Genomic DNA, 56,896 nt, shown 5'->3' on the forward strand with positions numbered 1-56,896 from the left:
TCGCGTTTGAGCTGGGCGAACAGGTTGCCGCTCCAGGCTTGGTCACTTTGGTTATCGATCAGATAGCGTACGTCGACCTGATAGGAGGACGGATCGATGCAGCCTGGTTTCTTCAACTGCTGTTCACGCGCCGAGCACTGTGGGTTTAGACCGCGCTTGAAGCTGTAGCGTTTGATGTAGCTGACGCCGTTCTCGCTGTAGGTGAGATCGACTACCAGTTTGTCCTGGCCTTCGGCCAGTTCATAGAGCTTCTTCTCGCTGTTCCACAGGGCACGACCGCTGGATTTGTCCGGTGCGTTCTGGCCAATCAGGCCGCTCTGTGCCAGGTACGTGCGCTCGCCACCGTTATCGAACAACTGGAAGGGAACGTCTGGGCGGTCCTGCCGACGTGGGTACTGCGGCAGGCGCAGTTGCACTACATCACCGCCGCGCGGATCGATGGCCAGCTCAAGAACATCGGTCTTGACGCGAATCAGCTCATCACTGCTGGCTGGCGTTGCGGCAACGGCGGCAGCGCTGGGATCTGCCACTGCGCTTGGGATGTCGTCACTGCTGCTTTGTGCGCTACTCGGTGCATCCGGCAGGCTGGGGGTAGCTGCTGGGCTGGACTGAGTCTGCTCCGGCAGAGCGGCCTGGCCGTAGTCCTGGTTCCATTGCAGGACCATCAGATAGGACACGACTGCCAGGGCGACGATCAGGATCGAACGTTGGATATCCATGATTATTCGGCCATCGAAGGGGAACGGGATGTTTTCGCGGGAGGAACCGGATCAAAGCCGCCGGCATTCCAGGGATGGCAGCGGCCTAGCCGACGCGCAGTCAGCCAGCCACCACGAACGAGGCCATGTTGCTCGATGGCTTCGTAGGCATAGCAGGAACAACTCGGGTAAAAGCGACAGTGGCTGGCCATCAGAGGGCTGATGGCGTAGCGATAGACCTGAATGCAGGCGAGGGCCACTTTACGCATGAGGTTGGTCGCTTGTCCCGGTGGGCGCATTAGCGTCACGGTTTGGGCGATTGCGAGCCAAGCGCTTCCAGAGCTTGTCGAACTGCTTGGCAAGTTCGGCATTTTCCAGATCGCCGAGGCCTTTACGCGCGACTACAACGATATCCCAGCCACTCAGGTGATCCTGATTCAGGCGAAAGGATTCGCGAATCTGACGCTTTATGCGGTTGCGCTCGACAGCAAGCTTGACGCTCTTTTTGCCGATCACCAGACCAAGGCGGGGATGATCGAGCTCACTGTCGCGCACCAGCAGCAGGACATTTTTGCCCGGCGCTTTACCGCTAGGGGAGTCGAAGACTGCCTTGAATTGCCGGGGAGTCAGCAGTCGCTTTTCCCGGCCGAAGCCTCGACTCACCACCTGTCTGGATGAGTTAGACAGTCAGACGCTTACGGCCTTTGGCGCGACGACGCGACAGGACGGCACGGCCGTTCTTGGTAGCCATACGGGCACGGAAACCGTGGGTGCGAGCGCGCTTGATGGTGCTGGGTTGGAAAGTGCGTTTCATGGTGCGTTACCTGGGTGATCGACTAGGGCCGGTATGGCCCCCGTTTTAAGAGACCGGCGATTGTAGAGAAAGCCGTTGAGTAGGTCAATTTCCAACCAACCTTTTGTCTGACTAATAGAAAGAAGAGAAGAAAGTCTTTTAAAGATCTTTTTCTATTCTTGTAATGATTAGTCATCTGCTGGGCTGTGGATAAAGCTCTCAAGGCCCTGCCAACCGAGGTCTGTGGGTAATGATAAAGCTGTCCACAATAGGTGTTTTGATTGTGCGCGTCCTGCGTATAGCTTGAGGGTAAGTAGGTCTTTTACTCACAGCCGACTTGGTCACAGCGTTTTCCCTGGGTTTATCCATATGGTTATTGGAGCGTTATCCACAGTGTTTAAGTCTTTTGCGAGTCATCGTTAAAGCATTGATTTTAAATGGCCATTATTCTTCTGGGGTGTGGATAACTCAGCCGCTGGAGGCTACAATGGACGCTTGTTTCTTATCGCCGCTTTGGTAGGGGATAGTCAGTGTCAGTGGAACTATGGCAGCAATGCGTTGAGCTCTTGCGCGACGAATTGCCGGCCCAGCAATTCAACACCTGGATCCGTCCTCTACAGGTCGAGGCTGAAGGCGACGAGCTGCGTGTCTACGCGCCGAATCGTTTCGTGCTCGATTGGGTCAATGACAAGTATCTGAGCCGCTTGCTCGAACTGCTCGGCGAGCGCGCTAATGGCCTGGTACCTGCGCTTTCCTTATTAATAGGGAGTAAACGTGCATCGACTCCACGCGTAGCGCCAACGGCGCCACGCCCTGCCGTTGCCCGCACCGCCCAGCCAGTGCAGCCTAATCTGGCTGCACATAAGCCTGCTCCACCGCCTGTTCAGGAAGAGCCATCGCGGGCCAGTTTCGATTCCATGGCCGGTGCCACTCCGCAACCACCCGTTCCCGCCGTCGCGCCACGAACCGAGCGCAACGTGCAGGTCGAAGGTGGCCTCAAGCACACCAGCTACCTTAACCGGACCTTTACCTTCGATAACTTCGTCGAGGGTAAGTCGAACCAGTTGGCGCGTGCTGCTGCCTGGCAGGTGGCGGATAACCCCAAGCACGGATACAACCCGCTGTTCCTTTATGGTGGTGTTGGTTTGGGTAAGACCCACTTGATGCATGCGGTGGGCAATCACTTGCTGGCGAAGAATCCAAACGCCAAGGTCGTTTATCTGCATTCCGAGCGTTTCGTAGCCGACATGGTCAAGGCGCTGCAGCTTAATGCGATCAACGAATTCAAGCGTTTCTATCGTTCGGTCGATGCGCTGTTGATCGATGACATCCAGTTTTTCGCCAAGAAAGAGCGCTCCCAGGAAGAGTTTTTCCACACCTTCAATGCGTTGCTTGAAGGTGGTCAGCAGGTGATTCTCACCAGTGACCGTTATCCGAAAGAGATCGAAGGTCTCGAAGAGCGCCTGAAATCGCGTTTTGGCTGGGGTTTGACCGTAGCAGTTGAGCCGCCGGAGTTGGAAACGCGCGTGGCGATCCTGATGAAGAAAGCTGATCAGGCCAAGATCGATCTGCCTCATGACGCGGCGTTCTTCATTGCCCAGCGTATTCGTTCCAACGTGCGTGAGTTGGAAGGCGCGTTGAAACGGGTTATCGCTCACTCACACTTTATGGGCCGCGATATCACCATCGAATTGATCCGTGAGTCGCTCAAGGATCTTTTGGCCCTACAGGACAAGTTGGTCAGTATCGACAACATTCAGCGCACTACGGCGGAATACTACAAGATCAAGATTACTGATCTGTTGTCCAAACGTCGTTCGCGCTCAATCGCCCGCCCGCGCCAGGTGGCTATGGCGTTGTCCAAGGAATTGACCAATCACAGCCTGCCGGAAATCGGTGTGGCCTTCGGCGGTCGCGATCACACAACTGTATTGCACGCATGCCGTAAGATTGCTGAACTTAGGGGATCCGACGCGGACATCCGCGAGGACTACAAGAACCTGCTGCGCACCCTGACTACTTGATTCGCAGCTCCACGAGGCAAGGGACTAGACCATGCATTTCACCATTCAACGCGAAGCCCTGTTGAAACCCCTGCAACTGGTCGCCGGTGTCGTGGAACGACGCCAGACGTTGCCGGTTCTGTCCAACGTCCTGCTGGTGGTCGAAGGCCAGCAGCTATCGCTGACCGGTACCGACCTGGAGGTCGAACTGGTTGGTCGCGTCACGCTGGAAGATGCCGCCGAACCGGGCGAGATCACCGTACCGGCGCGTAAGCTGATGGACATTTGCAAGAGCCTGCCAGGTGATGCCGTGATCGATATTCGTGTCGATGACCAGAAGCTGTTGGTCAAGGCTGGTCGCAGCCGCTTCACGCTGTCGACGCTGCCTGCGAATGACTTCCCTACTGTTGAGGAAGGTCCGGGGTCGCTGACCTTCAACCTGCCGCAAGCCAAACTGCGCCGCCTGATCGAGCGCACCAGCTTCGCCATGGCTCAGCAGGACGTACGCTACTACCTCAATGGTATGTTGCTGGAAGTGCAAAGCGGTCTGCTGCGCGCCGTCGCAACCGACGGTCACCGCCTGGCCATGTGCTCGATGGAAGCCTCTATCCAGCAGGATGGCAAGCATCAGGTTATCGTGCCGCGCAAAGGTATTTTGGAGCTGGCTCGCTTGCTCACTGAGCAGGATGCTGAAGTCGCTGTCGTTCTGGGTCAGCACCACATTCGTGCTAACACCGGCGAGTTCACCTTCACCTCCAAGCTGGTTGATGGCAAATTTCCGGATTACGAGCGTGTGCTGCCACGTGGCGGTGACAAGCTGGTACTGGCGGATCGTCAGGGCTTGCGCGAAGCGTTCAGCCGTACTGCAATTCTCTCCAACGAGAAGTACCGTGGTATTCGCCTGACCCTAGCTTCCGGCCTGCTGAAAATTCAGGCCAATAACCCGGAGCAGGAAGAGGCCGAAGAAGAAATCGTTGTCGATTACAACGGTGGTGGGTTGGAAATCGGTTTCAACGTCAGCTACCTGCTGGATGTATTGAGCGTGATGGGTACCGAGCAGGTGCGTCTGATCCTCTCTGACTCCAACAGTAGTGCCCTGCTACAAGAAGCCGATAACGACGATTCCGCTTACGTTGTAATGCCGATGAGGCTCTAAGCCTCTAATGTCCCTCAGTCGTATCATGGTCACCGCGGTGCGTAACCTGCACCCGGTGACACTCTCCCCCTCTCCCCGCATCAACATCCTTCATGGCGCCAATGGTAGCGGCAAGACCAGTGTGCTGGAGGCCGTCCATCTCTTGGGCCTCGCCCGTTCTTTTCGCAGCACTCGTCTGCAGCCAGTCATTCATTACGAACAGCCAGGCTGTACTGTTTTCGGTCAGGTTCAATTGTCCGAAGGCGGTTCCAGCAATCTGGGTATTTCGCGTGATCGCCAGGGTGAATTGCAAATTCGTATCGACGGGCAAAACGCACGTAGCGCTGCTCAACTTGCAGACTTATTACCGCTGCAATTGATAAATCCAGACAGCTTTCGTCTTCTGGAGGGAGCTCCGAAGATTCGTCGGCAGTTCCTCGATTGGGGTGTGTTCCACGTGGAACATCGCTTTCTCGGGGCTTGGCAGAGGCTGCAGAAGGCCCTGCGGCAGCGGAACTCATGGCTGCGGCATGGTACACTTGACGGTGCTTCGCAGGCTGCCTGGGACCGCGAATTGTGCAATGCCAGCCAGGAAATCGACAGCTATCGCAGGGCATATATTCAGGCCCTGAAGCCGGTATTCGAGCGAGTTCTGGGCGAGCTTTTGCAGTTGGAGGGGCTCACCCTGAGCTACTACCGGGGGTGGGATAAGGAGCGTGAACTGAGTGACGTGCTCAGCTCTTCTCTATTGCGTGACCAGCAACTCGGGCATACCCAAGCTGGACCACAGCGAGCCGATTTGCGTTTGCGTCTTGCGGGGCATAACGCGGCAGAGGTCTTGTCGCGAGGACAACAGAAATTAGTGGTGTGTGCTTTACGCATTGCCCAAGGCCACCTGGTCAACGACGCCAAGCGTGGCCAATGTATCTATCTAGTGGACGACCTACCGTCGGAGCTGGATGAACAGCATAGACAGGCACTGTGCCGGTTGCTGGAAGATTTGCGCTGCCAGGTGTTCATCACCTGTGTAGATCATGAATTGTTGAGGGAAGGCTGGCAGACGGATACGCCGGTTGCCATGTTCCACGTGGAACATGGCCGTATCACCCAGACCCAATACCATCGGGAGTGAAGGCATGAGCGAAAACCAAACGTACGACTCCTCTAGCATCAAGGTGCTGAAAGGATTGGATGCCGTACGCAAACGTCCCGGTATGTACATCGGTGACACTGACGATGGTAGTGGTCTGCACCACATGGTGTTCGAGGTGGTCGACAACTCGATCGACGAAGCCCTGGCAGGTTACTGCAGTGAAATCACCATCACTATCCACCCAGATGAGTCGATCAGTGTGCGTGATAATGGACGTGGTATCCCGGTCGATATGCACAAGGAAGAAGGCGTCTCGGCAGCCGAGGTCATCATGACCGTGCTGCACGCCGGTGGTAAGTTCGACGACAACAGCTACAAGGTATCCGGTGGCCTGCACGGCGTGGGTGTCTCTGTTGTTAACGCCCTCTCCAAAGAGCTGGTGCTGACTATTCGCCGTAGCGGCAAGATCTGGGAGCAGACCTACGTTCATGGCGTCCCGCAAGCGCCGCTAGCTGCTGTTGGTGATACCGAAGGCACCGGTACGCAGATCCACTTCAAGCCTTCCGAAGAGACCTTCGCCAACATTCACTTCAGTTGGGACATCCTGGCTAAGCGTCTGCGCGAACTGTCCTTTCTTAACTCTGGTGTGGGCATTCTGTTGCGTGATGAGCGCACAGGCAAGGAGGAGCTGTTCAAGTACGAAGGTGGTCTGAAGGCCTTCGTCGAGTTCCTCAATACCAACAAGACCGTGGTGAATCAGGTATTCCACTTCAATATCCAGCGCGAAGAAGACGGCGTTGGCGTGGAAGTGGCCCTGCAGTGGAACGACAGCTTCAACGAGAACATCCTCTGCTTCACCAACAACATCCCTCAGCGTGACGGCGGTACTCACCTGGCTGGCTTCCGCTCTGCCCTCACCCGCCACCTGAACAACTACATCGAGCAGGAAGGCCTGGCCAAGAAATTTAAGGTCAGCACCACAGGTGATGATGCCCGTGAAGGCCTGACCGCGATCATTTCGGTCAAAGTACCGGATCCAAAATTCAGCTCGCAGACCAAGGACAAGCTGGTTTCCAGTGAGGTGAAAACCGCCGTCGAACAGGAAATGGGCAAGTACTTCGCCGACTTCCTGCTGGAGAATCCCAACGAAGCCAAGGCCGTGGTCGGCAAGATGATCGACGCTGCCCGTGCCCGTGAAGCCGCGCGCAAAGCGCGTGAGATGACTCGCCGCAAGGGCGCCCTGGACATTGCTGGCCTGCCCGGCAAACTGGCGGACTGCCAGGAAAAAGACCCGGCGCTGTCCGAACTCTACATAGTGGAGGGTGACTCCGCGGGCGGTTCTGCCAAACAGGGCCGCAATCGCAAGACCCAGGCGATCCTGCCGCTCAAGGGCAAGATCCTCAACGTCGAGAAAGCACGCTTCGACAAGATGCTCTCCTCCCAGGAAGTGGGCACCCTGATCACCGCGCTGGGCTGCGGCATCGGGCGTGAGGAGTACAACATCGACAAGCTGCGTTACCACAACATCATCATCATGACCGATGCTGATGTCGACGGTTCGCACATCCGTACTCTGCTGCTGACCTTCTTCTTCCGTCAGTTGCCGGAGCTGATCGAACGTGGCTACGTCTACATCGCTCAGCCGCCTCTGTACAAGGTCAAGAAGGGCAAGCAGGAGCAGTACATCAAGGACGACGAGGCCATGGATGAATACATGACCCAGTCGGCCCTGGAAGACGCTAGCCTGCACGTCAACGAGAACGCACCGGGCCTGTCCGGTGGCGCGCTGGAGAAACTGGTTGGCGACTATCGCCGAGTGATGAAGACCTTGGATCGACTGTCGCGTGTCTATCCGAAGGAAATTACCGAGCACTTCGTCTACCTGCCGAGCATTGGCCTCGAACAACTGGCCGACCACGCCGGCATGCAGGCCTGGTTGGAGCGCTTCAGCGCGCGTCTGAAGGCCACTGAGAAGTCCGGCCAGACCTACACCGTCAGCCTGCGTGAAGACCACGAGCGCCACGTCTGGCTGCCTGAGGTCGAGATCAAGGCGCACGGCCTTTCCAGCTACACCACCTTCAACCGCGATTTCTTCGCCAGCAATGACTACAAGACGGTCACTACCCTCGGCGACCAACTGAATAATTTGTTGGAAGAAGGTGCCTATGTGCAGCGCGGTGAGCGCAAGAAGCCGGTTAGCACCTTCAAGGAAGCTTTGGAGTGGTTGATGCACGAAAGCACCAAGCGCCACAGCGTGCAGCGATACAAAGGTCTTGGTGAGATGAACCCGGAGCAACTGTGGGAAACCACTATGGACCCGGAAGTGCGTCGCATGCTCAAGGTGACGATTGAAGACGCCATCGCCGCCGACCAGATCTTCAACACCCTGATGGGCGATGCCGTGGAGCCGCGCCGCGACTTCATCGAATCCAACGCCCTGGCGGTGTCGAACCTGGACTTCTGATACGCCAAGTGCGGCATCCATGAAGTACCCAACCCCGGCCTGAGTGCCGGGGTTTTTCTTTGTGTGGTCAGGCGTGGATAATCCAGGCCAGACATTTTTCTACCCATTCAGGCAGTCATACCCAGTGATCACAGGCGCCATCAAATCCCAGGTCGACCAAATCTGGAACGCATTCTGGAGCGGCGGCATCTCCAACCCCATCGAAGTCATCGAGCAGATGACCTACCTGCTGTTCATCAAGCGGCTGGACGAGTTGCAAACGGTCAAGGAAAAGAAGGCCGCGCGCACCGGCCAGCCCATCGAGAGCCCCATTTTCAGCCCCTATCAGGCGCACCTGCGTTGGTCGCAGTTCAAGCTGCTGGGCGATGCTGGCAGCCTCTACACCCTGGTTGCGGAAAAGGTCTTCCCCTTCATCAAGACTCTCGGCGGTGAGGATGGCCAGTCCACCTATGCCGCGCACATGAAGGATGCCCGCTTCACCATCCCTACCCCAGCGCTGCTGGCCAAGGTGGTGGACATGCTCGACGCCATCCCCATGGAGGACCGCGACACCAAGGGCGACCTCTACGAATACATGCTCGGCAAGATCGCCAGCGCCGGGCAGAACGGCCAGTTCCGCACGCCCCGGCATATCATCAAACTGATCGTCGAGATGATGGCGCCGCGCCCCGGCGACAGTATCTGCGACCCGGCCTGTGGCTCGGCGGGCTTTCTTGTGGCAGCGGCGGAATACCTGTACCAGCATCATCGCGACGAGATTTACCGCGATGTTGAGTCGGCGCGGCGCTTCAACCACGACACCTTCCACGGCTTCGACTTCGACAGCACCATGCTGCGCATCGGCTCGATGAACATGCTGCTACATGGCGTGGAAAACCCGGCCATCGAAAACCGCGACTCGCTGAGCCAGGGGCACGCCAGCGTCGAAGGGCAGTTCAGCTTGATCCTCGCCAACCCGCCCTTTGCCGGCAGCCTGGACTACGAAAGCTGCGCCAAGGATCTGCAGCAGATGGTCAAGACCAAGAAGACCGAGCTGCTGTTTCTCGCCCTGTTCCTGCGCCTGCTGAAACCGGGAGGCCGGGCGGCGGTGATCGTGCCGGACGGCGTGCTGTTCGGCTCGTCCAAGGCGCACAAGGAGCTGCGCCGGCTGATCGTCGAAGAGCACAAGCTGGACGCTATCGTCTCCATGCCCTCCGGCGTATTCCGCCCCTATGCCGGCGTCTCCACGGCCATCCTGATCTTCACCAAAACCAACAGCGGCGGCACCGACCACGTCTGGTTCTACGATATGCAGGCCGATGGCTATTCGCTGGACGATAAGCGCAACGAGCTGGCCGCTGACCAGCATGCAAGCAACAACCTGCCGGATATCCTGACGCGTTGGCAGAACCGCGATGGCGAAACGGCGCGTGAACGCACCGAGCAAAGCTTCCTGGTGCCCAAGGCGGAGATCGTCGAGAAGGAGTATGACCTGTCGATCAACCGCTACAAGCAGGTGGTGTACGAGCAGGTGCAGCATGAATCGCCGCAGAAGATTCTGGCGGAATTGAAGGCGCTGGAGGCGGATATTGTGCTGGGGCTGGAGGAGTTGGAGGGTATGCTGCCGTGACCCTCCAGACTTTTCGTTTTACTGACGTCGTCCGTGACGTATCGGGAGGCAATGCGAAGTTACCTCAATCCCAGTTTCAACCCTCTGGCAGCTTGGCAGTAGTTGATCAGGGCCAAAGCTTTGTCGCTGGTTATACCGATGAAATGGCTTACCAGTTCCGCAGTGAGTCTCTGCCGGTGATCGTATTTGGCGATCATACAAAAGCCATCAAGTACATTGACTTCCCGTTTGCGATGGGGGCCGATGGGGTCAAGGTACTTAAGCCGCTGGATATGTGTGATCCCAAGTATCTATATCATTATCTAAGGCAAGCTAAAATTCCTGATGCTGGATACAGTCGGCATTTCAAGTTTTTAAAGGAGCTGAGTATTCCACTCCCTCCTCTTCACGAACAACGCCGTATCGCAGCGATTTTGGACAAGGCCGACGCGCTGTGCGCCAAGCGTCGCGAGACCATCGCCAAGCTCGACCAGTTGCTGAAGTCGGTGTTTCTGGAGATGTTCGGTGACCCGGTAGAAAACCCTAAAGGCTGGAACCTAAAGCCGTTTACAGAAGTGGGTGAGTGGAAAAGCGGCGCGACACCGAGTAAGAGTGAACCTTCTTTTTGGGAGGGGAGCTTTCCGTGGGTCAGCCCCAAGGACATGAAAGTTAGTGAAATTTCTGACGCACAGGATCACGTATCTGAAGTGGTGTTCACGGCTACAAATCTTAAACGAATAGACCCCGGCCACCTGTTGATTGTTGTTCGCGGCATGATCCTCGCCCACTCTTTTCCTACGGCGATTAACGTTGTTCCAGTTGCGATCAACCAGGATATGAAGGCAATCCAACCCATCGATGAGTTGGATATTGTTTATTTGAAGTCAGCAGTCGATGCCTTGAAAGATCGGATTCTGAGTGTTGTGTCTACGGCTGGGCACGGGACACGACGTCTGGATATGCGAGACGCTTCTGAGGTTATGGTTCCTGTTCCTCCGGTTGAGTTGCAATCGGCCTATAAGGCAGTTGTTCAAAAGTACGCACAGCAGCGGAAAATGATGGTGGAACAATTGGCTCAACTGGAAAGAGCCTTTTCTTCCATCCAGACTAACGCCTTCTCAGGAACGCTCTAACCCATGATCGACCTCCACTCCCCCGCCGACCTCGAACTGCTGCGCGAATCCATCGACCTGGAGTGCAAGCTGGCGGCTGGGCGCGAGGGGCAGGGGGCGTTACCGGAGGACTTCTGGCCCACCTACAGCGCCTTAGCCAATACCAATGGCGGTGTGGTGCTGCTTGGTGTGCGCGAGAAGAAAGGGCAGTTTTTTCTTGAAGGCATCGCCAACCCGGCCAAGGTGCGCAAGGAGCTGTTCGACAACCTCAATAACCGCCAAAAGGTCAGCACCAACCTGCTGAGCGATGCCGATGTGCGCGAGGTGGCGCTGGAGGGGCGCACCCTGTTGCTGGTGGAGATTCCGCGCGCCAACCGCAAGCAGCGCCCGGTGCATCTGACGCCCAATCCCTTTGGCCATACCTATCGGCGGCTCAATGAAGGCGACCGTCATGTCGCCGACGAAGACGTGAAGCGCATGCTCGCCGAGCAGGTGGAAGACAGCCGCGATGATCGCATCCTCAAGGGCTATCACCTCGACGACCTGTGCAGCGAAACCCTGCGTGCCTATCGCCAGGTGTTCGCCAATCGCGACCCCGCGCACCCGTGGAACGCCCTGGACGATCACGAGTTCCTGCGCCAGATCGGCGGCTGGCGGCGTGACCGGGAAACCGACACGGCGGGCCTGACCCTGGCCGGGCTGCTGATGTTCGGCTGGATGAGCACCATCCAGGAAGCGTTGCCCAATTACATGCTCGACTATCAGGAGCGCCCGGAAGCGCGCACCGAGCTGCGCTGGGTGGATCGCGTGACCCTGGACGGCAAATGGTCGGGCAATCTCTACGACTTCTACCGCAAGGTCTACCTCAAGCTCACCGCTGACCTGAAGGTGCCGTTCAAGCTGGAGAAAGGCGAACGCCAGGACGAAACCCCCGTGCATGTGGCCTTGCGCGAAGCCCTGGCCAATGTGCTGGTGCATGCCGACTACTCCGACCGAGCCTCGGTGCTGGTGGTCAAGCGCCCGGATATGTTCGGCTTTCGTAACCCCGGCCTGATGCGTGTACCGCCGGAGGTTGCCATTCGCGGCGGTGAGCATGACTGCCGCAACCGCACGTTGCACAAGATGTTCCGCTTCGTCGGTGTGGGCGAACAGGCCGGCTCGGGTATCCCGAAGATCTACGCCGGCTGGAAGGATCAGCACTGGCGCCCGCCCGCACTGTTCGAGCGCAGCGAGCCGTATAACCAAACGCTGCTTGAGCTGCGCATGGTCGATCTGTGGCCGGAGGATGTGCTGCAGGCCTTGCGTCTGCAGTTTGGCCCAGTGTTCGAGCAGCTCTCCCATGACGAGCGCCTGACCCTGGCTGCCGCTGCCTCCGAGCGCACCATCAGCCATGGGCGAATCATGGAGATGACCGGCCTGCACTCTGTCGAGGCCTCGCGCCTGCTGCAGGCATTGGTACGTGGCGGCTATCTGGAGAGCCATAACCCAGGGCGTGGCGCGGTGTATTGCCTGCCCGGTGCCGGCTTGCCCACCCCGGAAGATGTATTCGGAGGTAGCGCCGACTATTTGCCCGTCAGCTCCGAACATTTGCCGGACAGCTCCGGACATTTGGGCGGTAGCTCCGGACATTTGCCCGATAGCTCCGAACATTTGCCCGTCAGCTCCGAACATTCGCAGGCGAGCTCCGAACATTTGGCCCTTAGCTCCGAACATTCAATGGCGGAACGTGATGAGTACGGCAGAAGGCTTAGCAGCCATCTCGATGCGCCGATTCTCGACTCGCTGGCGTGCTTGCCACACGGCTACAAGGCACAAATGGAGGCATTGGCGAATGCTGCACGTAGCGGAAGGCTGAGCCAAAGCGCCATGCGTAGCGTCATTCTGGCCTTGTGCGAGGGGCAGTATGTAACAGGGCCAAGCTTGGCCAGCTTGCTGCAACGTAGCCCGGATGCATTACGCCAACAGCATCTGAAACCACTGGTCGTGTCCGGGCAGCTACGCCTGGCCTTCCCCACCACGCCTACACACCAGAGGCAGGCCTACCGCACAACGGAAAGTGAGTAGTCAGCCATGAGTAACTTCCAGTTTCTCGCGCCAGAGTTCAAAGCCCTTCTCGAACCTGCCCAGGGCGCCGAGCAACTGGTGTATTCCGACCCGCGTGCCTGCTGCATGCGTACCCGCCATGCGCTGGAGCAGGCGGTGCATTGGTTGTACGAGCATGACCGCGATCTGCGCATGCCCTACGACCGCAGCCTCAACGCGCTGCTGAGCAACCGCGACTTCGAGGATCTGCCGCCGCCGCAGGTGTTGCAGAAGATGCGCCTGATCCAGAAGGCCGGCAACCAGGCGGTGCATGGCAGCGGTACGATTGGCTTCAGCGACTCGATGAAGCTGCTGCGCGAGTTGTTTCATGTACTGTTCTGGCTCGCGCGCACCTACACCCGCGCCAGTGATCCCAAGGCCATCGTCGCCCGCTTCGATGACAAGCGCGTACCGCAACTGGTCAGCAGTAGCGATGCAGCCACCTTCACTCGCGAGGAGTTGAAGAAGCAGGAGGCCAGGTTCCAGCAGCAGATCGCCGAGCAGCATGCCGCGCTGGAAAAACGCGAAGTGGCCATCGCCGAACAGGCCGCCACCCTGGCCGAGCGTGAAGCCTTGTTGGCGCAGGTCAATGCCGATCTGGCGGCAGCGCGTGCCGAACTGGCCAAGGCCAAGGCCGCCAATATCGCCGTGCCGGATACTCACGATTACGACGAAGCCGACACGCGCCGCTTCTTTATCGATGTGCTGTTGCGTGAAGCGGGCTGGGAGGACGGCAAGAATCTGTCCAGCGAAGTGCCGCTCAAGGGCATGCCCAACAAGGCCAATGAAGGCTTTGCCGACTATGTGCTGTGGGGCGCCGACGGCAAGCCGCTGGCTGTGGTGGAAGCCAAAAGCAGCCTGAAAGACCCGGATATCGGTCGTCAGCAGGCCAAGCTCTATGCCGATTGCCTGGAAGCCGAGAAGGGCCAGCGCCCGCTGATCTTCTACACCAACGGTAACCACACCTGGCTATGGGACGACCGCCGTGCGCCGCCACGCGAAGTGCAGGGCTTCTATACCCGCGCCGAGCTGGAACTGGCCGTGCAGCGTCGGCAGTTGCAAGGCGATATACGCAGCCTGCCGATCAATGCGAATATCGTCGGGCGCCCCTACCAGCAGCGTGCCATCCGTGCCATGGCCGAAGCCCTGGCCAATGGTCGCCGCGCCGGTCTGCTGACCATGGCCACCGGCACCGGCAAGACGCGCACCGCCATCGCTCTGGTGGAGTTGCTGATGCGCGCCAATTGGGTCAAGCGCGTGCTGTTTCTCGCCGACCGGGTGGCGCTGGTCAATCAGGCGGTGAGCGCCTTCAAGGAGCATCTGCCCGACTCCAATCCGGTCAATCTGGTGACCGAGAAGAACGGCCAAGGCCGCGTCTACCTGTCCACCTACCCGACCATGATGGGCCTGATCGATGAGATGGACGGCGAGCAGCGCCGTTATGGCATCGGCCACTTCGACCTGGTGATCATCGACGAGGCACACCGCAGCGTGTACCAGAAGTACGGGGCGATCTTTCGCTACTTCGACAGCTATCTGGTGGGCCTGACCGCGACGCCACGCGATGAGGTGGATCGTGACACCTACCACCTGTTTGGCTTGGAAACCGGCGTGCCCACCGATGCCTACAGCCTCGACGAGGCTGTGGCCGCCGGTTATCTGGTGCCGCCCAAGGCGCATTCGGTGCCGATCAAGTTCGTCCGCGAGGGCATCCGCTATGACGAGCTGAGCGATGCCGAGAAGGAGCACTGGGAATCCCTGGACTGGGGCGAGCGCGCCGACGAGGATGGCGAGGCACCTGCCGAGGTACTGGCCTCGGAGGTGAACAAGCAACTGTTCAACGAACACACCGTCGACCTGATGCTGCGGCACTTGATGCAACACGGACTGAAGGTGGATGGCGGGGAGCTGATCGGCAAGACCATCATCTTTGCGGTGAACAAGGAGCACGCCAAGTTCATCGCCCGTCGTTTCGATCATCACTACTCGCAGTACAAGGGCGAGTTTGCCCGTGTCATCGTGCATGGCGAACCCTATGTACAGACGCTGATTGATGCCTTTGGCGCCAAGGACAACCGCCTGCCGCAGATCGCCATTTCGGTGGACATGCTCGACACCGGCATCGACGTGCCGCAGGTGCTCAATCTGGTGTTCTTCAAGGCCGTGCGCTCGAAGGTCAAATTCCTGCAGATGATCGGCCGTGGCACGCGCCTGTGCGAAAACCTGTTCGCACCGGGCGTAGACAAGAGCGAGTTCTATATCTTCGATTTCTGCGCCAACTTCGAGTACTTCAACGAGCACCCGAAAGGCGCACTGGGCGGCATGGCCGAGCCGGTCGGCAAGCGTCTGTTCAAGGCGCGGCTGGAACTGCTGTCGCTACTCTCCGGCAAGGACACCCGTGTGCGCGAGGGTGTTGCCGAAACCATCGGCGGCTATGACAGCCTGGGCAGCCTGCGCCAGGCGGTGACCGAGGAGCTGCACGGCGAGGTGGCGGCGATGAATCAGGACAACTTCATCGTGCGTACCGAGCGTGAGCATGTGGTGCGTTTCGCCGAGCGAGCAGCCTGGAACGACCTCGACGATGCAGCGTTAGGCGATTTGCGCGCCCATGTCGCGGGTTTGCCCAGCGAACGCGAAGCCGAGCACATCACTGCCAAGCTGTTCGACCTGCTCTGCCTCAACCTGCAGTTGGCCGTGCTGCGCGCCAGTGGCGATTTCGTCGCCTACCGTGACCGGGTGCGTGAGCTGGCCAGCCAGTTGGAGTTGATGGAGAGCATCCCGGCCATCCGCGCCGAGCTGGCGTTGATTCAGGATCTGCAGACAGAGGAATACTGGCAGGACATCACCCTGCCGATGATCGAGCAGCTACGCCGGCGGTTACGCGGGTTGATTCAGCTTATTCAGCGACGCACATCCAACCCGGTCTATACCTTTCTTACCGACCAGATCGGCGAGGCCAGCGAGGTGGTACTCAACGACTTCAGCACCGGCATCAACCTGGCGCAGTATCGCAAGAAGGTCGAGGCGTACATTCGCGCCAACGAAAACCATCTGGCCATCGCCAAGCTCAAGCACAACAAGCCGCTCACGGCGAGTGATCTGGCCGAGCTGGAGCGTTTCGTCTATCAGTCCGAGCCGGTGGAAAGCCGCGAGCGCTTCGTCGAATGCTTTGGCAGCGAGCGCCCGCTGCCGCTGTTTATCCGCTCACTGGTGGGGCTGGATCGCAACGCGGCGATGGAGGCTTTCAGCAAATTCCTCGATGGCAGCCGCTACAACAGCCAGCAGATCCGCTTCGTGGAAATGATCATCGAGCGCCTGACCCGGCACGGCTGCATCGAGCCGGGTCAGCTTTACGATCCCCCCTTCACCGCTCTGCATCACGAAGGGCTGGATGGCACCTTCGCGGATGCGGATGCCGAGGGTATCGTCGCGGTGATCAACAGGCTCAATCAAATAGCCGCCGCCTGATGCAGCGTCGTCTGCTGTGGCATCAGTCGGCGCTTGGGACGAATGCCCACCCTGTCACAGTTTCGCGTAGTACCCAGTACTTATGGCAAAAGGCTTACATGGCTAGGAGCAGAGTGCTTCTCCCCTCGCCTGCGAGGTCTGGCTAATCTACACACACGTACCGGGAAATGGATATCCCGAGTCAAGGAAGACAGACCGCGCCAGGAAGGCAAACGACAGGAGGTCGGAAGGTCATTAAAAAACCCGCTTCGGCGGGTTTTTTGTTGCCTGTCATCCCCGGCGGCAATCCTTTGGGCCATTGCAAGCGACGTCATAAACCGTTTCCGACGGTCTGTGGAAAAGTGGGCCATCAGGCCCACCAGTAGCGCACCATGTGGAAGAACACCGGCGCTGCGAAACAGACCGAGTCCAGACGGTCGAGCATGCCGCCGTGGCCTTCGATCATGTGGCCCCAGTCTTTCACCCCACGATCGCGTTTGATCGCCGACATCACCAGGCCGCCGGCGAAGCCGAGCATGCACACCAGCAGGGCGAACAACGCTGCCTGCCAGAAGGCAAACGGGGTGATCCAGCACAGCAGGGCGCCGATCAGTGTGGCCAGCGCTACGCCGCCGATAAAGCCTTCCACGGTTTTCGAGGGCGACAGTTTGGGTGCGATCTTGTGCTTGCCGAACAGCTTGCCGCACACGTACTGCAGCACGTCGGATATCTGCACCACGATGATCAGCCAGGCGATCAGCAGCAGGTTGCGCCCTTCGTAGCCGGGGATTTCCAGAGTCAGTAACGCCGGCACGGCAGAGATGCAGAATACGGCGATCATCAGGCCCCACTGCACCTTGGCTGCACGCTCCAGGTAGCGCGTAGTGTCGCCGCCCAGCGAGGCGAGGATCGGCAGTAGCAGGAAGAGATAGACCGGGATGAAGATGGCGAACAGACCGTACCAGTTGAACATGATCAGCAGGTACTGCAGCGGCAAGGCGAAGTAGAAGGCGGCTACCAGTGCGGGGTAGTCGCTGCGCCGGGTTGGCGCCAGGGTCATGAATTCGCGCAGTGCGTAGAAGGACACAAAGTAGAACAGCACGATCACGCCGTTGTTGCCGAACAGGAAGGCGATGCCGATGACCAGCACCATCACCCACCAGGCGTTGATTCGGGCGTTGAGGTTGTCGATTACCGGGCTGGGGTTGTCGCCACTGCGCTTTTTGAGGATCAAGCCAATCAGGCTGGCGAGCAGTAGCAGGGCACCGATACCGGCGAACAGCAGCAGGGTGTTGTTATCCATCTCAGGCCTCCTCGGGTGCCAGTGCCAGCAGCGCGTTGCGTGCGCGTTCAAGGAAGGCGTCTTTGCCTTCACCCTCGCTACGCTGCAGCGCAGCGCCGAAGCTCAGAGTGCACAACAGTGGCAGCGGTAGCGCCCTGCCCTTGGGCATCACGCGGTTGAGGTTGGCGATCCATACGGGCACCAGTTCCACTTCGGGGCGTGCCTGCGCCAGGTGGTAGAGTCCGCTCTTGAACGGCAGCAGCGGATCGTCACTCAGATTGCGCGTACCTTCGGGGAAGATGATCAGCGAGTCGCCGCCGTCCAGTGCATCGAGCATCGCTTGCAGCGGGTTGCCGCCCTCTTCCTTACGCGCGCGGTCGACCAGTACGCCGTTGAACACCCGCTTGATCAGAAAGCTGCGCACGCCGGGTTTGAGCCAGTAATCGGCGCCAGCCACTGGACGCGTACGCTTGCGCAATTCGGGCGGCAGTGATGCCCAGAGCAGAACGAAGTCGCCGTGGCTGCTGTGGTTGGCGTAATACAGGCGCTGCGTCGGCTGCGCGGTACTGCCGAGCCACAGGGCTCGTGCACCGGTCAGCAGGCGAGCCGCCGAAGTGATGGCGAAAGCGGTCAATGCGGCGAGCATGAGGACTCCTTGGGCTGCAAAGGGAGGACGGCAGGTGTGTGGTGGCGGGCGATGTTTAAGTGGTGCATGGAATCTCCGTATTCCGTTACTGGTGGGCTCAGGCGGTCTCTGCCAGCCCATGACGAACGCGGTTGTAGAGGGTGTAAAGCAGCAGTGCCAGGATCAGAGCGAGCAACGTGTTGATCCACAGGGCCGATAACAGGCCGGTGGCGACACCGGCGCCGAGCACGCCGAAGCAAAAAGCGCGGTCGCTCTTGCCCATAGGCCCGTCATAGCGGCGTGAGGCGCCGACCATCGGCCCGAGTACACCTGCGTATTCGCTGATCACCGCCAATAGCACCACAAGCACCGCTAGCAGTGGCGATACGCCGGGCAGCAGTGCGAAAGGCAGATAAAGGGCGCTATCGGCGATTACATCGCAGAGTTCGTTGAGGTAGGCGCCAAGCTTCGATTGCTGGCCGAACTCACGGGCGAGCATGCCGTCAACGGCGTTCAGTGCCATGCGCAGCAGCATCCATAACGGAATCAGGGCGAATAGCCAGGTAACCGAGGGAAAAGCAGCGAGCAGCGCGCCGAGTAGCAGCGAGACGATGGCGGCGGTCAGGGTTACCTGGTTGGCGGTGACACCGCGAGCATAGAGACGCTGCACGCCTGGGCGCAGCAGGTTTTGGAAGGCCGGCTTGAGTTGGTAGATCGATGGCATGGCAGTGAATTCCCTTTCTGAACATCTGGCATACAGCGGACTTGTGCAGTCACGCTGTATGAATATTCAGGAAGTTATACCCTGCCGCAGAATTTTCCTAGTGGCGTTTATAACCCAGGGAAATCAGGCACATGAAGCCATGATATGGCGCTTTGCTGGTATTCCGTGCACAGCTTATCCACAGGTCAGGCGGTTTCACCCACGCTGGCTGAAACAGGGGCTTCGCCGCGCATTTCGGTCTGCTGCTGGCGAACCCATTGGAAAGCACGTTCGTTCAGTTCTGCGATGGCGCGCGGGCCTTCGCCTTCGGCGTGCATCGGTGCACCGATGACCACCTGGACGGTGCCGGAGTGCTTGCCCCAGCCAGCCTTGGGCCAAAACTCGCCGGCGTTGTGAGCGATAGGCAGCACCGGCAGACCGGCGTTGACTGCCAGCGCCGCGCCGCCACGGGAGAACTTGCCGATCTGACCCGGCGGAATGCGCGTGCCTTCGGGGAATACCAGCACCCAGGCGCCCTGCTTGAGTCGTTCGTCACCCTGCTTGGCCATCTGCTTGAGCGCGGCCTTGGGGTTGCTGCGGTCGATGGCGATGGGCTTGAGCAGCGCCATGCCCCAGCCGAAGAACGGCACACGCAGCAGCTCACGCTTGACCACCTGCGACAGCGGCTCGAAGAACCCGGACAGGAAGAAGGTTTCCCAGGTGCTCTGGTGGTTGGCGAGGATCACGCAGGGGCGCGCGGGGATGTTCTCCAGGCCACGCACTTCATAGCGGATGCCGACGATAACCTTGGCCAGCCACACACCGCAGTTGCACCAGGCCTGGACGACGAAGCGATAGCGCTGGCGGAATGGCAGCAAGGGTGCCACCACCAGGCTGATCAGGCACCAGAAGAACGAGCTGGACGACAGCAGCAGGTAGAAAAGCGTGACTCTGAGGGCCTGCAGGATCGCCATTGAACTTTGCACCTTATGAGAGCAGTTGATCGGCGACAGCCGCCAGATCATTGAATACCAGGGTTCCTGGCGGCAGGGGCTTGGCCAGGGTTCGTTCACCTTTTCCGGTCTTCACCAGCACAGGCTGACAATCGACGGTCAGCGCCGCCTGCAGGTCACCGCTGGTGTCGCCGACGAACCAGACGCCTGCCAGTTCCGTGCCGTAGTGCGCGGCGATTTGCTTGAGCATCCCCGGCTTGGGTTTGCGGCAGTCGCAGCCCTCGTCCGGGCCATGTGGGCAATGGACGATTAGGCCGATTTCGCCGCCCTGCTCGGCCACCAGCTCACGCAGGCGCGTATGCATCGACTCCAGGGTCGCCAGGTCGTAATAGCCTCGCGCGATGCCGGACTGGTTGGTGGCTACCGCTACCGTCCAGCCTGCTTGCGACAGGCGTGCGATGGCGGTGATCGACGAGGCAATCGGGAGCCACTCGTCGAGCGTCTTGATATAGGCGTCGGAGTCTTGGTTGATGACCCCGTCGCGGTCGAGGATGAGTAATTTCATAGCCGCAAGCTCCAAGCCGCAAGCTACAAGTCAACAGCGGCCTGCTTGCCGCTTGAAGCTTGTAGCTTGCGGTTGCTGGCTTTAGCCCAGCACCGAGATATCCGCCACGCCTAAGAACAGCCCGCGCAGGCGGGCCAGCAGGGCGTAACGGTTGGCGCGCACGCGGGCGTCTTCAGCGTTGACCAGCACCGCTTCGAAGAAGGCGTCTACTGGTTCGCGCAGGCTGGCCAGCTTGGCCAGCGCCTCGTTGTACTGACGCGCGGCAGCCAGCGGCTGCACAGCGTGGTCAGCTTGCTGGATGGCCGCATGCAGTGCGAACTCGCTGGGGTTGTCGAAGTAGTGCGCTGCGACCTGGGCAGCGATGCCGCCTTCAGCCTTGCTGAGCAGGTTCGACACACGCTTGTTGGCGGCGGCCAGGGCCGCGGCTTGCGGCAGCGTACGGAAAGCCTGCACGGCCTGCACGCGCTGGTCGAAGTCCAGCGGCGAGGTCGGGTTCACCGCACGCACGGCCTGGTACACGGCGACTTCAATGCCTTCGTCTTCGTAGCGTGCACGCAGGCGGTCGAAGATGAACTCCAGCACCTGTGCGGCCAGGCTTTCAGACTTGACCTTGCCTGCGTACTGGGCGACGGCGAAGTCGACCGCAGCGGCCAGGTTCAGATCCAGGCCCTTCTCGATCAGGATGCGCAGTACGCCGAGGGCGGCGCGACGCAGGGCGTAGGGGTCTTTCGAGCCGGTCGGCAGCATGCCGATGCCGAAGATGCCGACCAGGGTGTCGAGCTTGTCGGCCACCGCCACAGCCGCGCCAGTCAGGGTGCTCGGCAGTTCGGCACCGGCACCGCGCGGCATGTACTGCTCGTTCAGGGCCAGGGCGACGTCTTCGGGCTCACCATCGTTGAGCGCGTAGTAGTAACCGGCGATACCTTGCATTTCCGGGAACTCGCCGACCATCTCGGTGGCCAGGTCGCACTTGGACAGCAGGCCGGCACGAGCGGCGCGCTGAGCGTCACCACCCACTTCGCGGGCGATGAAGCCGGCCAGCGCCGAGACGCGTTCGGCCTTGTCGAATACCGAACCGAGCTGTGCCTGGAATACCACGTTGGCCAGGCGCTGGTTGAAGCTTTCCAGCTTCTGCTTCTTGTCCTGCTTGAAGAAGAACTCGGCGTCGGTCAGGCGCGGACGCACGACTTTCTCGTTGCCCGAGACGATCTGTGCCGGGTCCTTGGACTCGATGTTGGCCACGGTGATGAAGCGCGGCAGCAGCTTGCCATTGGCATCGAGCAGGCAGAAATACTTCTGGTTGTCCTGCATGGTGCTGATCAGCGCTTCTTGCGGCACTTCGAGGAAGCGCTCTTCGAACGAGCAGACCAGCGGCACCGGCCACTCGACCAGGGCGGTGACTTCGTCCAGCAACGCTGGCGGCACAATCGCAGTGCCCTGCTCGGCTGCGGCCAGTTCGTCGACGCGGCGGCTGATGATCTCACGGCGCTCGGCGAAGTCGGCCAGCACATAGGCGCTGCGCAGGTCTTCGGCGTAGCTGGCCGGGCTGCTGATACGCACGTCGCGGTTGGCATGGAAGCGGTGGCCACGGGAGATGCGACCGGCTTTCTGGGTGAGAATTTCGCAATCGACCACGCTGTCGCCGAAGAGCATTACCAGCCACTGGGTCGGACGTACGAACTCGTCACGACGGGCGGCCCAGCGCATGCGTTTGGGGATCGGCAGATCGTTCAGCGAGTCGGCCACGATGGTCGGCAGCAGGTTCACGGCCGGCTGGCCGGGGATGTGCTGGGCGAAGCGCAGTTTCGCGCCGCTGCGGTCGATTTCGGTGATGTCCACGCCACACTTGCGGGCGAAGCCCAGGGCGGCCTGGGTCGGGTTGCCGTCGGCGTCGAAGGCGGCCTGAATGGGCGGGCCGTCGAGGTTCATGCTGCGGTCGGCCTGCTGTTCTTCGAGCTGCTCGACCAGTACCGCGAGGCGGCGCGGCGCGGCGTACACGCGCGTACTGGCATAGTTCAGACCGGCGGCTTTGAGGCCTTTTTCGATACCGGCGAGGAAGGCGTCACCGAGGCTTTTCAGCGCTTTGGGTGGCAGTTCTTCGGTGCCCAGTTCGACCAGGAAATCTTGTGCACTCATGCTTGCGCCTCCAGCTTGGCCAGTACTTCTTCACGCAGTTCGGGGGTGGCCATGGGGAAGCCGAGTCGGGCGCGAGCCTGCAGGTAGCTCTGCGCCACGGCGCGGGCCAGGGTACGCACGCGCAGGATGTACTGCTGACGCGCGGTTACCGAGATGGCGCGGCGGGCGTCGAGCAGGTTGAAGGTGTGCGAGGCCTTGAGCACCATTTCATAGGTCGGCAGCGGCAATTGCAGCTCGATCAGGCGGTTGGCTTCGCTCTCGTAGAAGTCGAACAGCTCGAACAGCTTCTCGACGTTGGCGTGTTCGAAGTTGTAGGTCGACTGCTCCACTTCGTTCTGGTGGAACACGTCGCCGTAGGTCACGGTGCCGAACGGGCCGTCGGTCCAGATCAGGTCGTAGACCGAGTCCACACCCTGCAGATACATGGCCAGGCGCTCCAGGCCGTAGGTGATCTCGCCAGTCACCGGGTAGCACTCGATGCCGCCGACCTGCTGGAAGTAGGTGAACTGGGTGACTTCCATGCCATTGAGCCAGATTTCCCAGCCCAGACCCCAGGCGCCGAGGGTCGGCGATTCCCAGTTGTCTTCGACGAAGCGGATGTCATGCACTTCCGGGTCGAGGCCGATGGCCTTGAGCGAGCCCAGGTAAAGCTCCTGGAAGTTCTCCGGGTTGGGCTTCAACACCACCTGGAACTGGTAGTAATGCTGCAGGCGGTTGGGGTTTTCGCCGTAACGGCCGTCGGTCGGACGACGCGAAGGTTGCACGTAGGCGGCGTTCCAGGTTTCCGGGCCGACGGCGCGCAGGAAGGTGGCGGTGTGGAAGGTGCCGGCGCCTACTTCCATGTCGTAGGGTTGCAGCACCACGCAGCCCTGCTCGGCCCAGTAGTTCTGCAGGGCCAGGATCAGATCCTGGAAGGTACGCGCGGCAGGCTTGTTCTGGCTCACGAAAAAATCACCTGTGGAGGCTTGCGAGGGAAAGCCGGGGAGTATATCGAAACTCGGCGCAAGCCGCAGGGTACGGCACATCGGCATCATCGTGATGAGCGCTTGCGCTGTATTTATATCCAGTTATTTTGTGGTTATAGTCACTTCTTCTCCTGACCGAGGCTCACAGACATGCCCCGCTGCTTCTGGTGTACCGACGATCCGCTGTACCAGGCCTATCACGACGAGGAATGGGGTGTGCCGCAGCGCGATGCGCGCCATCTGTTCGAGATGCTGTTGCTCGAAGGCGCGCAGGCCGGGCTGTCGTGGATCACCGTGCTGAAGAAGCGCGAGCGCTATCGCCAGGTGTTGCATAACTTCGATGCCGAGCGCCTGGCGCGGCTCTCCGACGAGGAAATCGAGGCGCTGATGCAGGACCCCGGCATCATCCGCAATCGCCTCAAGCTCAAGGCCGTGCGGCAGAACGCCCAGGCCTGGCTGAAGTTGGAGGATCCGGTGACGCTGCTCTGGTCATTTGTCGGCGGCGCGCCGAAGGTCAATCATTTCAGTGACCGCAGCCAGGTGCCTGCGGTAACGCCCGAGGCCGAAGCGATGAGCAAGGCGCTGAAGAAGGCCGGTTTCACCTTCGTCGGCCCGACCATCTGCTATGCCTTCATGCAGGCCACGGGTATGGTGATGGATCACACCATCGACTGCGACCGCTACGCGCCACTGAAGAGCTCATGACCACTATCACCACGCTGGATGAACTGTTGGCACTGTACGGCGAAAGCCACGAACGCTCGCGGCGCAAGGAACTGCCACGGCTGATCGACCCCTATCGTGCATTGATCCAGGCTTCGCCCTTCGTGGTGCTGGCCAGCGCTGGCCCGGATGGTCTCGATTGCTCGCCACGTGGCGATGCATCGGGCTTTGTGCAGATTCTCGACGACCAGACCCTGCTGCTGCCGGATCGCCCCGGCAACAACCGCATCGACAGCTTGCGCAACATCGTGCAGAACCCGCACGTCGCGCTGCTGTTCCTGATTCCCGGCGTTGGCGAAAGCCTGCGGGTCAATGGCCGGGCGCAGATTTCTCTCGATCCAGAGCTGTTGGAGCGGGGGCGCGTCGGGGACAAACTGCCACGCAGTGTGCTGCGCATTGATATCGATAGCTGCTACTTCCAGTGCTCCAAGGCAGCACTGCGCTCGGGGCTGTGGGATCTCTCGCGTCAGGTTGAGCGCGCCAGCCTGCCCAGTGCTGGCGATATATTCCGCTGCATCTATGAAGAGTTCGACGTTGAAGCCTATGAGCGCGATCTGCAGCAACGGCAGCGCAGCAGCCTGTACTGACTGCATCGGCACACGTCGCTACACTTGACGCTTTTCTGAGCGGTTGGAGTGTGTCGTGGAAAAATTCAAGGGCGCTCTGGTGGTGGGTTTTCTGCGCCTGTTTGCGCTGTTGCCCTGGCGTGCCGTGCAGGCGGTGGGCAATGCCATCGGCTGGCTGATGTGGAAGTTGCCCAATGGCTCGCGTGAGGTGGCGCGTATCAACCTGCGCCAGTGTTTTCCTGAGCTGAGTGAGGCCGAGCGCGAGCAACTGCTTGGGCAGAGCCTCAAGGACATCGGCAAAACCCTGACCGAGAGCGCCTGCGCCTGGATCTGGCCGGCGCACAAATCGCTCAAGCTGGTGCGCGAGGTAGAAGGCCTCGAAGTGCTGCAACAGGCACTGGCCTCGGGCAAGGGCGTGGTCGGCATTACCAGTCACCTGGGCAACTGGGAAGTGCTCAACCACTTCTATTGCAACCAGTGCAAGCCGATCATTTTCTACCGTCCGCCCAAGCTCAAGGCGGTCGACGAGCTGCTGCAGACGCAACGTGCACAAATGGGCAACCGCGTTGCGCCGTCAACCAAGGAAGGCATTCTCAGCGTCATCAAGGAAGTGCGCAAAGGTGGCGCGGTAGGCATTCCGGCGGATCCAGAGCCGAGCCGTTCGTCGGGCGTATTCGTGCCTTTTCTTGGTACCTCTGCGCTGACCAGCAAGTTCGTGCCTGGCATGCTCGCTGGCGGCAAGGCGGTCGGCGTATTTCTGCATGCCGTACGTTTAAATGATGGCAGCGGCTACAAGGTGATCCTCGAGGCCGCGCCTGAAGGCATGTATAGCGAGGACGTAGAAGTGGGCGTGGCGGCGATGAGCGAAGTGGTGTCGCGCTACGTGCGCAGTTACCCGAGCCAGTACATGTGGAGCATGAAGCGCTTCAAGAAGCGCCCGGATGGCGAGGCCAAGTGGTACTGACGTGCAGCCTGCGGGCATAGACGATTCATACAGGCGCCTTGAGGGTAATGCCTGTCAGTTAAGCTCCCGCATGGGCTTGGTTTCCATGCCCTCAATCGTGTAGGAGCGAATTCATTCGCGATAGGGTTTAGCTCCGTGCCTGCCCAAGATCGCGAATAAATTCGCTCCTACAGTGGAAAGCCTTATCTGATCGGCATTGGCCTTGAGGGCGCCTTTTTTCTGCCATGCGCTGGGCCTTGTTACGGGAATGAGCTATTAAAGGCAAGTTCATCACTCGCCCATCACTGGAGTCGCCATGTCGAATCAGCGTCAGCAGGTACGAACCCCGATGAAGTGCCGAATCAAGATCAGCCATGCCAGTTTCGGTGAGCTGCTGGCGCAGACTCGTGACCTGTCTGACAGCGGCGTTTACGTGAAGCACCCTGACATGAGTACTTTGGCTGTGGGCACTGAAGTCACCGGGCAGGTACAGGATTTGCCCTTCCCCGCTCCGGTACTGCGCATGGAGGTGATGCGGGTGGATGCTGAAGGCGCGGGTCTGCGTTTTCTCGGCGAAGCCTGACGCGCGCGGCGCCTGGCTGGTGAAGTGCCTTACTGAGGGCATGTACTAAATTTTCGGATCAATGGAACATTTGGTTACATCTGCACTCTGACCAAGACCTCAATCCGAGGCGGCGTCCACCCGAGGCGTTTTCGACATGAGTCGAGCGGTACCCGAAGTTCCCCAAGACGGCGCTCAGGCGCATGCTCCCATTCCCTCCGTTCCATCTTCGACCTGGCTACAACGCAATCGCCAACTTATCGGCCTCAGCTTGTCGCTGTTGCTGTTTGGCCTGGCGTTGCTGGCCTGTTGGCACTTGGTTAGCGAGATCAACCCGGATCAGGTACGTGAATCGCTGGCGGCGGTGCCGCCGCAGGCGCTGTTCGGTGCGTTACTGGCCGCGATTCTGGGCTTTATGGTGATGCTCGCCTATGAGTGGTCGGCCAGCCGTTATGCCAACGTCCGTCTGCCGGCTGCGACCTTGGCTCTCGGTGGTTTCTGTGCGTTCGCTATCGGTAATGCGGTAGGACTGTCGGCGCTATCTGGTGGCTCGGTGCGCTATCGCCTGTATGGGCGCAATGGGCTGAGTGCCGGTGATGTGGCGCGGATGAGCTTGTTCGCCAGCCTGTCGCTGGGTGTCAGCCTGCCAATCCTGGCGGCGTTGGCGGCGCTATTCGATCTGCCGGATGCCTCGGCTGCGCTGCGCTTACCCGAGCCGGTGCTTATGGTACTGGCATTGGCTGTGTTGGCTGCAGCACTGATCGTGGTGGTGGTGGTTAGCCGCAAGCGTTTGCCCGAGCGACCGGCGCCTGGCTGCTGGCAGGTGGATCTGGGGCGTTTCAACATCCGTTTGCCCGGCCTGCGCATGAGCCTGGTGCAACTGCTGATCAGCAGCCTGGATGTGCTTATCGCGGCTTGCGTGCTTTATCTGTTGCTGCCGGAGGTCCCACCCTTCTCCAGTTTCGTGTTGGTGTACATGCTGGCGTTGGCGGCGGGCGTGCTGAGTCATGTACCGGGTGGTGTCGGGGTGTTCGAAGCCGTGCTGCTGGCCGCGTTCTCGTCGCGCATCGACCCGGCCGCTCTGGTAGCGGCGATGCTGCTCTATCGGCTGCTGTACGTGTTGTTGCCGTTGTTGGCGGCGGGCTTGTTGTTATTGGCTGTAGAGGCGCGTCGGCTGTGGTTCTCGCGTCAGGTAGCACGTGTCGCCAGTGGTATGGCGGCGCCGCTATTGGCCATGCTGGTGTTTTGTGCCGGAGCGGTACTGCTGTTTTCCGGGGTCATACCGATCATGGACGAGCGCCTGGAGGCGCTGGGCTTTCTGATGCCGCCGCAACTGATCGCGGCCTCGCATCTGGCGGCGAGTCTGGTCGGCACGCTGTGCTTGCTGTTGGCTCAGGGCCTGCGGCGGCGCTTGTCGGCGGCCTGGGCGTTGACGCTGGTGCTGTTGTGCATGGGCTCGGTGCTGTCATTGCTCAAGGGTTTCGACTGGGCTGAATCCCTGGCTCTGACGGTTATCGCCGGGTTGCTGGCGTTGTTTCGCCGTGAGTTCTATCGCCGCAGTCGGCTGATGGATGTACCGGCTTCCGGCCTGGGACTGGCTGCCACGGTTGGGGTGATTGCGGCTTCTATCTGGCTGTTGCTGTTCGCTTATCAGGATGTCGCCTACAGCCACCAGTTATGGTGGCAGTTCGAGCTCGATGCCAATGCCCCGCGCGGTCTGCGTGCGGCTCTGGGCAGTGCGTTGGTGTTGTTGGCCGTTGGCCTGACCTGGCTGCTGCGTGCCACGCCGCCGAGCATTCGCCTGCCTGACAGCGGAGCGCTGCTGCGTGCCCGCGCCATCGTCCAGGCCTCACGCCAGCCGGAGGGTAGCTTGGCCCTGAGTGGCGACAAGGCGCTGCTGTTCCACCCCGATGGCGATGCGTTTCTGATGTACGCCCGTCGCGGGCGCAGCCTGGTGGCGTTGTTTGATCCTATCGGCCCGGCCCCCGCCCGTGCCGAGCTGATCTGGCAGTTCCGTGACCTGTGTGACCGCCATCATGCGCGCCCGGTGTTCTATCAGGTGCGCGCCGAGAATTTGCCCAGTTATATCGACATCGGCCTGACTGCACTGAAGCTGGGTGAAGAGGCATTGGTGGATCTGAAAACCTTCGACTTGGCCAGCAACGGCAAGGAAATGAAAGCCTTGCGCTACACCTGGAACCGTGGCCAGCGTGATGGCTTGAGTCTGGAGTTCCATGCCCCTGGCCAGGCGCCGTTTGCCGAGTTGCACGCGATTTCCTGCGCCTGGTTGCAGGGCAAGAGCGTGCGCGAGAAGGGCTTTTCCTTGGGGCGTTTCAGCCCGGAATATTTGGCGCATTTCCGCGTGGTGGTGGTGCGTTTCGAGGGGCGCGCGGTGGCCTTCGCCAACTTGCTTGAGTGCGAGACGCGCGCGGTGGCCAGCCTCGATCTGATGCGTGTGCTGCCGGATGCGCCTAAGTCGACGATGGAATTTCTCATGCTCGGTTTGATCCAGCAGTTCCAAAGCGAAGACTACGCCCGCTTCAGCCTCGGCATGGTGCCGCTGGCGGGTTTGCAGACGCGTAAGGGCGCGCCGCTGCCGTTGCGTCTGGGCGCGTTGGTGTTTGATCGTGGTGAGAATTTCTACAACTTCCAGGGGCTGCGGCGCTTCAAGGACAAGTTCCTGCCGCAGTGGGAGCCGCGTTACCTGGCCGTACCGGCTGGGCTCGATCCCTGGGTGGCATTGGCCGATACCGCAACGCTGATCGCGGGCGGGCTGGGTGGATTGGTGAGGCGTTGAGATGGGCACGATGAAGAAAGCGCTGGGTGGTGCCGTGCTGGTTGCGGCACTGACGGCGGGCGCGACGACCTGGTGGTGGTCGATGCGCGCGGTAGCGCATTTGCAGACGGTACAGATGCAGGGTATGGCTGCACAGTTGCTGAGCCAGGGCGAGGCACGCCAGCGGGTGCTGCTGATCGCCCCGGCTGATCAGGCCCTCGATGGCGCTGCCTTGCGGCGGCTGGGTGAAGTGGGCGATTTGCGCGTGCTGCAGGTGCCGTTCGTAGCCGGTGATTGTGCCGCTCAGCAGCGCCAGATCGATCAGGCGCGCGAGCAACTGGGGGGCGAACCGACCCTGGTTGCCGGGGTTGGCCCGGCTGCCAGCAGCGCCTGGCGCTGGTTGGCGACACAGACGGATGATCAGGCACAGGCGTTGTCGGTCGGCTTCGATCTGGCCAGCCCTGACTGCCCTCAGCCGCTGCCGCAAAAAGCCGCACATGGTCACTGGGTTGCCCTGTGGAATGACAATCCGGGTGATGACAACGCCCGTTTCCTGCGCGAGCAGAGCAACGGCGAGCCGCGCATCGGTACGCTGGAGGCACCGTTGCCAACGCTGCTGGCCGACCAGTTGCAGCGCATGCTGGCTGGCCAGGGTAGCGCGATGCCGGTGATCGAACATCCGTCGGCACAACCGGCGGACACGCTCACTCTGTTTTATTCCGGCGATGGTGGCTGGCGCGATCTCGACCGCGCTTCGGCTGAGTACATGGCTGCTGCCGGTTACCCGGTGGTGGGTATCGACACCCTGCGTTATTACTGGCAGCACAAGAGCCCGGAGCAGAGTGCCGCCGACCTGTCGCGGCTGATGCAGCAGTATCGCGACAAATGGCATATCAAACGCTTCGTGCTGGCCGGTTACTCCTTCGGCGCCGATGTCCTGCCGGCCATCTACAACCGCCTGCCGAGCAGCGATCAGCAACAGGTCGACGCCATGCTGCTGTTGGCCTTCGCCCGCAGTGGCAGTTTCGAGATCGCTGTAAGCGGTTGGCTCGGCAAGGATGGCGCAGAAGCGCCGACCGGCCCGGAGATGCAGCGCCTGCCAGCGGCCAAGGTGTTTTGTATCTACGGCAGCGAAGAGGCGCCGGACAGTGGCTGCACGGCACCGGGCGCCGTGGGCGAGCGCCTGCAGATCACAGGCGGGCATCACTTCGACGAAGACTATGCCGCGCTGGCGCAGAAGATGCTGGCGGCGATCAAGGCACGTCAGTAACCCGCCAAGGACGGCACCCGATCAGGCACCGTTCGTCGGTTATGCCCGCCCTTAAATGAACCTTGAGCGCAGAACGGTAGTCCGTGGTCGGGATGGGCTGGATGCTCATTTTCGATGCAACGCCATGATTTGGAAGGGTTTCCAAGCATAGGCCGCTGACCAGGGTTACTGGGTTTTGAATAAGATCTTCATGTCATTTTGTCTTGGAGGCGCTCTTTTATTCGGGATTTGTGCCGAAGCCTCCGCCACCTTTCGCATACAGACCATCCCGGCGCCCAGCCAGCAGGCTGAGCCAGCACCGGCCCGCGAGGTACTCGACCGCGCCCTCGCTGTTCTGGGTAAACCCTATCGTTGGGGCGGTGCGAGCCCCAAGCAGGGGTTCGATTGCAGCGGCCTGGTGCAATACGCCTTCAAACCGCTCGAAGACCTTGAGCTGCCGCGCACCTCGCATGAGCTGTCGCGTGTCGATGCGCCCTCCGTCAAGCGTGGTGAGTTGCAGCCGGGAGACCTGTTGTTCTTCCGCATTCGCAGCCGTTCGGTGGATCACGTTGCCATCTACCTGGGCGAAGGACGTTTCATTCACGCGCCGCGTCGTGGCGCCAACGTCCGTATCGACCGCCTCAATACGCCGTACTGGAAGCGTCATTTCCAATCAGCCAAGCGTGTCGTGCCGCAGGCCTGAGGTTGCGATCAACGGTGGCCGTCTGGCCACCTGAAACCTATCTCCAGGGTCAAGTTCGCGCTAGAATGCGCGCCGCTCGCGGCCATGTCGGCGGCGGCAGTGGGTTCCCTCACCCCACTTCATGAAAAAGGACACAGACATGACCCTGATTCCTGCATCGGTCAGTCGGCCTGTATTGGCTGCGCTGATTGCCTTCCACATCCTCATTATCATCGCCAGCAACTACCTGGTGCAGTTGCCGATCACCCTGTTCGGCTGGCATACCACCTGGGGCGCGTTCAGCTTTCCGTTCATCTTCCTGGCCACCGACCTGACCGTGCGCCTGACTGGCAAGCATGCTGCGCGGGTGGTGATTGCGCGCGTCATGCTGCCGGCGCTGATCGCGTCCTACGTGGTTTCCGTACTGTTCCATGAGGGCGCCTTTGGCGGCTTGGCGGCGTTGGGTGAGTTCAACCTGTTCGTCTTCCGTATCGCCGTGGCCAGCTTCCTCGCCTACGCCTTCGGCCAGTTGCTCGACATTCAGGTGTTCGACCGCTTGCGCCGGATGCGCCAGTGGTGGATCGCGCCGACGGCTTCGACCATCTTCGGCAACCTGCTCGATACCTTCCTGTTCTTCTCGGTGGCCTTCTGGCACAGCGACGATCCCTTCATGGCAGCTAACTGGGTGGAGATCGCCACAGTGGATTACGTGATCAAGCTGGCCATCAGCCTGATGCTGTTCGTGCCGCTGTACGGCATGCTGCTCAGCGCCATCGTGCGCGCTTTGCCGCAGCGTACCGCTACCGCCTGAGTCGCGTCGTAAACGCCGTAGCCCGGATGCAATCCGGGGGCAGACTGCAGAAACTTTCCCGGATTGCATCCGGGCTACGCAGCTACGAGGTAGCGCCGAGCTGGTGGGAGGGGCTTTAGCCGCGATTGCTCGCGGACTTGTCCAGCTTGCGCAGGAACACCGTCATTTCCTTCTCGGCCTGTTTGTCGCCCTTGGCCTGGGCGGCGGCGATGCCCTGCTGCCAGGCCTGGCGCGCGGCTTCTGCATCACCGGTAGCCTGCAGCGCCTTGCCCAGTAGCTTCCAGGCGGCGGAATAGCTCGGGTCGAAGGCGACGCAGCGCTGCAGGTGCTCGGCGGCCTGTACGGCGTTGCCGCCGTCCAGATGGGCCTTGCCCAGACCGAAACGCAGCAGGGCATTGTCCATGCCCTTGGCCAGCATCTTTTCCAGTGCTTCGGTGCTCACAGGGGGCCTCCTTCGTCGGCCAGCTACAAGCGGCAAGCTTCAAGCTGCAAGAAGGCTCGTTTGCGGCTTGAAGCTTGTGGCTTGCCACTCAAAAGAACGTCAGACCAGCCTGGAACAAGCGCTCGACGTCGCGGATGTACTTCTTGTCGACCAGGAACAGGATGACGTGGTCGCCGGACTCGATCAGCGTGTCGTCGTGGGCGATCAGCACTTCTTCCTCACGGATGATGGCGCCGATGGTGGTGCCCGGCGGCAGGGCGATATTACCGATCATGCGGCCGATGACCTTGCTCGACTTGGCGTCGCCGTGGGCGATCACCTCCAGCGCTTCCGCCGCGCCACGGCGCAGGCTGTGCACGCTTTCGATATCGCCACGACGCACGTGGGTCAGCAGGGTGCCGATGGTGGCGAGCTGCGGGCTGATGGCGATGTCGATTTCACCGCCCTGCACCAGATCCACGTAGGCCGGGTTGTTGATAATGGTCATCACCTTGCGCGCCCCCAGGCGCTTGGCCAGCAAGGACGACATGATGTTGGCTTCGTCGTCGTTGGTCAGGGCCAGGAAGATGTCGGCGTCGCTGATGTTTTCTTCCACCAGCAAGTCCCTGTCCGAGGCGCTGCCCTGCAGGACGATGGTGCTTTCCAGATTTTCCGAGAGGTAACGGCAACGTGCCGGGTTCATCTCGATGATCTTGACCTGATAGCGGCTCTCGATGGCTTCGGCCAGGCGCTCGCCGATATGCCCGCCGCCGGCGATGACCACTTTCTTGTAGCTGTCTTCGAGGCGGCGCATCTCGCTCATCACCGCGCGGATGTGCGCTTTGGCGGCGATGAAGAAGACCTCGTCATCGGCTTCGATGATGGTGTCGCCCTGCGGCATGATTGGCCGGTTGCGGCGGAAGATCGCCGCCACGCGGGTGTCCACGGTAGGCATGTGGGCGCGTAGCTGGCGCAGTTGCTGGCCCACCAGTGGGCCGCCGTAGTAAGCCTTGACCGCCACCAACTGGGCTTTGCCTTCGGCGAAGTCGATGACCTGCAAGGCGCCAGGGTATTCGATCAGGCGCTTGATGTAGTTGGTCACCACCTGTTCGGGGCTGATCAGCACGTCGACCGGGATGGCCTCGTTGTCGAACAGCGCCTCGCGGGTCAGGTAGGCCGACTCGCGCACACGGGCGATGCGCGTCGGGGTGTGGAACAGGGTGTAAGCGACCTGGCAGGCGATCATGTTGACTTCGTCGCTGTTGGTGACGGCCACCAGCATGTCGGCGTCATCCGCGCCGGCCTGGCGTAGCACGGTGGGGAAGGAGCCCTTGCCCTGCACGGTGCGGATGTCCAGGCGGTCGCCGAGGTCACGTAAACGGTCGCCGTCGGTGTCGACCACGGTGATGTCGTTGGCTTCGCTGGCCAGGTGTTCGGCCAGGGTGCCGCCTACCTGGCCGGCGCCGAGAATGATGATCTTCACTGATGAACTCCGTTAGCCGTGTGTTCCCACGGCGGTCTTGATCAGCTTGGCATAGTAGAAGCCGTCGTGGCCGTCCAACTGCGGCAACAACTGGCGGCCGCGTTCTGGTTGCAGGCCGAATGCGCCGGCGATGGCCACTTCCTGCGCATCCGCAGTACGGGCGAGGAAGGCGGCGATGCTCTCGCTGTTTTCCGTCGGCAGCACCGAGCAGGTGGCGTAGAGCAGGATGCCGCCGGGCGCGAGGGTCGGCCACAGGGCGTCGAGCAGTTCGCCTTGGAGCTGGGCCAGGGCGGGAATGTCCTCGGGCTGCCGGGTCAGCTTGATGTCCGGGTGACGGCGGATCACGCCGGTGGCCGAGCAAGGGGCGTCGAGCAGGATGCGCTGGAACGGCTGGCCGTCCCACCAGGCGGCGGTGTCGCGACCGTCGGCGGCGATCAGCACGGCGTCCAGATGCAGACGGTCGAGGTTTTCGCGCACGCGCGCCAGGCGCTTGGCCTCCAGATCGACGGCGACTACCTCGCCTAAGCCCGGCTCGACTTCCAGCAGGTGGCAGGTCTTGCCGCCGGGCGCGGCGCAGGCGTCCAGTACGCGTTGGCCAGGCGTCAGTTCGAGCAGGTCGGCAGCCAGTTGCGCGGCTTCATCCTGAACGCTGACGCGGCCTTCCTTGAAGCCTGGCAGGGTAGTCACGTCGCAGGGTTGCAGCAGGCGCACGCCGTCACGGCTGAAGGTGCAGGGTTCGGCTTCGATGCCAACGCTGCGCAGCTCGGCGAGGTAGTCGTCGCGGCTGCCATGGCGGCGGTTGACCCGCAGGATCAGCGGCGGATGCGCGTTGTTGGCGGCGCAGATGGCTTGCCAATGCTCGGGCCAGTGCGCCTTGAGCGCCTTCTGCAGCCAGCGCGGGTGCGCGGTGTGCAGCACCGGGTCGCGATCCAGCTCCTTGAGCAGCGCCTCATACTCGCGTTGCGCGCGGCGCAGCACGGCGTTGAGCAGGCCCTTGGCCCAGGGCTTTTTCAGCGCGCCGGCGCAACCCACCGTCTCGCCGATGGCGGCATGCTCGGGGATGCGGCTGTGCAGCAGTTGGTAGAGGCCGATCAGCAGCAGCGCTTCCACGTCCTTGTCGGCGGCCTTGAAAGGTTTCTCCAGCAGCTTGCCTGCCAGCAGTTGCAGGCGTGGCTGCCAGCGTGCGGCGCCGAAGGCCAGATCCTGCGCCAGGGCGCGGTCATGATGCTCGACCTTATCCAGTTGCGGCGGCAGGCTGCTGCCTAGCGAAGCCTTGCCGGAGAGCACGGCGGTCAGGGCGCGGGCGGCGGCCAGGCGTGGGTTCATTGGCCGAGTACCAGGCCGGGGGCGAACTGCTCGCGGCGGCTGTTATAGAGGTCGGCGAAGGCCAGCGGTTTGCCGCCGGGTAATTGCAGGCGAGTCAGGCGCAGCGCGCCTTCGCCGCAGGCTACGGTCAGGCCGTATTTGTCGGCGGCGAGAATGCTGCCTGGGGTGCCTTTGCCCTCCCCGATTTCGGCGGCATGCACTTTCAGCGCAGCGCCGCTGAGTGTGCTGTGGCAGATCGGCCAGGGGTGGAAGGCGCGGATCAGGCGCTCCAGTTCCGCGGCTGGGCGGCTGAAGTCCAGAAGCGCTTCTTCCTTGTTCAGCTTGTGCGCGTAGTTGGCCAGCGCATCGTCCTGTACTTCGCCTTTCAGCGTACCCGCGGCCAGGCCGTCGATGGTCTGCAGCACGGCCTGCGGGCCAAGCTGGGCGAGGCGGTCGTGCAGGCTGCCGCCGGTGTCGCTGGCGCTGATCGGGGTGGTCACCTTGAGCAGCATCGGTCCGGTATCGAGACCGGCTTCCATCTGCATCACGGTGACGCCACTCTCGGCATCGCCAGCCTGCACTGCACGCTGGATCGGCGCCGCGCCACGCCAGCGCGGCAGCAAGGAGGCGTGGCTGTTGATGCAGCCCAGGCGCGGGGTGTCGAGCACCACCTGCGGCAGGATCAGGCCATAAGCGACCACCACCATCAGATCCGGCTGCAGTGCGGCCAGCTCGGCCTGCGCTTCTTCCTTGCGCAGGCTGGCCGGTTGGTAGACCGGGATGCCGTGCGCGGTGGCGAGCTGCTTGACCGGGCTGGGCGCAAGCTTCTGGCCGCGACCTGCCGGGCGATCCGGCTGGGTGTAGACGGCGATGATCTCGTGCTGGCTGGCCAGCAGGGCCTTGAGGTGCTCGGCGGCGAATTCCGGGGTGCCGGCAAAGACGATACGCAATGAATCAGGCATGGGGGCTCGCTAAAAAGAAAAAAGGCTTGCCGTAGCAAGCCTTCTGGCATCGGGTTCAAGCGCGTTGGCGATGCTGTTTTTCCAGCTTCTTCTTGATGCGGTCGCGTTTGAGGTTGGATAGATAGTCAACGAACAGCTTGCCGTTGAGGTGATCGCACTCGTGCTGGATGCACACGGCGAGCAGGCCTTCGGCGATCAGCTCATAGGGCTGACCATCGCGATCCAGTGCCTTGATCTTGACCTTCTGCGGGCGGTCGACGTTCTCGTAGAAGCCGGGCACCGACAGACAGCCTTCCTGGTACTGATCCATCTCGTCGGTCAACGACTCGAACTCAGGGTTGATAAACACCCGCGGTTCGGATTTGTCCTCGGACAGATCCATGACCACCACACGTTTGTGTACGTTGACCTGCGTTGCGGCCAGACCAATACCGGGTGCGTCATACATGGTCTCGAACATATCGTCGACCAGTTGACGGATGGAGTCGTCCACGACGTCCACCGGTTTGGCGATGGTACGCAGGCGTGGATCAGGAAATTCGAGGATATTCAGGATCGCCATATGCGTTTGTGATGCACTTGTAGAATAAAGTCAAAATCCGCTGCTAAGATGATGAACAGCATTGAAAAACGGCTTCACGCCGCGGATTCAGCGGGTTTGGACGCGGCGCTAGGGCGCTTCACGTGAAGGCACATAATAAAGGGATTCACCGTATGAGGAAATCACTACTCGCCCTGCTTCTGGCAGCAGGCGGATTGGCCCTGGCCGGTTTGGCTCAGGCCGCAGTGCAACTCAAGGACGGTCACCCGGACCGCTACACCGTGGTCAAGGGCGATACGCTCTGGGATATTTCCGGAAAATTCCTCAGCCAGCCGTGGAAGTGGCCGGAAATCTGGCACGCCAACCCGCAGGTGGCCAACCCGCATCTGATCTACCCTGGCGATACCCTCAACCTCGTTTATATCGATGGCCAGCCGCGTCTGCTGCTCAATCGTGGCGAGTCGCGCGGCACCATCAAGCTGTCGCCGCAGGTACGCACCACGCCCATGGCCGAGGCTATCCCGACCATTCCGCTACAGGCGATCAACAGCTTCCTGCTGAGCAACCGCATCATCAACTCGCCGGAAGAGTACAACGACAAGCCCTACATCATCGCGGGCAATGCCGAACGCGTGGTCAGTGGTGCCGGTGATCGCATTTATGCGCGCGGCCAGTTCGACGAACAGCGCCCGGTCTATGGCATCTTCCGCCAGGGCAAGACCTACACGGACCCGCAAACCAAGGAGTTTCTCGGCATCAACGCCGATGACATCGGTACCGGTGAGATTGTCGCCGAAGAAGGTGATGTCGGCACGTTGTTGCTGAGCCGTTCAACGCAGGAGGTGCGCCTGGGGGATCGTCTGTTCCCCACCGAGGAGCGCGCGATCAACTCCACCTTCATGCCTAGCGAACCAACCAGCGAGATCAATGGTTTGATCCTCGATGTGCCGCGTGGCGTGACGCAGATTGGTCAGTTCGATGTGGTGACCGTGAACAAGGGCGCCCGCGACGGTCTGGAGATCGGCAATGTGCTGGCGGTGTACAAGACTGGCGAGACCGTGCGTGATCGCGTGACCGGTGAGAGCGTGAAGATCCCGGATGAGCGTGCCGGCCTCATGATGATCTTCCGCACCTACGACAAGCTCAGCTACGGCTTGGTGCTGCAAGCCAGTCGGCAGCTTGCGGTGATGGACAAGATCCGCAACCCGTAATACCCAACGAGCCCCGCCCAGTGCGGGGCTCGTGCTTTCCGGTCGCCAGGATGGCGGCAGCACTTAATCAGGGACGAATCGCCATGCCTGCATCCACCTCGCTTTCCCCCGCTGAACTCGAAGCCCGCCTGCGCTTGCACCTGCTGCCTGAGCTGGGGCCGCGGCGTTTTCGCAAGTTGCTCAGTGCCTTTGCTAGCGCCTCGGCGGCTCTTAGTGCGCCGGCCAGTGCCTGGCGCGCGCTGGGCTTGCCCGCCGCCTGTGCCGAGGCGCGGCGCAGTGCGCCGATTCGCGAGCGGGCCGCTGCCGCGTTGGCTTGGCTCGAACAGCCGGATCAGCACCTGCTGATGTGGGACGACGCTCACTACCCTGCGCTGTTGGCTGAGTTGAGCGACGCGCCCCCGTTGCTATTTGTCGCCGGAGACCCGCAACTGCTGGAGGTACCGCAGTTGGCCATGGTCGGCAGTCGTCGAGCGTCCGCGCCAGGCCTGGATAACGCTCATGCGTTCGCCCGCAGCCTGGCGGCTGGAGGTTTCGTCATCACCAGCGGCCTTGCGCTGGGTATCGATGGCGCAGCACATCAGGGGGCGCTGGATGGTGGTGGTAAGACCGTGGCGGTGCTGGGCACCGGCTTGCAGTGCATCTATCCGGCGCGGCACAAACGGCTGGCGGTGCAGATTGTCGAGCAAGGTGGCGCGTTGGTTTCCGAACTGCCGTTGGACTGTACGCCGCAGTCGAGCAACTTTCCCCGGCGTAATCGCATCATCAGTGGATTGTCGCTCGGCGTGCTGGTGGTCGAGGCCAGCCCGTCCAGCGGTTCGCTGATCACCGCGCGGCTGGCGGCTGAGCAAGGCCGCGAGGTCTACGCCATTCCCGGTTCGATCCACCATCCCGGTGCGCGCGGCTGTCACCAGTTGATTCGTGATGGCGCCACGCTGGTGGAGAGCGTCGAGCATATCCTTGAGGCATTACGTGGCTGGCAGGTGCCGACGGAGGGCGTCACTAAGGCCGCTCCTTGTGCTGTGGAGCATCCCCTGCTGGCGCTACTGCATGCCGCGCCGCACAGCAGCGAGGCTCTGGTGCAGGCCAGCGGTTGGCCTTTGGCTGAGGTGCTGGCGGCGTTGACCGAGCTGGAACTCGATGGGGTGGTGTGTTGCGAGGCGGGTCGTTGGCTGGCGCGTAGCCGTTGACGCGTGCCATGGCGGGCCGCTGCCGCCTTGGATAGACTGCCGCCCATTCGTTTTCAGGAGAGTCCCGATGACCAGCCACTGGCAGATCCAGCAAGCGGCACGCGTGGTACAGGCTGGCGGCGTGATCGCTTACCCCACCGAGGCCGTCTGGGGCCTGGGTTGTGATCCGTGGGACGAGCTGGCGGTTGATCGGCTGCTGGCGCTGAAGAATCGGCCCATGCACAAGGGGTTGATTCTGGTGGCCGACGACATCGAGCAGTTCGACTTTCTGCTCGATGATCTGCCCGACATCTGGCAGGAGCGCCTGGCCGACAGTTGGCCGGGGCCCAATACCTGGCTGGTGCCGCATCAGGGGCGCTTGCCCGAGTGGGTGACCGGCGAGCACGACAGCGTGGCGCTGCGCGTCAGCGATCATCCACTGGTACGGGCGCTTTGTCGTCTTACCGGGCCGCTGATTTCCACCTCGGCTAATCCGGCAGGCCGCCCTGCTGCGCGTTCGCGTCTGCGGGTCGAGCAGTATTTCCCCGGCGAGCTGGACAAGGTGCTCGGCGGCGCGCTGGGCGGACGCAAGAATCCCAGCCTGATCCGCGATCTGCGTACGGGTGATGTGATTCGGCCGTCCTGACAGGCCAATGCTCGCGGCTAAAGCCTCTTGTGGGAGGGGGCTTTAGCCGCGACTGTTTTACGGCAGCAAGATGGTCGAACCTGTGGTCTGCCGCGAACTCAGCGCATCCTGCGCGGCGGCGGCATCTTTGAGCGCGTAACGGTTGCTGATCTCCACCTGCAGCTTGCCGCTGGCAATCATGCCGAACAGCTCGTCAGCCATGGCCTGCAAGCGCTGTGCGCTGGTGGCGTAACCGGCCAGGGTCGGGCGAGTGACGTACAACGAGCCCTTTTGCGCCAGGATACCCAGGTTGACCCCCGTGACTGCGCCCGAGGCGTTGCCGAAGCTGACCAGCAGGCCGCGCGGCGCAACGCAGTCCAGCGAGGTTTCCCAGGTGTCCTTGCCGACGCCGTCGTAGACCACCGGGCACTTGGCGCCGTCGGTCAGTTCCAGCACGCGCTGCACGACATTCTCATGGCTGTAATCGATGGTCGCCCAGGCGCCCTGCTCTTTCGCTCGTGCGGCCTTTTCCGCCGAGCTGACGGTACCGATCAGCTTCACGCCCAGCGCCCTGGCCCACTGGCAGGCGAACGAGCCGACACCGCCAGCCGCCGCGTGGAACAGGATGGTCTCGCCGCCTTTGAGCTCATAGGTCTGGCGCAGCAGGTACTGCACGGTCAGGCCCTTGAGCATGACGGCGGCAGCCTGTTCGAAGCTGATACTGTCCGGCAGTTTCACCAGCTTGTCGGCGGGCAGCACATGCAACTCGCTGTAGGCGCCGAGCGGGCCGGTGGCGTAGGCCACGCGGTCGCCGATGGCGAAGTCTTCGACCTCGCTACCGATGGCCTCAACCAGGCCTGCAGCCTCGGTGCCCAAGCTCGATGGCAGTGCCGGTGGCTGGTACAGGCCGCTGCGGAAATAGGTGTCGATGAAGTTCAGACCGATGGCCCGGTTGGCCACTCGCACCTCGCGCGGGCCGGGTGCTACCGGTTGATAGTCACTGTACTGCAGTACATCGCTGCCGCCGTGCTGGCTGAACTGAATACGCTTGGCCATCTCCAATTCCTTGTCTGCTTGCGCCGCCGGATCGCGGCGAAAGGGTCTATCCAATCCTCTCGATTGATCGACGTCAACTGCGGATCAGCGGCGCTGGATGCTATGCTGCCCGCCGATTTTGACCTGCTCCCGCTCAAGGTGCCGCCGTGACTGACCGTACCGAGGCCGTGAAGGCCTATTTGCTCGACCTACAAGACCGTATCTGTTCTGTCCTGCAAGCCGAAGATGGCCAGGCCGTGTTCGCCGAGGATTCCTGGCAGCGCCCGGCGGGTGGCGGCGGGCGTACGCGGGTCATCGAGAATGGCGCGCTGATCGAAAAGGGCGGGGTGAACTTCTCTCACGTTTTCGGTGACAGCCTGCCGCCGTCGGCCAGTGCTCATCGCCCAGAACTGGCAGGGCGTGGCTTCCAGGCGCTCGGCGTGTCGCTGGTGATCCACCCGGAAAACCCGCATGTGCCGACCTCGCACGCCAACGTGCGTTTCTTCAGCGCCGAAAAGCTTGGCGAAGAGCCAGTGTGGTGGTTCGGTGGCGGGTTCGATCTGACCCCCTACTACGCCCATGAAGAAGATTGCGTGCACTGGCATCAGGTGGCGCATGACGCCTGCGCGCCGTTCGGCGCCGAGGTGTATCCGAAGTTCAAGGCCTGGTGCGACCGCTACTTCCACCTCAAGCATCGAGGTGAGCCGCGGGGTATCGGCGGGCTGTTCTTCGATGATCTCAACGAATGGGATTTCGATACCAGCTTCGCTTTCATGCGCGCCATTGGTGACGCCTACATCCAGGCTTACCTGCCCATCGTCCAGCGCCGCAAGGCGATGCCGTTTGGCGAGCGCGAGCGTGAGTTCCAGGCCTTCCGTCGTGGTCGCTACGTCGAGTTCAACCTGGTGTTCGACCGTGGCACCCTGTTCGGCCTGCAGTCGGGTGGGCGTACCGAGTCGATCCTCATGTCGCTGCCGCCACACGTGCGCTGGGGCTACGACTGGAAGCCCGAGCCGGGCAGCGAGGAAGCGCGCCTGACCGAGTATTTTCTGACTGATCGTGATTGGCTGCAAAAGCAGCCGTAAGCGCCAAGCTGCAAGGCACAAGTTTGCCGCTTCGTGTAACTCAAGGAATCCCATGGATCGCTATTGCGTCTTCGGCAACCCCATTGGCCACAGCAAATCGCCGCTGATCCACCGCTTGTTCGCCGAACAGACCGGCCAGGTGCTGACCTACGAGGCGCGTTTGGCGCCGCTGGATGACTTTACCAGCAATGCCCGCGCCTTCTTTGCCGAAGGCCTCGGTGGCAATGTCACCGTGCCGTTCAAGGAGGATGCGTTTCGCCTGGCCGATGAGCTGACCGAGCGTGCACGTCGCGCCGGTGCGGTGAATACCCTGAAGAAACTCGAAGACGGTCGCCTGCTGGGTGACAACACCGATGGCGCCGGGCTGACGCGTGACCTGCAGGATAACGCCGGTTTCAGCCTGACCGGCAAGCGCATCCTGATTCTTGGCGCCGGTGGTGCCGTGCGTGGCGTGCTCGAGCCTTTTCTGGCGCAGCGCCCGGCAGCCCTGGTGGTGGCCAATCGCACGCGCTGCAAGGCCGAGAAGCTGGCGATCGAGTTCTCTGATCTTGGCTCGTTGCAGGCGGCGGGGTTTGACTGGATCGACGCGCCGCTCGACCTGATCATCAATGGCACTTCCGCCAGCCTTGGCGGCGACTTGCCACCCATCGCGCCAAGTCTGATCCGCCCTGGCCACACGGTCTGCTACGACATGATGTATGCCAAGGAGCCAACGGCCTTCAATCGTTGGGCCGCCGAGCACGGCGCGGCGCGTTGCCTCGATGGTTTGGGCATGCTGGTGGAACAGGCGGCTGAGGCGTTCGAGCTGTGGCGCGGTGTGCGCCCCGAGACCGCGTCGGTGCTCGCCGAGCTGCGTCGTCAATTGGCGGGCTGAGGCACCAGCATGAACGATGCAGCGCACCCGAGAATCAAGGGCTACCACGCCCACGTCTATTACGACGCTGCTACGCTGCAGCAGGCACGTGCTCTGTGCGAAGCGGCGGCGCAGCGCTTCACGCTAAAAATGGGGCGCCTGCATCAGCAACTCGTCGGGCCACACCCTTGCTGGAGCTGCCAGCTCGCCTTTCGTCCCGAGCTGTTCGCTGATCTGCTGCCCTGGTTGATGCAGCACCGCGAGGGGCTCGACGTACTGGTGCATCCCATTACCGGCTTCGAGCTGCGTGATCATCGTGACTGGGCCATGTGGCTTGGACGCTCGCATCCGTTGGATCTCAGCGTGCTGGATGCCGACGAGTCCTAACAGGCCGTTGAAAACTACCTGCATGGCCATTGCTGGACATGGCTGCGGCATTGTGTCGCCTGTTGCCCTGCGTCATCATACTTGCCTTTTGGTCGTGCCCTTGGCGCAGCCGTAATCACAGGAAAGCATTGCAGGCTGGTTGAACGAGTTGCCTGCGATCGTGCATCCGACTAGCAGTCGGATCTACCAGGGGCTCGTCCCGGAGGGCGTGAAGCATGCAGACTTCGCTGCTGTGGTTCAAACAGGATCTTCGTCTCGATGACAACCCGGCCTTACAGGCTGGGCTCAAGAGCGAGTGCCTGCTGCCCCTGTATGTGCTCGACCCCCGGACCTTACAGGTTGGGCCTCTAGGGCCCCGGCGGCAGGGCGTTCATCGTACGCGCCTGCTGTTGGAAAGCCTTACGGCGCTCGATGGCGCTTTGCGTCAGCGTGGTTCGCGTTTGCTGGTTGTGCTGGGCGAGCCAGAGCGGGTGATTGTGCAACTGGTCGAGCGTCTGGGCGTGCAGCAAGTGCTGACCCAGGCGGAGATCGCCCCCGAGGAACTGGCTCTGCAGGCCCGCGTGCGCGCCGCACTGGGGGCGGTCGTGCTGCGCGAATTTTCTGGCAATGGCCTGTTGCGTGAAGCAGAGCTGCCCTGCCCGCCTGAGGAACTGCCGCAAGTCTTCACGCGCTTTCGTGAACTCTGCGAACAGCGCCTGCTGATATTCCAGCCGCCTCCCGCTCCAGCCGCTCTACCGCCACTGCCCGAAGCCGCGCTCGACCTGCTGCAGCCCTTGCCGAGTCTGTCCCAGCTTGGCCTTGGCGAACCGCTCAATGTTGCCGCCAGTGCTTTTCCTTTCTCCGGTGGCGAGGCTGCGGCGTTGGCGCGTCTGCGTGATTATCTGTGGAACAGCCAGGGCGTGCGGCAGTACAAGGACACGCGCGACGGTCTGCTTGGTACGGAGTACTCATCCAAGTTCTCTCCCTGGTTGGCCAATGGTTCTCTCTCGGCGCGGCGCGTGATGGCGGAGCTGCGCCGCCATGAGGCTCAGTACGGACGTAACGACTCGACTCAGTGGCTATGGGTTGAACTGCTTTGGCGCGACTTCTTCCGCTGGACACTGGTGCGCCATGGCAGTGCTTTGTTCAAGGCCGGCGGTTTGAAGGCCACGGCGCGAGCACCGCGTCACCTCGATGTGCGTTTCGAGCGCTGGTGCGCGGGGCGCACCGGCATGCCGTTCATCGATGCCAATATGCGCGAGCTGGCCGCTACGGGTTTTATCTCCAATCGTGGGCGGCAGGTGGTTGCCAGCTATCTGGTGCATGACCTGCAACAGGACTGGCGCCATGGTGCTGCCTGGTTCGAGGAGCACCTGCTCGACTACGACCCGGCCAGCAACTGGGGTAACTGGGCCTACCTTGCCGGTGTGGGCAGCGATCCGCGGCAGAATCGTGTGTTCAACGTGCTGCGCCAGGCCCGTCAGTACGACCCCGATGCCAGCTATGTGAGCCTGTGGATGCCGGAATTGCATACGGTGCCGGTGCATTTGCGGCATACGCCGTTCCTGCTGCCAGCGCTGCAATTGGAGGCCATGCGTTACCCGCGTCTGGAGCAGATGCCGGAGACTTGGCGGCCCTACCTACCAGCCGCTTAGCCCAACTCGATGCGATTGCGGCCCTCGCCCTTGGCGCGGTAGAGCGCCTGGTCGGCGCGCTCGAATACGCTATCGCTGCTCTCGTCGGCGCGAAACTCGGTGAGGCCGGCTGAGCAGGTGATCGTCAGCGGTTCGCCCTTGAAATGGAACGGGCAGGCCGCGACGGCGGCGCGCAGGGTTTGTAGCAACTGCTGGCCGCCCTCCAGGGGGGTGGCGGGAATCAGCAGGACGAATTCCTCGCCGCCAAAGCGGGCCATGAAGTCGGTCTTGCGCAGGCGCTTCTGCAGTTCACCGGCGATGATCTTCAGCACGCGGTCGCCGGCCAGGTGGCCGTAGTTGTCGTTGACGCGCTTGAAGTGATCGATGTCCAGCACCGCCAGCAGCAGCTCGCCGCCGTAGCGTTGGCGCCGCGCCACTTCCAGTTCCAGACGCTCGCTCCAGGCTGCGCGATTGGGCAGGCCGGTCAGCGGGTCAAGTAGCGATTTCTGCCGTTGCTCCTCGATATGATCGCGGAACTGCTGGGCTTCCTGCTCCATCTCCGCCACGCGCTGGACCAGGCTCTGCAGGCGGCCAGCCACAGCCTCCTCCTGCTCATTGCGCTGCTGCTGATGCGTGGCGACTGTTTGCAGAAGAGCGTCCAGGCGTTGCTCCAGAGCGTTTTTGAGCGAGTCCAGATCGACTGCTTCCTGCACGCTGGTTTGCAGCTCGTTGACTTGCTCGCGCAGCTCCTGATCGAAGCTGCGGGCCTGTTCGAGCGAGCCGTTGTAGCCCTCGTGTGCCTCGTTGAGGGTGCCGATGAAGGTGGCTAGCCGCTCATTGAGCTGCTTGAGATAAACAGCAAACTCACGTTGGCTGTTACCGCTGACGGCGAGCACCAGTACCGACAGATCATCAAGCACGGGCACCAATTCGTACCAGTTCAGTGGCCCTTGCAGGCGCTCCAGAAGCGCCTCGCCCTGTGGTTGATGACGCGGTGGCAGCTCCAGCTCGGCGATGAGTTTGCGCAGGCTTTCGGCGATATGCGGCGCAACTGAACTGTAGCCGGGCTCGTTGCTTGGCAGGGCGAATTTGGCATCGCCCTGCGGCATCTCGATGGGGATTGGGTTGGTGCTCAGGGGCGTGAGTTCGGGCGCGCTCGGTTTATCCTCGCGAACCGGCTCGGGCTCAGGCGTAGCGTTGCTGGCAACAGGTGATGTGCTTTCATGTGCTGGTGCTGGTGCTGGTGCTGGTGCTGGTGCTGGTGCTGGTGCGCTGTCCTCATCGGGTGTTTCGGCGGGCGTATCACCACGTTTGCCGAACAGGCGCTGCAGCAGGCCAGGCTGGTCTGGCTGGCCGTCACGCAGTTGTTCCAGTGTCTGCTTCTGCAATTGGCTGAGTTGATTCAGCAGCGCAGGCAGCTTGTAGCTGTGGCTGGTAGCGTCTGCCATCTGTCGGTTGAGCGACTTCAGTGCCTTGCTTACCTCGCGCGGGGGATCGAGTTTCTGTAACTGGTCGATCAGTTGTTGCAGGGCGTTGAGTGCTTCAGTGGAGCGCTGCTGGCGGTGTTTCTCGGATTCCAGCACGGCCTTTTCCAGGCGCGGTATGAGGTTGCCGAGCGGTGCATCCATATCGTCGCGGCGCAGGATCTCGCGCATTTCCTTCATGCACCGATCCACGGCTTTGTCGGTGCCCTCCGCTGCCAGGCTGCTGCGTACCAAGCCGCGACGTAGCAAGTCGAGGCGTGCGTCCCAGCGCTTTTCGAGCCTTTCTTGTTGTTCGAGGCTGCTTAGGTACTTGTCTTTCCAGCGTTGCGTGTCGTCACTCATGAACTCAGTCCTGCGGGGATGCTGCCAGCCTTTGGCCATTACTCTGAGAGTTTGGCAGGCGAATTTCCACTGCCACGGGTAAGTGGTCGGAAATTGGTTGTGCGAGGACATCGACGCGCCCCAGTTCCAGTGTCGGACTGAGCAGGATGTGATCGAGGCAGCGCTGTGGCCGCCAGCTAGGAAAGGTCGCCTGAGCCTGCGGTGCGAGCAGCTCAAGATCGCGCAGTGGGGAGTTTTCCAATAGATCCAGGGCGTGGGTGTTCATATCACCCATCAGCACCAGGTGGCGGTAGTCGCCGACGCGTTCACGGATGTAGGCGAGCTGGCGTGTGCGTGTTTTCGCACCGAGCGCCAGGTGCATCATCACCACCAACAAGGCTTGTTCGCCCTCGCCCAATTGCAGGAAGATCGCGCCGCGCCCCGGCGGGCCCGGCAGCGGGTGGTCTTGCAGTGCGTGTGGGCGCAAGCGGCTGAGCAGGCCGTTGCTGTGCTGGGCGAAACGCCCGAGATTGCGGTTGAGCTGCTGATACCAGTATGGAAATGCGCCCTGCTGGGCCAGGTACTCGACTTGATTGACGTAGCCTGAGCGGAGGCTGCCGCCATCTACTTCCTGCAGGGCGACAAGGTCGAAATTGGCAAGCAGATTGCCAATACGCTGCAGGTTGTCGGCGCGTCCTGCGTGGGGCAGCAGGTGCTGCCAACTGCGTGTCAGGTAGTGGTGATAGCGCTGAGTATTGATGCCGACCTGGACGTTGAAACTGAGTAAGCGCAACAGGCCGTCGGCTGGCCAATCACGCTCGTGTGACGTGCACTGCGGGTTGACCTGTGGGTTACACAGGCCAACCGCGCGAGTTTTTCGCCAGCGGCGCAGCATCACGAGCGCCTACGGCCGATCAGAGCGCCTCGCGCTCCTTGGCGATCAGGTAGTCGGCTACTTCCAGCGCTTGCTGCGGGCCACCGGACGAGCCGATGTCGAAGCGGTACTTGCCGTCCACGATCATCACCGGTACGCCGCTGATCTGGTAGGCCATGGCGAGCTTCTTGGCTTTTTCCATTTGGCCTTTGACGGCGAAGGAGTTGAAGGTTTTGAGGAACGCTTCGCGATCCACGCCCTGAGTGGCGACGAAATCGGCGAATTCCTCGGCTGTACCCAGCTTCTTCTTCTCTTGGTGAATGGCGTTGAACACGGCGTCATGCACCTTGTGCTCGACCTGCATCATGTCCAGGGTGATGAACGCCTGGCCATGGACGTTCCAGATGCCACCGAACAGCGCGGGGATACGGATGAAGTTGACGTCATCCGGCAATTGCTTGATCCAGGGATTAAGCGTCGACTCGAACTGATAACAGTGTGGGCAGCCATACCAGAACAGCTCGACCACTTCGATCTTGCCCGGTTTGGACACCGGAACGGGGCTGTTGAGTTCGACATACTGCTGGCCTGCGACTGGCTCGGCATGGGCAGTGAGGCCGAACAGGCTGCTGATCGCCAGAGCGGCGCCGAAAATCAGGTTACGCATGAAGTACTCCTTGGCTGGATATGCAATCGCCCTGATGGCGATTCGAAACTATGACTGACTGGCATTGGGCCGGTTCCGCCCATTGTAGCCATGACAGGTATGAAAAAGGGTGGCCTTAGCCACCCTTTGTCTTGCCATGTGTAACGGCTGTCTATTCAGTGCAGGCCCTGAATGTAGCTGGAAACAGCTTCGATATCCTTGTTGCTCAGCTTGGCGGCGATGGAGCGCATGATCATCGCGTCGCCGTCATTGGTGCGGTTGCCTTCGCGGAAGTCGGTCAGTTGCTTGGCTACATACTGGGCATGCTGGCCGCCCAAATGGGGATAGCCGGCAGCGGCAATACCTGCGCCATTAGGCGAGTGGCAGCCGGTGCAGGCTGGCATGCCTTCTTCCAGTTTGCCGCCGCGGAACAGCGCTTCACCGCGCTCGACCAGCTTGGGATCGGCGGCGCCGACACTCATCTTCTGGCTGGCGAAATAAGCGGCGATATCCGCCATATCTTGATCGCTAAGGTTGCTCAGCAGGCCGGTCATTTCCACGACCTGACGCTCACCAGATTTGATGTCGTGCAGTTGCTTGAGCAGGTAGCGTTCGCCTTGCCCGGCCAGTTTGGGGAAGTTGGGTGCGGGGCTGTTGCCATCGACACCATGACAGGCGCCACAGACAGCGACCTTACCTTGGCCGGCTTGAGCATCACCGGCAGCCTGTGCCAATCCATTCAGGCACAGGGTCAACAGCAGACTCACGAATACTTTGTTCATCAGCTAATCCAATTACGGCTAGAGAGATAGGGGTTATCGGCTGGGGTTACTCATTCGCTCATCAATTTGATGACCGCCTGGTAATCCTCTGCCGTGCAGTCCATGCATAGCCCGCGGGGCGGCATGGCATTCAAACCGTTGGTGACATTCAGCACCAGCGTGTCCATGCCTTTGGCCAGGCGAGGTTCCCATGCAGCTTTGTCACCTTTCTTCGGTGCCATGGGAAGCTGGCCGTTGTGGCAGACGCCACAGGCGCGGTCGAATACCGCTTGCGGATCTTGCGCGGCATGGCCGTTCAAGGACAGCAAAGTAACGGCGGCCGCGAGCAGCATTTTCTTCATCAGATCGACCTCATCAGGGTGGGAACATCCAGCCTCTATCGGGCAGTATGATGTGATTGTTCCCGGCGTTACGGTTCCTGCGGGTGGGACAAAGCGCACACAAAATCTGCGGCATTATATACTGGCCACTGTGAAACGGAAACGACGCCACCTGCCGCCCGCCCTAGCGCGCAGTAGGTGTGCGCAAATGTCGCAAGCCCCGAACCGTGCTGGATTCGGGCGTCCACCGGATATCCCAATGCTCTCGAAGAACCCCATCATCGGCCTGTGTCAGCAGGCTAGCTTCCTCATCAGTGCCGCCAAGGTCGATCAATGTCCCGATGACACTGGCCTGGAGGTAGCGTTTGCCGGGCGCTCCAACGCCGGCAAGTCGAGCGCGCTCAACACCCTCACCCACGCCAGCCTGGCGCGCACCTCGAAAACGCCAGGGCGTACTCAACTGCTCAACTTCTTCCGCTTGGATGACGAGCGCCGTCTGGTCGACCTGCCAGGCTACGGTTACGCCAAGGTGCCAATCCCGCTCAAGCAGCACTGGCAGAAGCACTTGGAGGCCTATTTGGGCTGCCGCGAGAGTCTGTGCGGCTTGGTGCTGATGATGGACATTCGCCATCCGCTGACCGAGTTCGACTGCATGATGCTCGACTGGTCGAAAGCCAGCGGTATGCCGCTGCATATTCTGCTGACCAAGGCCGACAAACTGGCTTTTGGTGCGGCGAAGAATGCGCTGCTCAAGGTACGTCAGGAGATTGGCAAGCAGTGGGGCGATGGCATCAGCATCCAGCTATTCTCAGCCCCCAAACGTATGGGCATCGAAGAGGCGCAGACGGTGCTGGCTGGCTGGCTGGATCTGTTGCCGGAAGAAGACGAAGAAGCCCCAGAGGAATGAGTCGCAGGGTTCCGGCCTGCACCCTCTCCCGCAAGCGGTAGAGGGTCATCAGAATGCCGCAAGCGGCAGTTTTTTTGGGCAAAAAAAACCCCGAGCTTCATATGGGGAGGGAGAAGTTCGGGGTTCAAGGTCTGAACCGCTAGGGCGGGGTTCAGATGTCTGCCAACACTTAACACAACAAAGGAGCATTGAAGGGCTTAACGGCCATTCATGAGTTCTGACCGGGGCGCTTCGCGGAAAGTTCAGGTTTTTTTAAAACCATTTGCCATAACCGCAGGCCTTCACTGCTCTTAAACCCATAAGCTAGAGCTGCCGTGGCCTAGCGCCGCGGAAAAGGTCAGTGCGCTTCATCCCAGTTGTTGCCAACGCCGACTTCCACCAGTAGTGGCACTTCTAGGTCAGCGGCGCCGCTCATGAGACTCTTGAGTTGGGCGCTGACCTCGTCGATCAGTTCCTCACGCACTTCCAGTACCAGTTCGTCGTGTACCTGCATGATGATGCGTGCATCCACGCCACTGTCTTGCAACCAGCCGTCCACTTTGATCATGGCGCGTTTGATGATGTCCGCTGCAGTGCCCTGCATCGGCGCGTTGATCGCCGCACGCTCGGCGCCCTTGCGCATGGCCTGGTTCTGCGCGTGGATTTCTGGCAGGTACAGGCGACGACCGTAGACTGTTTCCACATAGCCCTGCTCGGCGGCCTGGGCGCGAGTGCTTTCCATGTAGCTCAGTACGCCCGGATAGCGGGCGAAGTAACGGTCGATATAGGCCTGCGCCTCCTTGCGTTCGACGTCGATCTGCTTGGCCAGGCCGAAGGCGCTCATGCCGTAGATCAGACCGAAGTTGATCGCCTTGGCCTTGCGCCGTTGATCGCTGGTTACGTCCTCAAGCGCCACACCAAAGACTTCGGCGGCCGTGGCCTTGTGCACATCCAGGTCATGGCGAAAGGCGTCCAGCAGGCCTTCGTCCTTGGCCAGGTGGGCCATGATGCGCAGTTCGATCTGCGAGTAGTCCGCCGCCATCAACTTGTAGCCCTTGGGCGCGATGAAAGCTTGGCGGATGCGCCGACCTTCGGCGGTACGGATGGGGATGTTTTGCAGGTTCGGATCACTGGAGGACAAGCGCCCGGTGGCCGCCACCGCCTGATGGTAGCTGGTGTGAATGCGCCCAGTGCGTGGGTTGATCTGCTCTGGCAGCCGGTCGGTGTAGGTGCTCTTGAGCTTGCTCAAGCTGCGGTACTGCATCAGCACCTTGGGCAGCTCGAAGTCCTGTTCGGCCAGTTCTGCCAGTACCGCCTCGGCGGTGGAAGGCTGGCCTTTGGCGGTCTTGCTGATCACCGGGTAGCCGAGTTTTTCGTAGAGGATCACACCCAGTTGCTTGGGCGAGGCCAGATTAAATTCCTCACCGGCGATGTCGAACGCCTTGCGCTCCAGCTCCACCAGCTTGTCGCCCAGCTCGACGCTCTGCTCGCCGAGCAGTTTGGCGTCGACCAACGCGCCATTGCGCTCGATGCGCGCCAGTACCGGCACCAATGGGATCTCGATGTCGCGCAGCACCTGGGCCAGGGACGGCACGGCTTCGAGGCGGCGCCACAGTTCCTGATGCAGGCGCAGGGTCACGTCGGCGTCTTCGGCAGCATAAGGCCCGGCCTGTTCCAGAGGAATCTGGTCGAAGGTCAGTTGCTTGGCGCCCTTGCCTGCGATGTCCTCGAAGCGGATGGTGCTGTGGTTCAGGTACTTGAGCGCCAGGCTGTCCATGTCGTGGCGGGTGGCGGTGGAGTCCAGCACGTAGGATTCGAGCATGGTGTCGAAAGCCACGCCCTGCACGGCAATCGGCGTGCTGGCATTGGCCAGGACGTTGATGTCGTACTTGGCATGCTGACCCACCTTGGCCTTGGCCGGATCTTCGAGGATCGGCTTGAGCGCCTTGAGCACCGCATCGCGGTCGAGCTGCTGTGGCACGCCCATGTAGGAATGCGCCAACGGGATATAGGCCGCTTCGCCAGCCTTGACCGCGAAGGACAGGCCGACCAGTTGCGCTTGCTGCGCGTCGATGCTGGTGGTCTCGCTGTCGAAGGCAATCAGCTCGGCCTGCTCCAGCTTTTTCAGCCAGGCATCGAACTGCGCCTGTTCCAGTATCAACGGGTAATCGCCCGTACTGGCTGGCGCTGGCTCGGCGTTTTCCTCAACGGTTTCACCCGTCGGTTCGGCGAACAGGTCGCCCGCCGGTGCGGCAGCCTTGGCGGCCAGCGTCTTGTTCTGCCGCAGCAGATCGTCCAGCCAGTTCTTGAATTCCAGCTCGCCGTACAGCTCGACCAGCGCAGCCAGGTCCGGCTCGCCCGGATGCAGCGAGTCGATGGTGATATTCAGCGGCACGTCGGTCTTGATGGTCGCCAACTGATAGGACAGGTAGGCCATCTCGCGGTGTTCTTCGAGCTTGGCCGGTAGGCCCTTGGCGCCGCGAATCGGCAGCGCGGGCACCTTGTCGAGGTTGGCGTAGATCACGTCGAGGCCGCCACCGACACCGACCAGCAGGCCGAGGGCGGTTTTTTCACCCACGCCGGGCACGCCGGGAATGTTGTCGACCTTATCGCCCATCAGCGCCAGGTAGTCGATGATCAGCTCAGGGCCGACACCGAATTTCTCTTTCACGCCATCGGCATCGTAGACGCTTCCGGTCATGGTGTTGACCAGCGTAACGTGCGGGCAGACCAACTGTGCCATGTCCTTGTCGCCGGTGGAGATCACTACGTCGCGCTTTTCTCCGGCGGCCTGGCGCGCCAGGGTGCCGATCACGTCGTCGGCTTCGACGCCTTCGACGCACAGCAGCGGCAGGCCGAGGGCGCGCACGCTGGCATGCAGCGGTTCGACCTGCACGCGCAGCTCGTCCGGCATGGACGGCCGGTTGGCCTTGTACTCGGCGAACAGCTCATCGCGGAAGGTGCCGCCCTTGGCGTCGAAGACCACGGCAAAGGGGCTTTGGGGGTACTGCTTGCGCAGGCTCTTGAGCATGTTCAGCACACCCTTGACCGCGCCGGTGGGCATGCCCTTGGAGGTGGTCAGTGGTGGCAGGGCGTGGAAGGCGCGGTACAGATACGAGGAACCGTCGACCAGTACGAGGGGGGCTTGGCTCATGCGCGGGATCAACCTTTTCGGCGGGTGCAGCGGTAGAATGGCTGCATCATTGAATACAAGGAGCAAGGTTACCATGGGTACAGTCAAACGCCTTTTGCTGGTCGGCCTGCTGGCCTGCGCGCCCCTTGCCGCTCACGCCGAGGATCCGGTGTCCGCCGACCCCGATGTGACCATCCGCCAGGACGGCGATCGCACTATTCAGGAATACCGGGTCAATGGCTTTCTCTACGCCATAAAGGTCATTCCGAAGAACGGCAAACCCTACTTTCTCGTTCGCGCCGATGGCAGCGACGGTAACTTCATTCGCTCGGACGACCCGGACATGCTGATTCCGTCCTGGGAAATCTTTAGCTGGTAACAAGGCAACGAAATGTCGGTATTCACCCCCCTGGAGCGTCACGAACTCGAAGTCTTCCTGGCGCCCTATGGGCTTGGTCGGCTCAAGAGCTTTCAAGGCATCGCCGCTGGTAGCGAGAACAGTAACTTCTTCGTCAGCCTGGAGCAGGGCGAATTCGTCCTGACCCTGGTTGAGCGCGGCCCGGTTGCCGATCTGCCGTTTTTCATCGAACTGCTCGATGTGCTGCACGAGGCCGGTTTGCCGGTGCCTTACGCATTGCGCACGCAGGACGGCGAAGCGTTGCGCAGCCTGGCCGAGAAACCGGCGCTGCTGCAGCCACGTCTGGCTGGCAAGCACCTGCATGAGCCCAATGTCCATCACTGCCAGGAGGTGGGTCGCCTGCTCGGCAACATTCACCTGGCGACACGCGAGCGTCCCATTGAGCGCCGCAGTGACCGGGGGCTGGACTGGATGCTGCGTGAAGGGGTGGCTCAGGTTGGCAGGTTGCCGGAGGCCGCGCAGGCGCTGCTGGGCGATGCGCTGAACGAGATCGAGGCGCTCAAGCCGCGTCTGCTCGCCCTGCCCCGCGCCAACCTGCATGCCGATCTGTTTCGCGATAACGCCCTGTTCGACGGTAACCACCTGGCTGGGGTTATCGACTTCTACAACGCCTGCTCGGGGCCGATGCTTTACGACCTGGCGATCACCCTCAATGACTGGTGCTCGCACGAAGACGGCAGCCTCGATGCGGCGCGTGCTCGCGCGCTACTCGGCGCCTATGCGGCGCTGCGGCCCTTCACGGCCGCCGAGGCGCAGTTGTGGCCGAGCATGCTGCGCGTGGCCTGCGTGCGTTTCTGGCTGTCGCGCCTGATCGCCGCTGAGTCCTTCGCTGGTCAGGATGTGCTGATTCATGATCCGGCGGAGTTCGAGCGCCGTCTGGCGCAGCGTCAGCAGGTCGAGCTGGCGTTGCCGTTCGTGCTGTAGAGCGCAGCAGGCTCACTCAGCGGTGGATGAACGCGTTTCATCCACCTGGCGTTGACCTGGTGTTAGTTGCCGCTGATCAGCTCCGGCAACTGCTTGGCCAGCTTGGCAATGTTGACCGGCGCTCGAATAAAACCACGCTGGGTGCCGTCCGGGCCAATGATCACCAGATTGCCGCTGTGATCGACGGTGTAGTTTTCCTTGCTGGTGTCGGCGGGAATGTAGGGAATGCTCACCGCGTTGGCCAGTTTTTGCAGGTTGGCTTCTTCGCCGGTCAGGCCTTGAAAGCTGGGGTCGAAGTAGCCCAGGTATTTTTTCAGTTGCTCGGGGGTATCGCGGTGCGGGTCGACGCTGACCAGCACGATACGCAAGCGCTCACGGGTCGCCTCGGGCAGTTGCCCCTGTAGCTGGCGCAGTTGGGCGAGGGTCGCCGGGCAGATGTCCGGGCAGAAGGTGTAGCCGAAGAACAGCAGCGTCCAGTCATCCTTGAATGCATTCACCGGCGTCGTCTGGCCGTCCTGATTGGTCATGCTCAGTGCCGGCAGTGTGCGTGGCTGTGGCAGCAGGACGATGCCGGCATCAAGCAGTGCGGCCGGGTTGCTCCGGCTGCTGAGCACCTGGTTGACGGCCAGGCCCAGTGCCAGGGCAACGGCGGCGACGAGTACGAAAACAATGGTGTGGGTGCGGGTCATAAGGGCCTTCACAGATTTAGCAGCAGGGCAGTGGGCAGCCGGAAAAGGTACCAGAGCCGTGCTTGAAGGTGTCGATTGGCGCATGCGGCCTGCTGTCACGGTAGCGCACCCGGCACATAAAACCACAGACTCAATCGCGCGACCCGCTGATGCCGTTGGCCGGGCAGCCACCCCTGACTCAGGCCTTACAGACGTTGTCTCAGGATGGCGAACGGTTGCATCTGTCAGGCGTGACCTATTGGCTGGCCTGTGGCATGGCGGCTTGAGGTGCGCTGATATCGAACAGGGTGTAACTCAGGCTCAGGTGTTTCACGTCTGCCGGTAGATCGCGGTCGATGATGAAGCGCACTGGCATCTCGATGCGCTCACCCGGTTGCAGCACTTGCTGGGTGAAGCAGAAACACTCGGTCTTGTGGAAGAAGGCGGCCGCCCGCGCGGGCGAAATGCCGGGCACGGCTTGAGCCGTCATCGGCGTGTCGCTCGGGTTGTAGGCAACGAACAGCATGTCGTTCGGCTCGCCGGGGCGCACTTGCAACTCCTCGGCTTTGGGCGCGAACGCCCAGATCATGCCGGCGGCGTTGCTGGCGAGAAATTGCACCCGCACCTCGCGCTCATGCGGCTGGGCTCCGGCCGCCCCGCCATCGATGTCGAGGGCGCTGCGCATGGCGTCATTGAGCCGTGGCAGGACGAACAGGCCGAAGCTGAACATGATCACCACCACAGCCAGAAGACGCACGAGCAGACGCGGCGTGTTGCTGGCGTTTGCAACGCGAGAGCGCTTGGGTGTGCCTGCTCTGCCTGGGTGTTTCATTTCACCTCCGGTGGCGTGCAGCACGGTGTGCTGGGCGCAGATGCTCGCGTCCGTGCTGAAGCTGGCGGCCATCAGGCTTTGCCTGACGGGCTCAAGTATAGACAGGTGCCAGGTGCTGCAGTCCGTCTAGCGAGCCGCGACGGCGGTGCCGTAGGCAAGATTGAGCGCCAAGTCCGGCATGGCTTGAGAAAATGTCCGCGAGGTGGATATGACGCGCTCGCATAGCGCTGCAAAAGCCATGAAAATTGCGTCTTAGCCCGCGCCAGCCGCCCGCTAAAGGTTCACGTCCATGTCCTGTATTCATTGGAGTTGTCATGAACACCGCCGCTATTCGCCAGCTCATCGCTCAGGCTCGTGAGCACGAGCGCGCCAGCCAGGCACTCAGTCAAACCCTGCAAACCCGCTTCCAGGGGCTGCATCCGGCCATTAGTCTGCCGCGTGAGAATGCCCCGGCGCTGCTGAGCCGCTTTGTTATCGCCTACATTGAAGAAGTACCTGATGTGCTCGACGCCGCCGCTGAAGTCGCGCGTGAGGCGGGCATCGAAGACGCGATCAAACCGGTGCTGAAGATCGCCGAACAGTTCTTCCAGCAACCGCCCGCGTTGCTGGCTGGTCACAAGGGACTCGCGGGTTTGTTGGATGAGGCCTATCTGGCGCACCGTCTGGTCGAAGAGGTCAACGACCGTTACATCACGTACCTCGGGCGGCCGTTGATTCCTCTGGATACCACCCGTGCCAACTTGATCGTCCATCGTGTGATTGGCGAGCCCTTTGCCAATCAACTCGACGAAGCGGTGCATCACGCGTTGACCGTGATGCTCGATGAGGCTCGCTTCGATAAGCCCTCGGTCGAGGCTTACCGGGCGCGTCTGGCCGCCGCCGATACCGAGTCGGCCTGGTTGCGCTGGCCGTGTTTGTCGCGCCAACTCGGCGTGGATCTGCAGTTCACGGCGCGAGTGCCAGGA

General features: G+C 61.4%; 53 protein-coding genes (3 of these 53 only partly in view). 27 read left to right on the forward strand and 26 right to left on the reverse strand.

The window, feature by feature from the left end:
• The 4 genes in view from yidC to rpmH are tightly spaced (at most 16 nt apart) and all read right to left on the reverse strand, a layout consistent with a single transcriptional unit that may run on beyond the window.
• Positions 1-719: the beginning of a membrane protein insertase YidC gene (yidC, locus tag AERO9A_RS21860; protein WP_159973984.1), read on the reverse strand. 1,024 nt of this gene lie to the left of the window's left edge; the window shows 719 of its 1,743 coding nt (coding positions 1-719); it begins with the start codon at positions 717-719; its stop codon lies off the left edge, out of view.
• A 2-nt stretch (positions 720-721) separates the two neighbouring features.
• On the reverse strand, positions 722-967 hold the full coding sequence (gene yidD / locus AERO9A_RS21865) for a membrane protein insertion efficiency factor YidD (protein ID WP_159973985.1): 246 nt from the start codon (positions 965-967) through the stop codon (positions 722-724).
• The gene (gene rnpA, locus AERO9A_RS21870) at positions 960-1,361 is read right to left on the reverse strand and encodes a ribonuclease P protein component (protein ID WP_178111169.1); all 402 of its coding nucleotides are present in this window, start codon (positions 1,359-1,361) and stop codon (positions 960-962) included. Before rnpA ends, yidD begins: the two co-directional genes overlap by 8 nt.
• 16 nt (positions 1,362-1,377) lie before the next feature.
• The gene (gene rpmH, locus AERO9A_RS21875) at positions 1,378-1,512 is read right to left on the reverse strand and encodes a 50S ribosomal protein L34 (RefSeq protein ID WP_003246698.1); all 135 of its coding nucleotides are present in this window, start codon (positions 1,510-1,512) and stop codon (positions 1,378-1,380) included.
• A 509-nt stretch (positions 1,513-2,021) separates the two neighbouring features.
• Here rpmH and dnaA point away from each other — a divergent pair.
• The 8 genes from dnaA to AERO9A_RS21915 all read left to right on the forward strand — a co-directional run bounded on the left by dnaA (position 2,022) and on the right by AERO9A_RS21915 (position 16,436).
• Entirely contained in the window at positions 2,022-3,515 is a 1,494-nt protein-coding gene (gene dnaA / locus AERO9A_RS21880) for a chromosomal replication initiator protein DnaA (RefSeq protein ID WP_159973987.1), read from the forward strand.
• 31 nt (positions 3,516-3,546) lie between these two features.
• A complete protein-coding gene (gene dnaN / locus AERO9A_RS21885) occupies positions 3,547-4,650 on the forward strand; it encodes a DNA polymerase III subunit beta (RefSeq protein ID WP_159973988.1) in 1,104 nt (367 codons plus the stop codon).
• Between the two features lie 7 nt (positions 4,651-4,657).
• Complete coding sequence (gene recF, locus AERO9A_RS21890; RefSeq protein ID WP_159973989.1) at positions 4,658-5,761, forward strand: DNA replication/repair protein RecF; 1,104 nt, start codon at positions 4,658-4,660, stop codon at positions 5,759-5,761.
• 4 nt (positions 5,762-5,765) lie between these two features.
• Positions 5,766-8,186 carry a DNA topoisomerase (ATP-hydrolyzing) subunit B gene (gyrB, locus tag AERO9A_RS21895; RefSeq protein ID WP_159973990.1) on the forward strand — a complete coding sequence of 807 codons (2,421 nt, stop codon included), beginning with the start codon at positions 5,766-5,768 and terminating at the stop codon, positions 8,184-8,186.
• Positions 8,187-8,310: 124 nt separating this feature from the next.
• Positions 8,311-9,795 (forward strand): class I SAM-dependent DNA methyltransferase, encoded by a 1,485-nt coding sequence (locus tag AERO9A_RS21900; RefSeq protein WP_159973991.1) that lies wholly within the window; start codon positions 8,311-8,313, stop codon positions 9,793-9,795.
• A complete protein-coding gene (locus tag AERO9A_RS21905; RefSeq protein ID WP_159973992.1) occupies positions 9,792-10,907 on the forward strand; it encodes a restriction endonuclease subunit S in 1,116 nt (371 codons plus the stop codon). Before AERO9A_RS21900 ends, AERO9A_RS21905 begins: the two co-directional genes overlap by 4 nt.
• Positions 10,908-10,910: 3 nt before the next feature.
• Positions 10,911-12,950 (forward strand): RNA-binding domain-containing protein, encoded by a 2,040-nt coding sequence (locus tag AERO9A_RS21910; protein WP_159973993.1) that lies wholly within the window; start codon positions 10,911-10,913, stop codon positions 12,948-12,950.
• Positions 12,951-12,956: 6 nt separating this feature from the next.
• The gene (locus AERO9A_RS21915) at positions 12,957-16,436 is read left to right on the forward strand and encodes a DEAD/DEAH box helicase family protein (protein ID WP_159973994.1); all 3,480 of its coding nucleotides are present in this window, start codon (positions 12,957-12,959) and stop codon (positions 16,434-16,436) included.
• A 349-nt stretch (positions 16,437-16,785) separates the two neighbouring features.
• On the opposite strand, the gene AERO9A_RS21920 is transcribed toward AERO9A_RS21915, so the two are convergent.
• From AERO9A_RS21920 to glyQ, 7 genes are all read right to left on the reverse strand, one after another.
• A complete protein-coding gene (locus AERO9A_RS21920; RefSeq protein ID WP_159973995.1) occupies positions 16,786-17,718 on the reverse strand; it encodes a phosphatidate cytidylyltransferase in 933 nt (310 codons plus the stop codon).
• Position 17,719: 1 nt separating this feature from the next.
• On the reverse strand, positions 17,720-18,343 hold the full coding sequence (locus AERO9A_RS21925) for a 1-acyl-sn-glycerol-3-phosphate acyltransferase (protein WP_159973996.1): 624 nt from the start codon (positions 18,341-18,343) through the stop codon (positions 17,720-17,722).
• Between the two features lie 97 nt (positions 18,344-18,440).
• A complete protein-coding gene (locus AERO9A_RS21930) occupies positions 18,441-19,046 on the reverse strand; it encodes a CDP-alcohol phosphatidyltransferase family protein (RefSeq protein WP_159973997.1) in 606 nt (201 codons plus the stop codon).
• A gap of 185 nt (positions 19,047-19,231) precedes the next feature.
• Complete coding sequence (locus tag AERO9A_RS21935) at positions 19,232-19,999, reverse strand: 1-acyl-sn-glycerol-3-phosphate acyltransferase (protein WP_159973998.1); 768 nt, start codon at positions 19,997-19,999, stop codon at positions 19,232-19,234.
• 13 nt (positions 20,000-20,012) lie between these two features.
• Positions 20,013-20,543 (reverse strand): D-glycero-beta-D-manno-heptose 1,7-bisphosphate 7-phosphatase, encoded by a 531-nt coding sequence (gene gmhB / locus AERO9A_RS21940; protein ID WP_159973999.1) that lies wholly within the window; start codon positions 20,541-20,543, stop codon positions 20,013-20,015.
• 81 nt (positions 20,544-20,624) lie between these two features.
• Positions 20,625-22,679: a glycine--tRNA ligase subunit beta gene (gene glyS, locus AERO9A_RS21945; RefSeq protein WP_159974000.1), complete on the reverse strand. Its 2,055-nt coding sequence runs from the start codon at positions 22,677-22,679 to the stop codon at positions 20,625-20,627.
• Positions 22,676-23,623, reverse strand: coding sequence for a glycine--tRNA ligase subunit alpha (glyQ, locus tag AERO9A_RS21950; RefSeq protein WP_159974001.1), 948 nt, complete (start codon positions 23,621-23,623; stop codon positions 22,676-22,678). Before glyQ ends, glyS begins: the two co-directional genes overlap by 4 nt.
• A gap of 171 nt (positions 23,624-23,794) precedes the next feature.
• On the opposite strand from glyQ, the gene AERO9A_RS21955 reads away from it, so the two are divergent.
• The 8 genes from AERO9A_RS21955 (at position 23,795) to AERO9A_RS21990 (ending at position 31,956) form a co-directional block, all read left to right on the forward strand.
• Positions 23,795-24,349, forward strand: a complete 555-nt coding sequence (locus tag AERO9A_RS21955; RefSeq protein WP_159974002.1) for a DNA-3-methyladenine glycosylase I — start codon at positions 23,795-23,797, stop codon at positions 24,347-24,349.
• Positions 24,346-24,954, forward strand: a complete 609-nt coding sequence (locus AERO9A_RS21960; RefSeq protein WP_159974003.1) for a pyridoxamine 5'-phosphate oxidase family protein — start codon at positions 24,346-24,348, stop codon at positions 24,952-24,954. Before AERO9A_RS21955 ends, AERO9A_RS21960 begins: the two co-directional genes overlap by 4 nt.
• 55 nt (positions 24,955-25,009) lie before the next feature.
• Positions 25,010-25,897 (forward strand): lysophospholipid acyltransferase, encoded by an 888-nt coding sequence (locus AERO9A_RS21965; protein ID WP_159974004.1) that lies wholly within the window; start codon positions 25,010-25,012, stop codon positions 25,895-25,897.
• A 295-nt stretch (positions 25,898-26,192) separates the two neighbouring features.
• Positions 26,193-26,459, forward strand: a complete 267-nt coding sequence (locus tag AERO9A_RS21970) for a PilZ domain-containing protein (protein WP_159974005.1) — start codon at positions 26,193-26,195, stop codon at positions 26,457-26,459.
• 136 nt (positions 26,460-26,595) lie between these two features.
• A complete protein-coding gene (mprF, locus tag AERO9A_RS21975; protein WP_159974006.1) occupies positions 26,596-29,235 on the forward strand; it encodes a bifunctional lysylphosphatidylglycerol flippase/synthetase MprF in 2,640 nt (879 codons plus the stop codon).
• A gap of 10 nt (positions 29,236-29,245) precedes the next feature.
• A complete protein-coding gene (locus AERO9A_RS21980) occupies positions 29,246-30,484 on the forward strand; it encodes a virulence factor family protein (RefSeq protein ID WP_159974007.1) in 1,239 nt (412 codons plus the stop codon).
• Positions 30,485-30,674: 190 nt separating this feature from the next.
• Positions 30,675-31,166: a C40 family peptidase gene (locus AERO9A_RS21985; protein WP_178111171.1), complete on the forward strand. Its 492-nt coding sequence runs from the start codon at positions 30,675-30,677 to the stop codon at positions 31,164-31,166.
• 139 nt (positions 31,167-31,305) lie between these two features.
• Positions 31,306-31,956, forward strand: coding sequence for a 7-cyano-7-deazaguanine/7-aminomethyl-7-deazaguanine transporter (locus tag AERO9A_RS21990; RefSeq protein WP_159974008.1), 651 nt, complete (start codon positions 31,306-31,308; stop codon positions 31,954-31,956).
• A gap of 115 nt (positions 31,957-32,071) precedes the next feature.
• Here AERO9A_RS21990 and AERO9A_RS21995 read toward each other — a convergent pair whose 3' ends face one another.
• From AERO9A_RS21995 to def, 5 genes are all read right to left on the reverse strand, one after another.
• Positions 32,072-32,398, reverse strand: a complete 327-nt coding sequence (locus tag AERO9A_RS21995; RefSeq protein WP_159974009.1) for a tetratricopeptide repeat protein — start codon at positions 32,396-32,398, stop codon at positions 32,072-32,074.
• A gap of 88 nt (positions 32,399-32,486) precedes the next feature.
• Positions 32,487-33,860 carry a Trk system potassium transporter TrkA gene (gene trkA, locus AERO9A_RS22000; protein ID WP_159974010.1) on the reverse strand — a complete coding sequence of 458 codons (1,374 nt, stop codon included), beginning with the start codon at positions 33,858-33,860 and terminating at the stop codon, positions 32,487-32,489.
• Positions 33,861-33,872: 12 nt separating this feature from the next.
• Positions 33,873-35,186, reverse strand: a complete 1,314-nt coding sequence (gene rsmB, locus AERO9A_RS22005; RefSeq protein ID WP_159974011.1) for a 16S rRNA (cytosine(967)-C(5))-methyltransferase RsmB — start codon at positions 35,184-35,186, stop codon at positions 33,873-33,875.
• Positions 35,183-36,127, reverse strand: a complete 945-nt coding sequence (gene fmt, locus AERO9A_RS22010; RefSeq protein ID WP_159974012.1) for a methionyl-tRNA formyltransferase — start codon at positions 36,125-36,127, stop codon at positions 35,183-35,185. The genes rsmB and fmt overlap by 4 nt, the downstream gene beginning before the upstream one ends.
• A 55-nt stretch (positions 36,128-36,182) precedes the next feature.
• Positions 36,183-36,689: a peptide deformylase gene (def, locus tag AERO9A_RS22015; protein WP_013713230.1), complete on the reverse strand. Its 507-nt coding sequence runs from the start codon at positions 36,687-36,689 to the stop codon at positions 36,183-36,185.
• Between the two features lie 152 nt (positions 36,690-36,841).
• Here def and AERO9A_RS22020 point away from each other — a divergent pair, with 152 nt between their 5' ends.
• The 3 genes from AERO9A_RS22020 to AERO9A_RS22030 all read left to right on the forward strand — a co-directional run bounded on the left by AERO9A_RS22020 (position 36,842) and on the right by AERO9A_RS22030 (position 39,691).
• The gene (locus tag AERO9A_RS22020; protein WP_159974013.1) at positions 36,842-37,879 is read left to right on the forward strand and encodes a LysM peptidoglycan-binding domain-containing protein; all 1,038 of its coding nucleotides are present in this window, start codon (positions 36,842-36,844) and stop codon (positions 37,877-37,879) included.
• Positions 37,880-37,962: 83 nt separating this feature from the next.
• A complete protein-coding gene (gene dprA, locus AERO9A_RS22025; RefSeq protein ID WP_159974014.1) occupies positions 37,963-39,066 on the forward strand; it encodes a DNA-processing protein DprA in 1,104 nt (367 codons plus the stop codon).
• 67 nt (positions 39,067-39,133) lie between these two features.
• Positions 39,134-39,691: an L-threonylcarbamoyladenylate synthase gene (locus AERO9A_RS22030; protein WP_159974015.1), complete on the forward strand. Its 558-nt coding sequence runs from the start codon at positions 39,134-39,136 to the stop codon at positions 39,689-39,691.
• A 57-nt stretch (positions 39,692-39,748) separates the two neighbouring features.
• Here AERO9A_RS22030 and AERO9A_RS22035 read toward each other — a convergent pair whose 3' ends face one another.
• Positions 39,749-40,726, reverse strand: coding sequence for an NADPH:quinone reductase (locus AERO9A_RS22035; RefSeq protein ID WP_159974016.1), 978 nt, complete (start codon positions 40,724-40,726; stop codon positions 39,749-39,751).
• Positions 40,727-40,872: 146 nt separating this feature from the next.
• Here AERO9A_RS22035 and hemF point away from each other — a divergent pair, with 146 nt between their 5' ends.
• The 4 genes from hemF to AERO9A_RS22055 all read left to right on the forward strand — a co-directional run bounded on the left by hemF (position 40,873) and on the right by AERO9A_RS22055 (position 44,664).
• The gene (hemF, locus tag AERO9A_RS22040) at positions 40,873-41,790 is read left to right on the forward strand and encodes an oxygen-dependent coproporphyrinogen oxidase (RefSeq protein WP_159974017.1); all 918 of its coding nucleotides are present in this window, start codon (positions 40,873-40,875) and stop codon (positions 41,788-41,790) included.
• Between the two features lie 52 nt (positions 41,791-41,842).
• Positions 41,843-42,664, forward strand: coding sequence for a shikimate dehydrogenase (gene aroE, locus AERO9A_RS22045; RefSeq protein WP_159974018.1), 822 nt, complete (start codon positions 41,843-41,845; stop codon positions 42,662-42,664).
• A 9-nt stretch (positions 42,665-42,673) separates the two neighbouring features.
• The gene (locus AERO9A_RS22050) at positions 42,674-43,030 is read left to right on the forward strand and encodes a DOPA 4,5-dioxygenase family protein (RefSeq protein WP_159974019.1); all 357 of its coding nucleotides are present in this window, start codon (positions 42,674-42,676) and stop codon (positions 43,028-43,030) included.
• Positions 43,031-43,245: 215 nt separating this feature from the next.
• Complete coding sequence (locus AERO9A_RS22055; protein WP_159974020.1) at positions 43,246-44,664, forward strand: DASH family cryptochrome; 1,419 nt, start codon at positions 43,246-43,248, stop codon at positions 44,662-44,664.
• Here AERO9A_RS22055 and AERO9A_RS22060 read toward each other — a convergent pair.
• From AERO9A_RS22060 to AERO9A_RS22080, 5 genes are all read right to left on the reverse strand, one after another.
• Complete coding sequence (locus AERO9A_RS22060; RefSeq protein ID WP_159974021.1) at positions 44,661-46,469, reverse strand: GGDEF domain-containing protein; 1,809 nt, start codon at positions 46,467-46,469, stop codon at positions 44,661-44,663. The two genes, AERO9A_RS22055 and AERO9A_RS22060, sit on opposite strands and share 4 nt — an antisense overlap.
• Positions 46,470-46,473: 4 nt before the next feature.
• On the reverse strand, positions 46,474-47,343 hold the full coding sequence (locus AERO9A_RS22065) for an endonuclease/exonuclease/phosphatase family protein (RefSeq protein ID WP_159974022.1): 870 nt from the start codon (positions 47,341-47,343) through the stop codon (positions 46,474-46,476).
• Between the two features lie 19 nt (positions 47,344-47,362).
• Positions 47,363-47,989, reverse strand: coding sequence for a thiol:disulfide interchange protein DsbA/DsbL (locus AERO9A_RS22070; RefSeq protein WP_159974023.1), 627 nt, complete (start codon positions 47,987-47,989; stop codon positions 47,363-47,365).
• Between the two features lie 155 nt (positions 47,990-48,144).
• Positions 48,145-48,750, reverse strand: coding sequence for a cytochrome c (locus tag AERO9A_RS22075; protein ID WP_159974024.1), 606 nt, complete (start codon positions 48,748-48,750; stop codon positions 48,145-48,147).
• A gap of 50 nt (positions 48,751-48,800) precedes the next feature.
• The gene (locus AERO9A_RS22080; RefSeq protein ID WP_159974025.1) at positions 48,801-49,091 is read right to left on the reverse strand and encodes a cytochrome c5 family protein; all 291 of its coding nucleotides are present in this window, start codon (positions 49,089-49,091) and stop codon (positions 48,801-48,803) included.
• 238 nt (positions 49,092-49,329) lie between these two features.
• On the opposite strand from AERO9A_RS22080, the gene yihA reads away from it, so the two are divergent.
• Positions 49,330-49,977: a ribosome biogenesis GTP-binding protein YihA/YsxC gene (gene yihA, locus AERO9A_RS22085; RefSeq protein ID WP_159974125.1), complete on the forward strand. Its 648-nt coding sequence runs from the start codon at positions 49,330-49,332 to the stop codon at positions 49,975-49,977.
• 337 nt (positions 49,978-50,314) lie between these two features.
• Here yihA and polA read toward each other — a convergent pair whose 3' ends face one another.
• The gene (polA, locus tag AERO9A_RS22090) at positions 50,315-53,110 is read right to left on the reverse strand and encodes a DNA polymerase I (protein WP_159974026.1); all 2,796 of its coding nucleotides are present in this window, start codon (positions 53,108-53,110) and stop codon (positions 50,315-50,317) included.
• 73 nt (positions 53,111-53,183) lie between these two features.
• On the opposite strand from polA, the gene AERO9A_RS22095 reads away from it, so the two are divergent.
• Positions 53,184-53,468, forward strand: a complete 285-nt coding sequence (locus tag AERO9A_RS22095) for a DUF2782 domain-containing protein (RefSeq protein WP_159974027.1) — start codon at positions 53,184-53,186, stop codon at positions 53,466-53,468.
• Between the two features lie 12 nt (positions 53,469-53,480).
• The gene (locus AERO9A_RS22100; RefSeq protein ID WP_159974028.1) at positions 53,481-54,431 is read left to right on the forward strand and encodes a homoserine kinase; all 951 of its coding nucleotides are present in this window, start codon (positions 53,481-53,483) and stop codon (positions 54,429-54,431) included.
• Between the two features lie 62 nt (positions 54,432-54,493).
• On the opposite strand, the gene AERO9A_RS22105 is transcribed toward AERO9A_RS22100, so the two are convergent.
• Positions 54,494-55,120, reverse strand: coding sequence for an SCO family protein (locus AERO9A_RS22105; protein WP_159974029.1), 627 nt, complete (start codon positions 55,118-55,120; stop codon positions 54,494-54,496).
• A 235-nt stretch (positions 55,121-55,355) separates the two neighbouring features.
• Entirely contained in the window at positions 55,356-55,931 is a 576-nt protein-coding gene (locus tag AERO9A_RS22110) for a cytochrome c oxidase assembly protein (RefSeq protein WP_159974126.1), read from the reverse strand.
• 314 nt (positions 55,932-56,245) lie between these two features.
• Here AERO9A_RS22110 and AERO9A_RS22115 point away from each other — a divergent pair, with 314 nt between their 5' ends.
• Positions 56,246-56,896: the 5' portion of a hypothetical protein gene (locus AERO9A_RS22115; protein WP_159974030.1), read on the forward strand. The gene runs 18 nt beyond the window's last position; 651 of the gene's 669 nt are visible here — the first part of the coding sequence; it begins with the start codon at positions 56,246-56,248; its stop codon lies beyond the right edge, outside the window.
• Positions 56,877-56,896 carry the 3' portion of an AEC family transporter gene (locus AERO9A_RS22120; RefSeq protein ID WP_159974031.1) on the reverse strand. It continues 910 nt past the right edge of the window, so the window shows 20 of its 930 coding nt (coding positions 911-930); its start codon lies off the right edge, out of view; the stop codon is at positions 56,877-56,879. The two genes, AERO9A_RS22115 and AERO9A_RS22120, sit on opposite strands and share 38 nt — an antisense overlap.

Source organism: Pseudomonas sp. 8Z (assembly GCF_902506535.1).
Classification (GTDB): domain Bacteria; phylum Pseudomonadota; class Gammaproteobacteria; order Pseudomonadales; family Pseudomonadaceae; genus Aquipseudomonas.

Excerpts from the sequence above, each read along its gene's own strand:
- yidD (WP_159973985.1), bottom strand. The coding sequence starts at position 967 with ATGCGTAAAGTGGCCCTCGCCTGCATTCAGGTCTATCGCTACGCCATC.
- rpmH (WP_003246698.1), bottom strand. The coding sequence starts at position 1,512 with ATGAAACGCACTTTCCAACCCAGCACCATCAAGCGCGCTCGCACCCAC.
- dnaN (WP_159973988.1), top strand. The coding sequence starts at position 3,547 with ATGCATTTCACCATTCAACGCGAAGCCCTGTTGAAACCCCTGCAACTG.
- recF (WP_159973989.1), top strand. The coding sequence starts at position 4,658 with ATGTCCCTCAGTCGTATCATGGTCACCGCGGTGCGTAACCTGCACCCG.
- gyrB (WP_159973990.1), top strand. The coding sequence starts at position 5,766 with ATGAGCGAAAACCAAACGTACGACTCCTCTAGCATCAAGGTGCTGAAA.
- AERO9A_RS21910 (WP_159973993.1), top strand. The coding sequence starts at position 10,911 with ATGATCGACCTCCACTCCCCCGCCGACCTCGAACTGCTGCGCGAATCC.
- AERO9A_RS21915 (WP_159973994.1), top strand. The coding sequence starts at position 12,957 with ATGAGTAACTTCCAGTTTCTCGCGCCAGAGTTCAAAGCCCTTCTCGAA.
- AERO9A_RS21920 (WP_159973995.1), bottom strand. The coding sequence starts at position 17,718 with ATGGATAACAACACCCTGCTGCTGTTCGCCGGTATCGGTGCCCTGCTA.
- AERO9A_RS21925 (WP_159973996.1), bottom strand. The coding sequence starts at position 18,343 with ATGCTCGCCGCATTGACCGCTTTCGCCATCACTTCGGCGGCTCGCCTG.
- AERO9A_RS21930 (WP_159973997.1), bottom strand. The coding sequence starts at position 19,046 with ATGCCATCGATCTACCAACTCAAGCCGGCCTTCCAAAACCTGCTGCGC.
- AERO9A_RS21935 (WP_159973998.1), bottom strand. The coding sequence starts at position 19,999 with ATGGCGATCCTGCAGGCCCTCAGAGTCACGCTTTTCTACCTGCTGCTG.
- gmhB (WP_159973999.1), bottom strand. The coding sequence starts at position 20,543 with ATGAAATTACTCATCCTCGACCGCGACGGGGTCATCAACCAAGACTCC.
- glyS (WP_159974000.1), bottom strand. The coding sequence starts at position 22,679 with ATGAGTGCACAAGATTTCCTGGTCGAACTGGGCACCGAAGAACTGCCA.
- AERO9A_RS21955 (WP_159974002.1), top strand. The coding sequence starts at position 23,795 with ATGCCCCGCTGCTTCTGGTGTACCGACGATCCGCTGTACCAGGCCTAT.
- AERO9A_RS21960 (WP_159974003.1), top strand. The coding sequence starts at position 24,346 with ATGACCACTATCACCACGCTGGATGAACTGTTGGCACTGTACGGCGAA.
- AERO9A_RS21970 (WP_159974005.1), top strand. The coding sequence starts at position 26,193 with ATGTCGAATCAGCGTCAGCAGGTACGAACCCCGATGAAGTGCCGAATC.
- mprF (WP_159974006.1), top strand. The coding sequence starts at position 26,596 with ATGAGTCGAGCGGTACCCGAAGTTCCCCAAGACGGCGCTCAGGCGCAT.
- AERO9A_RS21980 (WP_159974007.1), top strand. The coding sequence starts at position 29,246 with ATGAAGAAAGCGCTGGGTGGTGCCGTGCTGGTTGCGGCACTGACGGCG.
- AERO9A_RS21985 (WP_178111171.1), top strand. The coding sequence starts at position 30,675 with ATGTCATTTTGTCTTGGAGGCGCTCTTTTATTCGGGATTTGTGCCGAA.
- AERO9A_RS21990 (WP_159974008.1), top strand. The coding sequence starts at position 31,306 with ATGACCCTGATTCCTGCATCGGTCAGTCGGCCTGTATTGGCTGCGCTG.
- rsmB (WP_159974011.1), bottom strand. The coding sequence starts at position 35,186 with ATGAACCCACGCCTGGCCGCCGCCCGCGCCCTGACCGCCGTGCTCTCC.
- fmt (WP_159974012.1), bottom strand. The coding sequence starts at position 36,127 with ATGCCTGATTCATTGCGTATCGTCTTTGCCGGCACCCCGGAATTCGCC.
- def (WP_013713230.1), bottom strand. The coding sequence starts at position 36,689 with ATGGCGATCCTGAATATCCTCGAATTTCCTGATCCACGCCTGCGTACC.
- AERO9A_RS22020 (WP_159974013.1), top strand. The coding sequence starts at position 36,842 with ATGAGGAAATCACTACTCGCCCTGCTTCTGGCAGCAGGCGGATTGGCC.
- dprA (WP_159974014.1), top strand. The coding sequence starts at position 37,963 with ATGCCTGCATCCACCTCGCTTTCCCCCGCTGAACTCGAAGCCCGCCTG.
- AERO9A_RS22030 (WP_159974015.1), top strand. The coding sequence starts at position 39,134 with ATGACCAGCCACTGGCAGATCCAGCAAGCGGCACGCGTGGTACAGGCT.
- AERO9A_RS22035 (WP_159974016.1), bottom strand. The coding sequence starts at position 40,726 with ATGGCCAAGCGTATTCAGTTCAGCCAGCACGGCGGCAGCGATGTACTG.
- aroE (WP_159974018.1), top strand. The coding sequence starts at position 41,843 with ATGGATCGCTATTGCGTCTTCGGCAACCCCATTGGCCACAGCAAATCG.
- AERO9A_RS22050 (WP_159974019.1), top strand. The coding sequence starts at position 42,674 with ATGAACGATGCAGCGCACCCGAGAATCAAGGGCTACCACGCCCACGTC.
- AERO9A_RS22055 (WP_159974020.1), top strand. The coding sequence starts at position 43,246 with ATGCAGACTTCGCTGCTGTGGTTCAAACAGGATCTTCGTCTCGATGAC.
- AERO9A_RS22060 (WP_159974021.1), bottom strand. The coding sequence starts at position 46,469 with ATGAGTGACGACACGCAACGCTGGAAAGACAAGTACCTAAGCAGCCTC.
- AERO9A_RS22065 (WP_159974022.1), bottom strand. The coding sequence starts at position 47,343 with ATGCTGCGCCGCTGGCGAAAAACTCGCGCGGTTGGCCTGTGTAACCCA.
- AERO9A_RS22070 (WP_159974023.1), bottom strand. The coding sequence starts at position 47,989 with ATGCGTAACCTGATTTTCGGCGCCGCTCTGGCGATCAGCAGCCTGTTC.
- AERO9A_RS22075 (WP_159974024.1), bottom strand. The coding sequence starts at position 48,750 with ATGAACAAAGTATTCGTGAGTCTGCTGTTGACCCTGTGCCTGAATGGA.
- AERO9A_RS22080 (WP_159974025.1), bottom strand. The coding sequence starts at position 49,091 with ATGAAGAAAATGCTGCTCGCGGCCGCCGTTACTTTGCTGTCCTTGAAC.
- yihA (WP_159974125.1), top strand. The coding sequence starts at position 49,330 with ATGCTCTCGAAGAACCCCATCATCGGCCTGTGTCAGCAGGCTAGCTTC.
- polA (WP_159974026.1), bottom strand. The coding sequence starts at position 53,110 with ATGAGCCAAGCCCCCCTCGTACTGGTCGACGGTTCCTCGTATCTGTAC.
- AERO9A_RS22095 (WP_159974027.1), top strand. The coding sequence starts at position 53,184 with ATGGGTACAGTCAAACGCCTTTTGCTGGTCGGCCTGCTGGCCTGCGCG.
- AERO9A_RS22100 (WP_159974028.1), top strand. The coding sequence starts at position 53,481 with ATGTCGGTATTCACCCCCCTGGAGCGTCACGAACTCGAAGTCTTCCTG.
- AERO9A_RS22105 (WP_159974029.1), bottom strand. The coding sequence starts at position 55,120 with ATGACCCGCACCCACACCATTGTTTTCGTACTCGTCGCCGCCGTTGCC.
- AERO9A_RS22110 (WP_159974126.1), bottom strand. The coding sequence starts at position 55,931 with ATGAAACACCCAGGCAGAGCAGGCACACCCAAGCGCTCTCGCGTTGCA.